This window comes from Dyella sp. 05T440 (assembly GCF_056395965.1).
Window position 1 is genome coordinate 1 of record NZ_JBFTKN010000020.1, and the last position, 56,071, is coordinate 56,071.

Annotated in this window: 53 protein-coding genes and 1 tRNA gene (1 of these 54 cut by a window edge); 13 read left to right on the forward strand and 41 right to left on the reverse strand. The window is 63.7% G+C overall.

Annotated elements, in window-relative coordinates; all coding sequences use genetic code 11:
* Window positions 1–165: 165 nt before the first annotated feature.
* The 4 genes from AC1DE1_RS19525 to AC1DE1_RS19540 form a co-directional block, all read right to left on the reverse strand.
* Entirely contained in the window at window positions 166–399 is a 234-nt protein-coding gene (locus AC1DE1_RS19525) for a hypothetical protein (protein WP_477175139.1), read from the reverse strand.
* Window positions 400–608: 209 nt separating this feature from the next.
* Entirely contained in the window at window positions 609–2,285 is a 1,677-nt protein-coding gene (locus AC1DE1_RS19530; protein WP_477179269.1) for a S41 family peptidase, read from the reverse strand.
* Between the two features lie 621 nt (window positions 2,286–2,906).
* Window positions 2,907–4,511, reverse strand: a complete 1,605-nt coding sequence (locus AC1DE1_RS19535; RefSeq protein ID WP_477175141.1) for a DUF4034 domain-containing protein — start codon at window positions 4,509–4,511, stop codon at window positions 2,907–2,909.
* A 325-nt stretch (window positions 4,512–4,836) separates the two neighbouring features.
* Window positions 4,837–5,658, reverse strand: a complete 822-nt coding sequence (locus AC1DE1_RS19540; RefSeq protein WP_477175142.1) for a hypothetical protein — start codon at window positions 5,656–5,658, stop codon at window positions 4,837–4,839.
* Between the two features lie 38 nt (window positions 5,659–5,696).
* On the opposite strand from AC1DE1_RS19540, the gene AC1DE1_RS19545 reads away from it, so the two are divergent.
* A complete protein-coding gene (locus AC1DE1_RS19545; protein WP_477175143.1) occupies window positions 5,697–5,900 on the forward strand; it encodes a hypothetical protein in 204 nt (67 codons plus the stop codon).
* 94 nt (window positions 5,901–5,994) lie between these two features.
* Here AC1DE1_RS19545 and AC1DE1_RS19550 read toward each other — a convergent pair whose 3' ends face one another.
* Together AC1DE1_RS19550 and AC1DE1_RS19555 are read right to left on the reverse strand one after the other, a co-directional pair.
* Window positions 5,995–6,213: a hypothetical protein gene (locus tag AC1DE1_RS19550; RefSeq protein ID WP_441604906.1), complete on the reverse strand. Its 219-nt coding sequence runs from the start codon at window positions 6,211–6,213 to the stop codon at window positions 5,995–5,997.
* Between the two features lie 78 nt (window positions 6,214–6,291).
* Window positions 6,292–7,527: a DUF418 domain-containing protein gene (locus AC1DE1_RS19555; RefSeq protein WP_477175144.1), complete on the reverse strand. Its 1,236-nt coding sequence runs from the start codon at window positions 7,525–7,527 to the stop codon at window positions 6,292–6,294.
* A gap of 133 nt (window positions 7,528–7,660) precedes the next feature.
* Here AC1DE1_RS19555 and AC1DE1_RS19560 point away from each other — a divergent pair, with 133 nt between their 5' ends.
* Entirely contained in the window at window positions 7,661–8,371 is a 711-nt protein-coding gene (locus tag AC1DE1_RS19560; RefSeq protein WP_477175145.1) for an rRNA pseudouridine synthase, read from the forward strand.
* 139 nt (window positions 8,372–8,510) lie between these two features.
* Window positions 8,511–10,445: a hybrid sensor histidine kinase/response regulator gene (locus AC1DE1_RS19565; RefSeq protein WP_477179270.1), complete on the forward strand. Its 1,935-nt coding sequence runs from the start codon at window positions 8,511–8,513 to the stop codon at window positions 10,443–10,445.
* Between the two features lie 31 nt (window positions 10,446–10,476).
* Here AC1DE1_RS19565 and AC1DE1_RS19570 read toward each other — a convergent pair whose 3' ends face one another.
* The 10 genes from AC1DE1_RS19570 to AC1DE1_RS19615 all read right to left on the reverse strand — a co-directional run bounded on the left by AC1DE1_RS19570 (window position 10,477) and on the right by AC1DE1_RS19615 (window position 19,482).
* Window positions 10,477–11,079, reverse strand: a complete 603-nt coding sequence (locus tag AC1DE1_RS19570) for a class I SAM-dependent methyltransferase (protein ID WP_477175147.1) — start codon at window positions 11,077–11,079, stop codon at window positions 10,477–10,479.
* Window positions 11,036–11,743, reverse strand: a complete 708-nt coding sequence (locus AC1DE1_RS19575; RefSeq protein ID WP_441604911.1) for a PIG-L deacetylase family protein — start codon at window positions 11,741–11,743, stop codon at window positions 11,036–11,038. Before AC1DE1_RS19575 ends, AC1DE1_RS19570 begins: the two co-directional genes overlap by 44 nt.
* Window positions 11,740–12,864: a hypothetical protein gene (locus AC1DE1_RS19580; protein ID WP_477175148.1), complete on the reverse strand. Its 1,125-nt coding sequence runs from the start codon at window positions 12,862–12,864 to the stop codon at window positions 11,740–11,742. The genes AC1DE1_RS19575 and AC1DE1_RS19580 overlap by 4 nt, the downstream gene beginning before the upstream one ends.
* On the reverse strand, window positions 12,861–14,045 hold the full coding sequence (locus AC1DE1_RS19585) for a glycosyltransferase family A protein (RefSeq protein ID WP_477175149.1): 1,185 nt from the start codon (window positions 14,043–14,045) through the stop codon (window positions 12,861–12,863). Before AC1DE1_RS19585 ends, AC1DE1_RS19580 begins: the two co-directional genes overlap by 4 nt.
* Before the next feature lie 205 nt (window positions 14,046–14,250).
* Entirely contained in the window at window positions 14,251–14,403 is a 153-nt protein-coding gene (locus AC1DE1_RS19590; protein WP_204636844.1) for a DUF3309 family protein, read from the reverse strand.
* Between the two features lie 179 nt (window positions 14,404–14,582).
* Window positions 14,583–15,431: a YihY/virulence factor BrkB family protein gene (locus AC1DE1_RS19595; protein WP_477175150.1), complete on the reverse strand. Its 849-nt coding sequence runs from the start codon at window positions 15,429–15,431 to the stop codon at window positions 14,583–14,585.
* Between the two features lie 124 nt (window positions 15,432–15,555).
* Window positions 15,556–16,374: a hypothetical protein gene (locus tag AC1DE1_RS19600; protein ID WP_477175151.1), complete on the reverse strand. Its 819-nt coding sequence runs from the start codon at window positions 16,372–16,374 to the stop codon at window positions 15,556–15,558.
* A 17-nt stretch (window positions 16,375–16,391) separates the two neighbouring features.
* Entirely contained in the window at window positions 16,392–16,538 is a 147-nt protein-coding gene (locus AC1DE1_RS19605) for a hypothetical protein (protein WP_199728104.1), read from the reverse strand.
* 216 nt (window positions 16,539–16,754) lie between these two features.
* On the reverse strand, window positions 16,755–17,198 hold the full coding sequence (locus AC1DE1_RS19610) for a hypothetical protein (RefSeq protein WP_477179271.1): 444 nt from the start codon (window positions 17,196–17,198) through the stop codon (window positions 16,755–16,757).
* Between the two features lie 79 nt (window positions 17,199–17,277).
* Window positions 17,278–19,482: a TIR domain-containing protein gene (locus AC1DE1_RS19615; protein ID WP_477175153.1), complete on the reverse strand. Its 2,205-nt coding sequence runs from the start codon at window positions 19,480–19,482 to the stop codon at window positions 17,278–17,280.
* A 297-nt stretch (window positions 19,483–19,779) separates the two neighbouring features.
* Between AC1DE1_RS19615 and AC1DE1_RS19620 the strand changes: the two genes are divergently transcribed.
* Both AC1DE1_RS19620 and AC1DE1_RS19625 read left to right on the forward strand, forming a co-directional pair.
* Complete coding sequence (locus tag AC1DE1_RS19620; RefSeq protein WP_477175154.1) at window positions 19,780–21,462, forward strand: hypothetical protein; 1,683 nt, start codon at window positions 19,780–19,782, stop codon at window positions 21,460–21,462.
* Between the two features lie 116 nt (window positions 21,463–21,578).
* Window positions 21,579–21,824, forward strand: coding sequence for a hypothetical protein (locus tag AC1DE1_RS19625; RefSeq protein WP_477175155.1), 246 nt, complete (start codon window positions 21,579–21,581; stop codon window positions 21,822–21,824).
* 17 nt (window positions 21,825–21,841) lie between these two features.
* Here AC1DE1_RS19625 and AC1DE1_RS19630 read toward each other — a convergent pair whose 3' ends face one another.
* The 11 genes from AC1DE1_RS19630 to AC1DE1_RS19680 all read right to left on the reverse strand — a co-directional run bounded on the left by AC1DE1_RS19630 (window position 21,842) and on the right by AC1DE1_RS19680 (window position 34,373).
* Window positions 21,842–22,183 (reverse strand): ribonuclease E inhibitor RraB, encoded by a 342-nt coding sequence (locus AC1DE1_RS19630; protein WP_441604921.1) that lies wholly within the window; start codon window positions 22,181–22,183, stop codon window positions 21,842–21,844.
* Between the two features lie 102 nt (window positions 22,184–22,285).
* Window positions 22,286–22,702, reverse strand: a complete 417-nt coding sequence (locus AC1DE1_RS19635; RefSeq protein ID WP_477175156.1) for a VOC family protein — start codon at window positions 22,700–22,702, stop codon at window positions 22,286–22,288.
* A gap of 61 nt (window positions 22,703–22,763) precedes the next feature.
* Window positions 22,764–23,114 carry a UBP-type zinc finger domain-containing protein gene (locus tag AC1DE1_RS19640; protein WP_477175157.1) on the reverse strand — a complete coding sequence of 117 codons (351 nt, stop codon included), beginning with the start codon at window positions 23,112–23,114 and terminating at the stop codon, window positions 22,764–22,766.
* Window positions 23,115–23,155: 41 nt separating this feature from the next.
* A complete protein-coding gene (locus AC1DE1_RS19645) occupies window positions 23,156–23,623 on the reverse strand; it encodes a nuclear transport factor 2 family protein (RefSeq protein WP_046971766.1) in 468 nt (155 codons plus the stop codon).
* Between the two features lie 90 nt (window positions 23,624–23,713).
* Window positions 23,714–25,036, reverse strand: coding sequence for a Xaa-Pro dipeptidase (locus tag AC1DE1_RS19650; protein ID WP_441604924.1), 1,323 nt, complete (start codon window positions 25,034–25,036; stop codon window positions 23,714–23,716).
* Window positions 25,037–25,225: 189 nt separating this feature from the next.
* Complete coding sequence (locus AC1DE1_RS19655; RefSeq protein WP_477175158.1) at window positions 25,226–26,830, reverse strand: S8 family serine peptidase; 1,605 nt, start codon at window positions 26,828–26,830, stop codon at window positions 25,226–25,228.
* A 478-nt stretch (window positions 26,831–27,308) separates the two neighbouring features.
* Window positions 27,309–27,701: a GNAT family N-acetyltransferase gene (locus AC1DE1_RS19660; protein ID WP_477175159.1), complete on the reverse strand. Its 393-nt coding sequence runs from the start codon at window positions 27,699–27,701 to the stop codon at window positions 27,309–27,311.
* A gap of 13 nt (window positions 27,702–27,714) precedes the next feature.
* Window positions 27,715–27,966, reverse strand: a complete 252-nt coding sequence (locus AC1DE1_RS19665) for a hypothetical protein (RefSeq protein ID WP_477175160.1) — start codon at window positions 27,964–27,966, stop codon at window positions 27,715–27,717.
* 67 nt (window positions 27,967–28,033) lie between these two features.
* Complete coding sequence (locus AC1DE1_RS19670) at window positions 28,034–29,632, reverse strand: S8 family serine peptidase (protein ID WP_477175161.1); 1,599 nt, start codon at window positions 29,630–29,632, stop codon at window positions 28,034–28,036.
* Between the two features lie 423 nt (window positions 29,633–30,055).
* Window positions 30,056–32,242, reverse strand: coding sequence for a penicillin acylase family protein (locus AC1DE1_RS19675; protein WP_477179272.1), 2,187 nt, complete (start codon window positions 32,240–32,242; stop codon window positions 30,056–30,058).
* 163 nt (window positions 32,243–32,405) lie between these two features.
* Window positions 32,406–34,373, reverse strand: a complete 1,968-nt coding sequence (locus tag AC1DE1_RS19680; RefSeq protein WP_477179273.1) for a M1 family metallopeptidase — start codon at window positions 34,371–34,373, stop codon at window positions 32,406–32,408.
* A 157-nt stretch (window positions 34,374–34,530) separates the two neighbouring features.
* Between AC1DE1_RS19680 and queF the strand changes: the two genes are divergently transcribed.
* Entirely contained in the window at window positions 34,531–35,355 is an 825-nt protein-coding gene (gene queF, locus AC1DE1_RS19685; RefSeq protein ID WP_477175164.1) for an NADPH-dependent 7-cyano-7-deazaguanine reductase QueF, read from the forward strand.
* A 133-nt stretch (window positions 35,356–35,488) separates the two neighbouring features.
* A complete protein-coding gene (locus tag AC1DE1_RS19690) occupies window positions 35,489–36,085 on the forward strand; it encodes a hypothetical protein (protein WP_477175165.1) in 597 nt (198 codons plus the stop codon).
* Window positions 36,086–36,147: 62 nt separating this feature from the next.
* Here the strand turns inward: AC1DE1_RS19690 and AC1DE1_RS19695 are convergent, their stop codons facing one another.
* Window positions 36,148–36,699: an HdeD family acid-resistance protein gene (locus AC1DE1_RS19695; RefSeq protein WP_441604933.1), complete on the reverse strand. Its 552-nt coding sequence runs from the start codon at window positions 36,697–36,699 to the stop codon at window positions 36,148–36,150.
* A 281-nt stretch (window positions 36,700–36,980) separates the two neighbouring features.
* On the opposite strand from AC1DE1_RS19695, the gene AC1DE1_RS19700 reads away from it, so the two are divergent.
* Complete coding sequence (locus AC1DE1_RS19700) at window positions 36,981–37,199, forward strand: CsbD family protein (protein WP_441604934.1); 219 nt, start codon at window positions 36,981–36,983, stop codon at window positions 37,197–37,199.
* 16 nt (window positions 37,200–37,215) lie between these two features.
* Here the strand turns inward: AC1DE1_RS19700 and AC1DE1_RS19705 are convergent, their stop codons facing one another.
* From AC1DE1_RS19705 to AC1DE1_RS19715, 3 genes are all read right to left on the reverse strand, one after another.
* The gene (locus tag AC1DE1_RS19705; protein WP_477175166.1) at window positions 37,216–38,082 is read right to left on the reverse strand and encodes an MBL fold metallo-hydrolase; all 867 of its coding nucleotides are present in this window, start codon (window positions 38,080–38,082) and stop codon (window positions 37,216–37,218) included.
* A gap of 119 nt (window positions 38,083–38,201) precedes the next feature.
* Window positions 38,202–38,278: transfer RNA gene (locus tag AC1DE1_RS19710), tRNA-Arg, on the reverse strand.
* A gap of 950 nt (window positions 38,279–39,228) precedes the next feature.
* Window positions 39,229–41,127, reverse strand: a complete 1,899-nt coding sequence (locus tag AC1DE1_RS19715) for a M61 family metallopeptidase (RefSeq protein WP_477175167.1) — start codon at window positions 41,125–41,127, stop codon at window positions 39,229–39,231.
* A gap of 259 nt (window positions 41,128–41,386) precedes the next feature.
* On the opposite strand from AC1DE1_RS19715, the gene AC1DE1_RS19720 reads away from it, so the two are divergent.
* The gene (locus tag AC1DE1_RS19720; RefSeq protein WP_441605601.1) at window positions 41,387–41,971 is read left to right on the forward strand and encodes an outer membrane protein; all 585 of its coding nucleotides are present in this window, start codon (window positions 41,387–41,389) and stop codon (window positions 41,969–41,971) included.
* Window positions 41,972–42,140: 169 nt separating this feature from the next.
* Here the strand turns inward: AC1DE1_RS19720 and AC1DE1_RS19725 are convergent, their stop codons facing one another.
* The 4 genes from AC1DE1_RS19725 to AC1DE1_RS19740 form a co-directional block, all read right to left on the reverse strand.
* A complete protein-coding gene (locus tag AC1DE1_RS19725) occupies window positions 42,141–43,577 on the reverse strand; it encodes an amino acid permease (protein ID WP_477175168.1) in 1,437 nt (478 codons plus the stop codon).
* Window positions 43,578–43,662: 85 nt separating this feature from the next.
* Window positions 43,663–44,931 carry a sterol desaturase family protein gene (locus AC1DE1_RS19730; protein ID WP_477179274.1) on the reverse strand — a complete coding sequence of 423 codons (1,269 nt, stop codon included), beginning with the start codon at window positions 44,929–44,931 and terminating at the stop codon, window positions 43,663–43,665.
* Window positions 44,928–45,647 carry a lysoplasmalogenase gene (locus AC1DE1_RS19735; protein WP_477175170.1) on the reverse strand — a complete coding sequence of 240 codons (720 nt, stop codon included), beginning with the start codon at window positions 45,645–45,647 and terminating at the stop codon, window positions 44,928–44,930. The genes AC1DE1_RS19730 and AC1DE1_RS19735 overlap by 4 nt, the downstream gene beginning before the upstream one ends.
* Before the next feature lie 446 nt (window positions 45,648–46,093).
* Window positions 46,094–47,143: a glycerophosphodiester phosphodiesterase gene (locus tag AC1DE1_RS19740; protein ID WP_477175171.1), complete on the reverse strand. Its 1,050-nt coding sequence runs from the start codon at window positions 47,141–47,143 to the stop codon at window positions 46,094–46,096.
* Window positions 47,144–47,418: 275 nt separating this feature from the next.
* On the opposite strand from AC1DE1_RS19740, the gene AC1DE1_RS19745 reads away from it, so the two are divergent.
* Both AC1DE1_RS19745 and AC1DE1_RS19750 read left to right on the forward strand, forming a co-directional pair.
* Complete coding sequence (locus tag AC1DE1_RS19745) at window positions 47,419–48,723, forward strand: alpha/beta hydrolase family protein (protein WP_477179275.1); 1,305 nt, start codon at window positions 47,419–47,421, stop codon at window positions 48,721–48,723.
* A gap of 86 nt (window positions 48,724–48,809) precedes the next feature.
* A complete protein-coding gene (locus AC1DE1_RS19750) occupies window positions 48,810–49,814 on the forward strand; it encodes an alpha/beta hydrolase family protein (protein ID WP_477175173.1) in 1,005 nt (334 codons plus the stop codon).
* Here AC1DE1_RS19750 and AC1DE1_RS19755 read toward each other — a convergent pair.
* Window positions 49,811–51,325, reverse strand: a complete 1,515-nt coding sequence (locus AC1DE1_RS19755) for a DUF2252 domain-containing protein (RefSeq protein ID WP_477175174.1) — start codon at window positions 51,323–51,325, stop codon at window positions 49,811–49,813. The genes AC1DE1_RS19750 and AC1DE1_RS19755 overlap by 4 nt on opposite strands.
* A 116-nt stretch (window positions 51,326–51,441) precedes the next feature.
* Window positions 51,442–52,242, reverse strand: a complete 801-nt coding sequence (locus tag AC1DE1_RS19760) for a siderophore-interacting protein (RefSeq protein ID WP_477175175.1) — start codon at window positions 52,240–52,242, stop codon at window positions 51,442–51,444.
* A 77-nt stretch (window positions 52,243–52,319) separates the two neighbouring features.
* Between AC1DE1_RS19760 and AC1DE1_RS19765 the strand changes: the two genes are divergently transcribed.
* On the forward strand, window positions 52,320–52,775 hold the full coding sequence (locus tag AC1DE1_RS19765; protein WP_441605592.1) for a MarR family winged helix-turn-helix transcriptional regulator: 456 nt from the start codon (window positions 52,320–52,322) through the stop codon (window positions 52,773–52,775).
* On the opposite strand, the gene AC1DE1_RS19770 is transcribed toward AC1DE1_RS19765, so the two are convergent.
* Together AC1DE1_RS19770 and AC1DE1_RS19775 are read right to left on the reverse strand one after the other, a co-directional pair.
* Window positions 52,772–53,314, reverse strand: a complete 543-nt coding sequence (locus tag AC1DE1_RS19770) for a lipocalin family protein (RefSeq protein ID WP_477175176.1) — start codon at window positions 53,312–53,314, stop codon at window positions 52,772–52,774. The genes AC1DE1_RS19765 and AC1DE1_RS19770 overlap by 4 nt on opposite strands.
* Window positions 53,315–53,437: 123 nt before the next feature.
* Complete coding sequence (locus AC1DE1_RS19775; RefSeq protein ID WP_046972018.1) at window positions 53,438–53,899, reverse strand: Hsp20 family protein; 462 nt, start codon at window positions 53,897–53,899, stop codon at window positions 53,438–53,440.
* 331 nt (window positions 53,900–54,230) lie between these two features.
* Between AC1DE1_RS19775 and AC1DE1_RS19780 the strand changes: the two genes are divergently transcribed.
* The gene (locus tag AC1DE1_RS19780; protein WP_477175177.1) at window positions 54,231–54,773 is read left to right on the forward strand and encodes an ester cyclase; all 543 of its coding nucleotides are present in this window, start codon (window positions 54,231–54,233) and stop codon (window positions 54,771–54,773) included.
* A 21-nt stretch (window positions 54,774–54,794) separates the two neighbouring features.
* Here the strand turns inward: AC1DE1_RS19780 and AC1DE1_RS19785 are convergent, their stop codons facing one another.
* Both AC1DE1_RS19785 and AC1DE1_RS19790 read right to left on the reverse strand, forming a co-directional pair.
* On the reverse strand, window positions 54,795–55,199 hold the full coding sequence (locus AC1DE1_RS19785) for a GFA family protein (protein WP_477179276.1): 405 nt from the start codon (window positions 55,197–55,199) through the stop codon (window positions 54,795–54,797).
* A gap of 48 nt (window positions 55,200–55,247) precedes the next feature.
* Window positions 55,248–56,071, reverse strand: partial view of a class I SAM-dependent methyltransferase gene (locus AC1DE1_RS19790; protein ID WP_477175179.1) — the 3' portion only. It continues 19 nt past the right edge of the window; 824 of the gene's 843 nt are visible here — the last part of the coding sequence; the start codon falls outside the window, past its right edge; it ends in the stop codon at window positions 55,248–55,250.

Sequence of the window (56,071 nt, forward strand, 5' to 3'; positions counted from 1 at the left end):
GACCAAAGGGATCGATGTGGTCCCCGCATGACAGAGCCAGAGCGTTTGCCTGTCGATTCTTCACTTGGGAACCGACCAACTCATCATCGGACCGACGAGCCACTGGCGAAATGACGACTTTTTCAACACCATCGGTCGAAAGCGGACATCCGCACTTTACTGAATTCATCCCAGGATCACGCCTTCGATAAACAGCCGCTGCCACCCCTTTTCTTCCATGCAGAGGGTCAGGTTGGCGTCGGCTGTTTCTTCGTCCGGATACCACCAATGTCCTGTCGGTCGAAGCTTCTCCATGCACTCGTTAAAGGCTGGTGCCGCTGCATCGCTCTGGCAAGCATCGGCCGACTTTCCGGCATTCGACGGCGCCCAGCAGAAAGTTGCCTGATAGTGCCGGAGCATGTGTTTGCTTGCTTCTGTATACGGGTTCATCGATGCGCAGGATGATAATCCCAGCGCCGCAGCGACTCCAAGAATTCGTCTAATCCGCACGATACAAGGCCACTCCGTGGTTTGGTGACAATGCGTGGAAACCAGCCTTAGGCATGTCCGCTTTAGGTTGCGACTTCAGCCGGTTGATCACGTATCGTTTCAGACGCCAGGGCGCCTCGTCACTTGGCGACCAACAGCGCCTTTACCGCGCGCTCCAAAGCGATGTCCCTGCCTCGCTGGATACTTTCCACGGTAGGCGAAACTTCGATGTCCGGGCGCAGGCCCACCCCCTCGAACACGGTCCCATCAGGCGCACGATCATTGCGCGTGCAAACGCGCGCGCTGCCGCCACCGGGTAGTTGGAAGAACAATGGCTGCCCGGTGCTTCCCGCCGTGGTCTCACCCACCGTTATGCCCCGGTGCATGGATTTGAACATCGCCACGAAATCCTCCGCTGCGGAAAAGGTATGTGCGCTGGTCAGCACCGCAACCGGCACATCGATGTGGTGGACCGGGTCGACGGGTGCCTGGAACGCAGGAAGGTCCGTCCAGCCGGGCAGCGCGCCACGCGCGCGGTCGGCGGCGCGATAACTGCGGGTGCGGATTAGGGGGCCGCGGATCGGTTCCTTGGCCAGCACCTGCAGCAGGTCCACGGGCGTGCTGCCGCCGCCATTGGCGCGGACATCGATCACCAGCCCCTTGGCCACCTTGATACTGGGCAGGTTCGCCAGCAACGTCTTGGTGCCTTCCGTGTCCTCGAACTCGTTGATGGTGAGCACGGCGATACCGTCCGGCCTTTGCTGAAACGAAGCGCGCTCTCGCTTGAACGCCGCCCTGTCCGCTAGCGCAAGTCGCGTCAGGCTCCGCGCCTCTAGTTTGCCCGCGGCCGTCTTCACGCTCACATGGATCTGGCTGCCTGCGTGCCCGCTGAGCAAGGCGTAGTCGAACGTACGAACCTGCAAGTCCTGTGGCGTGGACGAGCTCTGGTAAGGCGCAATCTGTCGCTCCGCATAGCGTCGGATGTCTTCCCCGTCGATCGTCAGCAACACGTCACCTACCCGCCACCGCTGCGTGAGCAATGCCGGGTCATCCACGTTCGTCACCACGACCGCGCTCTCTACCAGCTGGGTGTGCAACCCAGGCTTGCCGTAGAAGGCGTCCTGAAGGGCCTCAGGGGGATACACGTTGGTGTGGCCGTCCTTGAGCATGGCGGCGAACCGCATCAGCGTGCGGTAATACTCCTCGGTGGTTGAGGTGGCACGCACCTTGGGCAGGAAGTCCAGATAGGCCTGGTTCCAGTCCAGGCCCGGTTGCCGATCGAAGAAGGCAAAGTTGAAGCGCGCCTCCGACCACACCACGGACAGCCCCGCCACCTTTGCGTCATCGTTCAGATCCGGTACCGCTGGCAGCCCCTGTCCAGGCTCGCGCGCCCACAGATGCTCCTGGTTGCGGGCCGCTTCGACCAGTTGCACGAAGCGAGGGTCTCCATGGAGTGACAAGAGATCCGTATCGGTGGCCAAATGCTCCGCGGACCCACTACCACCCTTGGCCTCCCAGGCCATCAAAGCATCTATCGCCAGCTCCTTGCGACCTGCCAGAGCCTCGAAGCATGCCAGGTCGTACATGGCAAGATTCCAACGCTCATCCATGCCCTCCGCACCGGCCTTGAGAAATGGCTCCAGGATGGCAGCGGCCTCGGCGTATTGCTTAGCTTTGTAGAGTTTGAACGCTTCGGTGTAGCGTGCGGGAAGATTGCCCGGGGACGCGGATAGATCTTCTGCCACAGCCGTAAAAGTGGCTATACATAGCATCAAAGAAAGAGCCTGAATGCACCTGATTGTCCATGCCTTGTGCATATTGTGACTGCTCCCTGTTGAGGTGTCGGAAAGCTGGTTCGTCCTTTCGTCGAGCTCATGTACAGCTTGCTGCTTTGAGCTTGCGGAATCGGAACCCAGCCTGGCAGGTGAACCATCCGTACCCTCCCCGACGAGATCGAGGCCCGGAACTGCTTGAAAGCAGACCCATCAATGCTCGTTCATGGCCCTTGAGGAAGGTCACTTTGGGTCGAAAGCGGACCTTATTCAACCACGAGCTCGCCTGCGGCAACCTTAGATACGATCGCCTCCGCCAAGAGCCGATACACGTCTTCCGGACCCGTGTCATTGGCCACAAACCTTATGTCAGTGGGATGGAGCTCCGTACCAAATGCAGCGTTGGCCGAAGTGACGCCCACTCTCACTGAGTCCTCAATCTTTGCTCGGCCCAGCTTTTCATGCTTGCAACCGCCCGTTGCACGCAGTTCCTCGCAAATCACAAAAGACACAGCGGCTTTGGATAGTCGGAGCTGCAATAGGTTGTGCGTTGGCCCAGTAATGCGGGCTACGTAAAGGAACCCATCTACACTGCCGAATTGCATCTCCATCCCCTCAGATATTGGTCCGTCCATATGTCCGTTTTGGGTCGGAGTGGACGCTTCGCTAGTGCGCTGACTGTGGTTTATACGCAGCCTCCTGACCCTTCGGCACGAGAAGCATCTTCATTTCTTCAACTTGCCCCTGCTTGCGCGGATCAGCCGCGAAATGCGCAATAAAGTAACTCACTGTGTCCTGCAACCCAGGACGTGGCTGATCGCGCTGTATCCGCGCGCGAAGCAACCACCCTTTGGGATCGTTCGGGACATCCTGGATTAACTGATTGGCCAAGGCCCAGCCCTTTTCCCACTGATGAGTCGAGTAGACATACAGCATGCCTAGCGCAAAGCGCGCTTCCTTGTCGGACGCGTTGATCGCAATGGCTCGCAAATAGCCCTTCTCTGCCAGCTTGGCCTCTCCCAGTGACCGATAGGCGTCGCCGTACGCCTTGGCCGTAGTCCCGAGCTGGATGGAGTCAGGCGAACTCTTGCCGGCTTCCTCCCGCGCCCAGGAGCCCTCGTCATAGGCAGCAAGATTGTCTGCCCGCCGAAGTCTCCCGTACTCATTCGCAGGGTTGAATCTGAGCACCTCGGACTGGTAGACCACGGCCAAATTCGCGAAGCCGGTCACTCGCGCTTCTTCTGCCGCACCTTGGAGATAGTCGCTGCCAGTCACCTTGTCGAGCACTATCCTGTACGCCCCCGGGTCCGGAGACCCTTCGCAGTTGCATTCACCAAGGTTCGCGTCGTATAGCCCAGGAAGTGGCAGAAGGAGCTCCAACAATGCATTGTCCTTGGCATGCATTTGCGCAGCGCTGACGATGCTCCTCATTTCCTGGAGAGACCCACCCCATTTCGGTTCTGACATCCAAACCAATTGTTCATAAATCGAATAGTTCGCCGGTTCAATCGCCAGACCCATCCTCATCGCTTCCGCGGCGTATGAGTCATCGCCATTTAGCATGGCTACTCTAATCATGGTCGAATAGGCCGGCATGACGCGGGGGTTCAAGGCAATCGCTTTATCGAGGTCGGCGACTGCCAGTGCCAGCCACCTATGCATTGCTCTGAAGTTCTCTGAGGGCGTGTTGCCGACCGACGCCTCCCCGCGCGCCATCCATGCCATCGCCAGGTAAGAACGACCGCTTGCGGCGTAAGCGAAAGCGCTTTTGGGCGACTGCTCCTTCCATGATTCAGTTGTCGCACGCGTCTGACTGGCATTCGCAGCCTTAAAGACTGTGTCATAGATATGATCCAGCAGTCCCGCGGAACCTGGCTGCGTCAATTGCTTTTCCAACGCATCAGCGAAGTATTGATCCAATTCCGCCACGTGACCGCTCTGTATCAGTGACCTGACTTCCTCATAGCGCTTCATCGTCTGAAAGCTGTAGACGCAATACGCGCGTGTCGCGGCCTGCGACCAATGACTTCCTGGCGGATCTGGATAAGAAAGGCAGCGCTCGAGAGAATCCTTGATGATCTCGGCTTGTTTTGCTTTTTCGAGGAAATGCCGAACTTCGGACATGGTGAAGGTTTGCGCAGCGGGCCCGTCGTACGCGGAGCCTGCTGCGACAAGTGGCGCGTCCGGGCCACCCTTTGCAGCGACGGACTGCACAATGAACGCTGACAACGCTATTCCGGCCAGCAAAAGTTTCCGAGCCCGTGATGCCATTGTCCTTCTCCTGTTGGTTTCCCGACGCGGGACACCCCGCACTGAGCTGTTGTTCATTCCATGCCGGCACCGCCCCGCCCCTCCAGCCGATCCGATAATTCAATGTCAGGGTTGGGTCGCAAGCGGACCTCTCATCAGGCCCATTTCCACTTCATAGATGAGGCAGATCAAACAGACATCGTCCTGTCTTTTTGTCGACCTGAATGTGCTCAGGGATGCCGGCCTGTACGCCGCAGAACTCCGCCATCTCGCTTACGTTGAACGTAGTTACGATTTCTTCGCCGGTGTCATCAACCACAATCTCTATCTCAATCCAGTGCAGGGATTAGTTGTACACATCGCCGGTCTTGAAGATCGGCACCTCGACGATGGTCACACCCGCCTTTGCGGCCAGTGTCTTGGCAACCTGCACGCGGTCGTAGATCTCGCCCGACGGCAGGTTGCTCGCGACCCAGCGCGTGCCGTCCTTGAAGTGAACGACGTAGTCGCGCTCATGGCGGATTCGTCCGTTGGGTGCAATGAACTTCGCCGACGTAGCTATGCCATCGATATCGGCGTAGGGATGCACCTGCTCGCGAAGGGCAAGGAACGGGTGGATGGCAAATCCCGATTCACGGACCTGCACGTACGAATTGAGACCCAGCGGCAGCATCAGGAGGACCAGGACAACCAGCGCGGATCCCAGTCCGCGGCACAGTCGTTCGTAGTCGCACTCATATCGTCGTACGGACACATAAGAGATATACCAACGCGCGTCCTCGCCCCAGCGGCGACGAGCCCAGGCGCAGAAGACCATACAAGCCACGCCGGCTCCGGCGAATAGCGCAGCAAGCACAAGGAAGGCATGTGAGATGGGAAAGGTCATCACGGCCGGCGGAAGCAACATGACCCGCAGGGCATAGATTGCATCGAAGGCAAGATAAGCCATGACGCCAAAGCAGGCAGTAAGTGCCACGAAATTCAGATTGGCCCTGCCGTCCAATTTGGCAAAGCGCTTGTCCGCGTCGACACCGGTCACCTGCCAGGCGGGATCGCTTTTTGCGGGAGCGACCTTCTTCAGATGGGCGATGTAACCAACAAAGCTCGCACCGAAGAGCGCCATGGCGATGACGGCAATGATGATGACTTTCAAACCTTCAGGCTGCATTGATCCCCCTGCTCCCTGGATAGATCTGCTTCCACGCGATGACTACGACCGTCCGCTCCGGGTCGGAAGCCGGCAGCTCACGTCGCACCTTCGCCCACCGGTACCACCTGCCCTTGCTTGAGGACGACGCCGTAGCTTGCGAGGGCGATGGCAACCGCGAGATCGAATGGGAAATCCTGTCACGGCATCCCTGGGTGCGCAATGAGATCGATCAGCCTAGAAGTGCCACCTGGCGCACGTAACGCCGGGGTTGGCTTTCCGTGCCCCCTGGATCCTTTCCCGCCTCGCGATGGGAGCTGCTTCCCGGCGGGCCACTTTTTCAGCCGACCGCCCTCTTCAGCGCTCCGACGCTTTTTCTTTCGCCGGAGCGGACAAGTAGAGCGCAGTGACGGCCGCTATGCCGAAGGCAACCGCGAGTATCACCTTGGGCCAGCTCGTGGACTCGTCGGCAGCACCGACTGTCAGCGCGTGGAAATCCGTGGCCGTGAGGCCGCAGTACAGACACGCGCCGGTGAACATCAGGGCGAGCGCTTTCAGGAGCAATTGCCTGGCCATGCCAAACTCCTTCGTGTGCGTGCGATGGTGGTTTCAGCGAGAGCGGAGCGGTCGGTGACTCATGGACTGGTCGGCAGTCTACTTCAGCTCGGACGCGGCGCCAGCGCTCTCTTCGCCATACGTGTCGGTCGAGCGCCGCCAGGGCTGCCGAGCGCGGTACATGAGCGTTCGCCACAGCCACTCCATCGGGCCAAAACGGTATCGCCTGAGCCACCACCGGCTGGCCATGATCTGGAACACATAGACGGTTACGCCAAGGCACATGGCGTGCGATGGACTCATCTGGCCGAAGCGACCCAATCCATAGCCGAAGAAGATCCAGCCGAAGATCAACGACTGGGCCAGGTAGTTGCTGAAGGCCATGCGACCGAGTGGACCCAGCACACCAAGCACACGGCCGGCCCGGGTGAACATATAAAGCACCGTGATCGCAGCCCCGTAGCCGATCGCCAGCACCAACGGGCCCAGCGTGTTCAGCACCGAGATGACCGGCGCCCAGCTGCGCCAAGCCGAGGATGGATCCAGCAAATTCATAGCGAATCCCAAGACCACACCCACCACGGCCATGCCGACAAGCAGGCGACGATAATGCTCGGGATGTCGCAGCAGACCGCTTCGCCATGCCATCACACCCAGCAGGAACAACGCGAACGTGCGCGGTGCGACGAGCACATGCAGCGGTATCAAATGCGGTATTTCAGCGAGATTGAAGCGGATGACGTCCGCCCATGTGCCGCCTGCATACACCGCCGTAGCCGTTTGCACATACTGCTGGAGCGAGACGCCGCTCGGCCAGAAGAACGTATCCGGCAGCCAGAACGGCAAGGCCGCATAGATCGCGAGGGCGACCGCGGCTGCCACGGCAAGAACGCGGTTTGACGCATAGAGGAAGGGCAAGGCCAGCAAGCCCACCAGCGCGTACTCGGTGAGAATATCGCCGTTCCAGATAAAGCACAGATGGATAAGGCCAAGCCCAAGCAGCACCAGCAGTCGCCGGCTCAGCAGCGGGAGACGGCGCGAGGTCGCTGCCAGTCGTTCGAATTGAATGGCCAGGCCCACACCGAACAGCAGGGAGAACAGCGCGAAGGCCTTCAACTCCATGCCGATGCTCACCGTCGCCTGGACGGCATGATCCAGCCAGGAACCGTCAGTGGATGCGGGAAGAAACTGCTGGAAAATGGACACCCGAAACTCATTAATGAGATTGACGCAGAGCACGCCGAACAGCGCCGCGCCCCGCAACACATCAATGGCGACGATGCGTCGCTCGGGACCCACAGGCCGCGCCTCCTTCATCGATTCGTGATCCGACATGGCTTGCCCCCTGCTCTGATCGTCCCTGAAGACACGATGCCACCACAGGGCGACGCCCCAGCCGGCTGCGAAGACGGGCTCCGCCCGGCACCGCAGCGCCTATAATGGCGCACATCCCTCCCTGGCAACGCTGATGACCGAACCCGAACGCCTCGCCAAACGTGTCGCCGCCCTGACCCAGTGCTCGCGACGCGAGGCGGAAATGTATATCGAAGGCGGCTGGGTGCGCGTAGACGGCGTGACCGTGGAAGAGCCGCAATTCAAGGTGCTGGAACAGCGCATCGAGATTGATCCGCACGCCAAGCTGGAACCCGCCGAACCGGCCACCCTGGTATTGCACAAGCCCGCCGGCGTCACGGTCGATGAGGCTCGCGCGCTGGTCCGCGTGGAAAGCCACGCCGAAGACGACGCCTCGGGCGTGCGCTTGCTGAAGCGTCACTTCGCCCGACTGGAGTCGCCACTGGCCTTGCCCGACGCGGCCAGTGGCCTGCTGGTATTCACGCAGGACTGGCGGGTCAAGCGTCGCCTGGAAGAAGACTTCGACCGCATCGAGCAGGAACTGGTGGTGGAAGTGACCGGCAAGCTGGCGCCCAACGGTCTCGCCTTGCTCAACCATGGGCTCAGCTTCGACAACTACGCGCTGCCGCCGATCAAGGTGAGCTGGCAGAACGAAAACCACCTGCGCTTCGCCTTGAAGCGGATTGCGATCGAGAAAGTCGAGCGCATGTGCAACGCGGTGGGACTGAAAGTGCTGGCGATCAAGCGCCTGCGCATCGGCCGCATCCCGATGTCCCGCCTGCAGCCGGGTCAATGGCGGTATCTGGCGAGCACCGATCGGTTTTGACGGCTTGAAGAGGCAGCGCCAGGTCACGTGACGTGCGTCCTGGACGCAGCAACCAAACAAGCCCGTGAATTTGACGCGTTCTACACGTTTCCTCGACAAACAATGACCACCCAGTCCTACGCGGTACCAAGAGGGGCGCTTGAACACCACGGGACAAAACAAGTACGAGCTGCTGGTCGACTCCGTTGTCGACTACGCCATCTGTTTGATCAATCTGGATGGAACCATTGCCAGCTGGAACATCGGTTCGGAGCGTAGTGCCGGTTACACCGCGTCCGAGGTGCTGGGTGCACATCTGAGCATGTTCTATACCGACGAGGCGCGCGCCGCCGGCGAACCCGAACTGGCGCTGGTCACCGCCTACGAAGAAGGTCGCGTGGAAGCGGAGGGCTGGCGCTGCCGCAAGGATGGCACGCAGTACTGGGCCAATATGGTGCTCGACCTGGTGAAAACCTCGGACGGCACGCCGATCGGCTACGCCTCGGTCACGCGCGACCTCACCGAACGCAAGCAGGCGGAAGACCGCCTGCGCCACAGCGAAGAGCAATTTCGCCTGTTGCTGCAAGGCGTCGGCGATTGCGCCATCTACATGCTCAACCAGGACGGCTTCATCACCAGCTGGAACACCGGCGCGCAGCGCATCAAGGGCTATACGCGCGAGGAAATACTCGGCAAGCATCTGTCGACGTTTTACACGCTGGAGGATCGCGCCGCGGGCGAGCCGCAGCGCGCGCTCGGTGTCGCCGCGAGCACGGGTCGCTTCGAGGCCGAAGGCTGGCGCGTGCGCAAGGATGGCACCTCGTTCTGGGCGCACGTGATCATCGACCGCATCACCGATGACAACGGACGTCACGTGGGTTTTGCCAAGGTCACCCGCGACATCACCGCACGCCGCGATGCCGACGCCGCACTCGCCGACGCACGCGAGGCGCTGTTCCAGTCCCAGAAGCTGGAGGCGATCGGCCAGCTCACCGGTGGCGTGGCGCACGATTTCAACAACCTGCTGATGGCGGTGATCGGCAGCCTGGAGTTGATGGAGCCGCGTCTGACGCATGATCCGCAGGCGCTCAATCTGCTGGGCAATGCCCTGGCCGGTGCGCGTCGCGGTGCCGCCTTGACCAAACGCATGCTGGCGTTCGCGCGCAAGCAGGAGCTCAAGCCCACCGCGATCGATCTGCGCGCACTCGTGCAGGAGATCAGCAGCCTGCTGCAGCGCTCTGCCGGGCCCACCATCACCATCGACACGGTGTTTCCGCTCACGCTGCATCAGACCCTGGTGGACGGCAACCAGTTGGAACTGGCCCTGCTCAATCTGGTGATGAATGCGCGCGACGCGATGCCCGAGGGTGGGCACATCATCATCACTTCAAGGAACGAGACGATCGAGCAAAGCGGCCATCGCACCGCCCTGCCGCCGGGCAACTATGTGAGCCTCTCCGTGACCGACGACGGCCACGGCATGGACCCCGCCACGCTCGAGCGCGCAGCCGAGCCGTTCTTCACCACCAAGGGCATCGGCAAGGGCACGGGCCTGGGATTGTCCATGGTGCACGGCCTGGCCGAGCAATCCGGCGGACGCCTGCTGCTGCGCAGCCAGGAAGGACGCGGCACCACCGCCGAACTGTGGCTTCCCATGGCCGGGACCTCAGCCACCGCGCCGACACGCGCGCCCGAGCCTGAGCCCGAGGCCAACGCCACCGCGCAAAGCATCCTGGTGGTGGACGACGATCCGCTGATCGCCATGACCATCACCGCGGTGTTGAACGACCTGGGCCACGTCACCGTCGAGGCGCATTCCGCGCGCGAGGCGCTGGAACAGCTGTCGCAGAAAACGTTTTTCGACGTGATGATCACCGACTACGCGATGCCGGTGATGAACGGGCTGCAGTTGATCGAAGAAGTCCAGTCGCGCTGGCCCGGCCTGCCCATCATCCTGGCGTCCGGCTATGCGGAGCTGCCCGAAGGCTCGGCCAGGAACGTGCTGCGTCTGCCCAAGCCATTCGGTCGCGCCGATCTGGTGCGTGTGGTCGAGGCCGCTGTCGCGCGGCCTGCCGCCAAGAACGCGCACGTCTAGCGTGCGCTCTCGCGCGGGGTGAGGTGCGCAGTCACGGGCTGCCGTTCGCCACCCAGCTCTCCAGCCGATACTTGGGATGGCGCGTGCGACTGCGCAGGTCGGCGCGCATCAGGCTTTGGAACAGCTCGGTGGCGCGATCGCCGGTGAGTGGATAGTCGGTCTCGCCCGTCCAATGCGCCACCACGAATTCCGTACCGGGCGTGACCACTTTGGACAGTCGGTCGGCCAGCCGCACCAGGGCGGGTATCGAGAAGTAGTAGAGGACTTCGGACAACACCACCAGGTCGTACGAGCCTCCCCAGTCGCCATCGGGAAGATGGGCTTGCACGAAAGTCACGTTCGGCGCGTCACACAACTGCCTGGCGCGCAGCAGCGCCGTGGCGCTGGTATCGACTGCGGTCACGGCATCGCAGCGGGTGGCAAGCAAGCGCGTCAGCCCACCAATCGAACAACCCAGCTCCAGTGCATGCCGATAGCGCGGCTTGCTCAGCGCCTGCAGCGTTGCCTCGTATTTGTCGCGCTCGTAGGCACTGGTGAGTACCGACCAGGGATCGACCTGGCCGGTATACAAGTGCTCGAAAAACTCATGGTCATAGCTGGGGGCGGAGGAAAACTTCGGTGTCGGCGTGGACATGGCGCAATAACTCCTCGGGTATCTTGAAACCATCGACGTCCAGCGAGAGGCGGCCTTGCTGACTGGCGTAAGCCTCGATCGCCGATGCCTTGATGGCACGATGTGCTTTGATATCGACACGGATGCCGCTGACCGACGCCGGCTCGTCGTGCAGCAGCCAGCTCCAGATCGGATACGTCATCACCTCCACGCCGTGCAGTCCGCGCGTGGCTTCCAGGATCAGGGTGCAGGCCGCGCGGTGATCGCCGTGGGGATCGGTATCGGCGGTGACCACGATCAGGCAGGGGCTGCGTTCGGCGGCGAGATGGCGTAGCCAATGCGTCGCCCACAAGCGCTGCTCGCCGCCCAGGGTCAGCAGGCCGGTATCGGGCAGGCCCATGAAACTCAGATGCGATGGCTTCAGGCCCAGATGCGCCGCCGCAATGATCGCCTCGCCACGGCGGATCGCTCCCATATCGCGCTCGCTATCGGGATGCGAGCACTCACCGTCGGTAAGGAACACCACATGGCGCAACAGATCGCAGCGCGCCGCCCACGCGAGCAGGCCACCGCAACCCAGCGTTTCATCGTCCGGATGCGGCGCCACCACCATCAGCCCGCGCTGCGCCAGCAGGGTTTCTGGCGCCACCAGCGGCAAACGCTGCATCGCCTGGGCATACGTCATGGGCGCACCGCGGAGCTGAGCATGTGCTCGCCGATGCGATCCCTGACCAGATCCGGTACCGGCTGCCGCAGATAGGTTTCCAGGTCGCGCGTGATGCGCTCGATCGGGTTATCCCGCCGGAACGCCGCAAGGCCCACCGACCGGTGCACCCACTGGATAACCTCGAGCAGCTGGCGTTCGACGGCAAGGCGGGCCATGCGCACGATATGGATGATCTCCGCACAAGACGCATCGCTATCGGCCGCCCAGCGTGCGCGCTCCACCCAAAGCGCCGCCGATTCCACGGCTATCGCCACGTCGGCCATGCGTGCACGCTGATGCGGATCGCCATCGCGACCGGCGCGCGTGAGCGCGAGCGCCGCGAGTCGACCGAGGCGCTCTCCCGCGCCGAACTGGGCGGCGAGAAAACGCCAGGCGCCCGCGCTGAACATCGGCTCACGGTGGTAGTCATTGTCGGCGCCGATGATGGCGTCGGGCGCCACGCTGGCCGCGTGGTAGCGAATCGGCAACGTTACTGAAGCACGCATGCCGTGCATCTCCCACTCTTCGCGCGCACCCACCTGGCAGGCGACCGCGGGCCATACCATCACATAGCCAAGCCGCTCATGCTGCGCCGTCACCAGCGGCCGGTTGATCAAGCCCGCACCGGACGCGTAGGCCTTGTGGCCATCGAGCACGTACGTATCGTGGGAACCCGACAGCGTGAGCGGGCCCGTGGGATGGGGCGCATTCCACACGCCGAGCCAGCCACCTTCCGCCACATGGCGACACACGGCATCGCGCTGAGCGCGGTTGCCGTAGGTCCAGATCAGCTGGAAGGCGTTGACGTGGCCCTCATAGAGACGCGCCAGCGAGAGATGCGATGCACCCAGTCGCCTCAGCCATTCGCCAAGACTGGGCGATGCATGCCGTGACCATCCGAACTCCGCACCGCCCAGCGATGCCGGCAGCACGGCCGTGGCGGCACCGCAGTGCACGAGATACTTCAGCGCATCGATGGGGGCGCTGTCGGTGCGGTCGTCTTCCGCCGCGAGCCGATCCAGCGTGGACTCAAGATCGGCCGGCATGGCGAGCATCTGGTCCCGCTGCATCGACGGTCGTTCCATCGCGATGGCATTCATGGCGTGATCCCCGCGAGCTGATCGTGCTGTCGCGCATACGGGATGCGCATGCGCGCAAGCAAGGCCTCGCCGCGCGAACACTGCGCGGAAAGTTGCGACGGGTTCAATGGCCATCTCGCCAGCCGCGGCGAAGCGCTCTCGATCACGCGCCAGGCGGCGCCGAACCCGCCCGTGCGCAAGGCTGCCTGCAGCGTGCGCGTAGTGAGGTGGACGCGTGCAGCCAAGGCTTCCAGCGGCTCGGCGCTGCGGTGTCCTGCGTGGCAATCCCTCAGCAGTCGCCGCGTGCGAGCCCGAAAACAGGCATGTTCGACCGACTCCAGCCGCTCGTCGCACGGCGCATCGGGCTCCAGTATCCGTTTGCGCATGGTATCGGCCATGCCGCCGCGCGCGCGTCCGAACAACCTGCCGGAGGTCAGCACCTGCTGCACGGTGTCATGCCGCACGCGGCCATCGCGCAACTCCAGCGCGTGCACCAGGGATTTGTCCTCACCACAGGCAGGCCACGGTGCGTCTCCCACCAAGTGCATCGCGGCAGCGCTCAAAGCGAGGTTGGCGCCGCTGGCCTGGTAGTGGCGCGGCCATGGATTGTGCGCGACGGGATCCAGCCACGCTTCGAGCGCATCCAGGCAGGCTTCATAACGCGTTTCCGCCATCCGGCGCTGCAGCAGCGAGCGCGGTATGTCTTCCATGTCTTCCGGCAGCAGTCGTGCAAGGCCGGCCACCGCGTCGTATCCCGCATGGATCAGCGCGCTGTACTCGGCAATCCAGCGCGATGGCGGCACGCTGTCGGCGTCGGTGGTGAAGATCGCGCCGCTGCCGCTGGGCAGGCAGCGACCCGCCAGATGCATGGCAACACAACGCGCAGCGCCGGCGTCACAACGCTCCGGCGGAAGCTGCGCCTCCACCACCAGGAGCGGCGACGCCGCATGCCGTCGCGCGCGCGCCACGACTTCGGCGTAGGTGTCGTCGGAGCTGCCATTGACCAGCACGAGTACGCCAAAACGGCGCAGCGTGTCCTGACGTTCCAGACCATCGAGGCAGCGGCCGATGCGGCCCGCTTCGTTGCGAGCCGGAATGGCGACCATGACATCGAGCCGGCGCGAGCCCCAGCTGGCATTGGTCCAGCAGCGACGCAGCGTCACCGCAGGGGGCAGCTGGGCCAGCGTGAATTGAAGCGACATGCAGGAACCTCCACCACGTCACGCCAAAGCGATGTGCCGTGGGGGACGTGTACGGCATCGATCCTGCGTTTCGCGGAGTGAACGACCTGTCGAACCCTTGAGAGTCCAAAGTGATCCGAACGCTGAATCGCTGAAACTGATCAAAAACAAAGACGGCGCACGACGGCGCCGTCTTCGTTCTTACTCTCGCTGCATCGGTGAATCGTCAGATGCGACCCATCAACAGCAGGATCAACAAGATCAGCAGGATCAGGCCCAGGCCGCCGCTGGGGTAATAACCCCACCCGCGGCTATAAGGCCATGACGGCAAGGCGCCAATCACAAGGACGAGGACGATGATCAACAGGATGAGCGACATGGCGTTTCCCTTCGTGGCACCGCAGCGCCAGCAATGATGAGATGTCCCCAGGGCAGCAACCGCCCCGAGTAGAGACTGCGTCACGAAGCGTGGGCGCGAAGAGATAACGGGCGTGTCAACTTTTTAAGCGCAAAATGTATAGAGGCGTGCGGCGTTTGGTTGCCGCTTAGCAAACGGCGCTAGTCGATTTCCACCGCGTGAGCGCTGGGTCGGATCGGTTTGCCAAAGGCGTCTGCCAGTGCGCGTGTCAACGAAGCACCGGTCAAGACCACCACGGCGGAGTAGTACGTCCAGGTGAGCAGCACCACCAGGCCAGCCGCGGAGCCGTAGGCACTGCCGACATTCGCGCGCTGCAGGTAGAAACCGATCACGTACTTGCCGATCTGCAGCAGCGCTCCGGTGATGAAGGCGCCCAGGGTGACGTCGGACCAATCCACCCGGGCATCCGGCAACACCTTGTACATGGCGCAGAACGCGATGAAGAGCACGGCGAAACCGCTGATCGACCCCACCACGTTCCATACCGCGCCTTCTTCGGGTATGGCGTGGCGTATCAGCGTACCGATGATGAAAAAGATCACCAGCAGAAAACCGATGCCGACCAGCAGCGCCACCGCCCGCGCACGTGCGCGCAACCAGGCGCCGATGGCTGCTCCTGGCTCGGGCTTCACGCGCCAGACGCGATTGAGCGTGCCCTGCAACTGGGCAAACACCGCCGTCGCACTGAACAAGGTGATGCCGACGCTCACCGCGCCGGCCACGCTGCCGGTCATGGGGCGATTGCGCACGGCGCCGAGCACCTCATTGATGGCCACCGCGGCCCGTTCGCCCGCAATGGTGGAGATCATCTGGGTCACGCCGTCGGCCCAGTCCGGCCTGACGATGGCCACACTCCACATCAGCAGCAACAGCAAGGGCGCCAGCGACAGCGCGGCGTAGAACGACAACGCCGCTGCCCGCGTCAGCAACTCGTCGTCGCTGAACGCATCGACCGTCGATTTCACCACGATGAAAAGCTTGTTCTTCATCTCGATGGCTCGAATCACGCTGGCGTACGGCCCGGCCTGCAGTCGTCACCAGCGCTTGTCCCAGTGAAAAGCAAACGGCAGCGCCTGCACCGGCGCTGCCGTTACCTCTGCCCCAGCCGCGCACTTACCCGCGGAAAGGACGACCCTCGTAGCGACGCAAGTGGTAGATGCGATGGATATGGCGCGAGCCCATCCAGCCGCCCAGGGCAGCCGCGACCAGACCGGCCAGCCCGCTGAGCAGCAAGGTCAACATGCCCACGGCCGCATAGTGCTTCAAGCGGTCGGCGTCACTCTTGAGCTGGTCGCGCGTGGCGTTGGCCACCGGCAACCAGGTATTGACGCGCATGGTCGCCGCATCCGTGGGCATCTCGGTTTGCGCGATCAGGATGGCGCGCGCCGTGTCGGTATGCCCGGCTACCAGGGCCGCGATCAGCGCCTTCTCCGTCTCGTTGTCGGGACGGGTTTCGCGCTGTGTCGCCAGCGTGCGATGGACATCTGTGCGCAGTACCGCCATCGGCTCGTTGTCGGCCAACGCCATGGTGCCTGCGTGGTCGCCGTGCGGCGACTTGTGCTCATGGCTCACCTGGCCCAGCGTGAGTGCGAGCCACAGCGTGCTCGCAGTCATCGCCACGCCCCATACCGTGATGCCATGCAGGCTGCCCATGGTGTCGTCGGCACGACCGTCGAACCAGCTGGCAAACAGGCCGCCCACGAACAGCGAGGCAGCCCAGGTCAGGATCATCCAGATGATGGTGCCGATGCCCAGGCCCTTGGTGGCCGCTTCCGCGTTGTGCGGATTGAATGCCGTGAAGCCCAACGCGATGCCCGCGCCGTAGAGCAGTATCGCGATACCCGTCGCCACAAACCAACCTGCGAAGACGGCACTCCAGCGCATCTGCGCAAGAGGGTCCAGGGCGATGGCGCTGCTATAGGTGGTAGCCATGGAAATTCTCCTTCAGGTCAGGCGCAACCACGAACCAGCGCGATAAGGATCAGCACAGGGAGCGGGACACCCAGGATCCACAGCAAGACATAGCCAATGCCGCCACGCTGTTTCTGGGCAGGTTCCGCAGACTCATTGGCCTGGCTTTCGATGAGGTCGCTCATGAATACGCTCCAGCAAGACCACGGCAGGCTTGCCGCGTGTGGCTGGACAGTGCGACCGGTTCCGTAGACAACGTGTGAGAAACGCGAGAGATCGATGTGGGCGGCATCACGCCGGTTAACTGGCTTTCCCTGTACGCACGCGAGTCTCGACACCGCATGAAGGTGTTGGCGCAAAGGCCGCCGCGTCCGTGGGCGACCTTGCGCGAGATGGACGGATCAGTTGTTCTTGATCGATGGATGAGGGCTGTTGGACTCGCCGCATACAAAGGTCAACGGCACGCCGTACACCTTGTCGCCAAAGCGCGCGAACAGCTGGTAGTGCCACACGCCTTCGCTGTTCTTGTCGCAATGGTAGTTGTCGATGCTGATCTTCTTCTTGCCTTCGTAGCGCAGATTGCGAAACACCTTGTCGCTCGGTTTGCGCACCAGCCATGAGAAGCCGGGGCTGTGCGGATCGTCGGCGGCGCAGAACTCACCTTCGCTGGCGTTGCCCGATAGCGTCCAGGTAATCGTATGTGGCTGGTCATCGCTGGCGACCTTCTCGAAGGCGTGGTGGTGCTTGCCCTGATTGACCACCAACAAGTTTTCCTCCCGTCCTGGCTTGGGATTGCGATAAAGCTCCACTTCAATATCGATCTTGCTGGGGTTGCTGGTTTTCATGATGAACTCCCGTCGTTGAGAGATTGCGGTTCCCTACCCGATGGTGCTCCCGTACTCTCGACTGCCCCGGTCAGCCTGATCAGCGAACGCCGCTGTTTTGTGCCACCAACTTTTTCTGGAAGACGGTGTTGATGGGATAGGCCACGTGAGCGCGGCGCAGCACGGCCAGCCATTCCGCATCGCGATAGCCGCTGCCCCACAACGCCTGCACCAAGGGATCTGCCTTGGCGGTCTCACCTAGCGCGAGCAAGGCCCGGGCCTGCATCGACAGCAAGCGTGGATCGCCTTGCCCGCTGGGTTGCCCTTGCGCCATCGCTACCACGTCGCGACGCAGCTGCGCGGCTGCCGCCGGATCGGTCGTGGCCGCCGCCAGCAGCAGTTGCGCGGCGCCGTTGGCCAAGACAATCGAACGCTCATGCGGTTGCTTGACCCGCATGGGGCGGAGCGTGTCCAGCGCCACCAGCAACTGTGCGTGCGCGGCGTCGGCCTGCCCTGCTGCAAGCAACTGCGCGGCGTGCTCGGTCTGCGCTTCGGCTTGCAAGCGCGCGAGGCCGGCATCGGTCGGACTCTGCTTGACCAGCGCAGCCGCCAGCGCAAGTGAGCGTGCTGTCAGCGCGTTGGCGGCGGGCAGATCGCCGTTGAGGCGTTTGAGCCGCGCCAGTTGCGCGCAATAGCGGGCCACGTCTTCCTGGAAGCCGCTGTTGTTCGGACTGCTCTTGAGTAGCCCATCGGCGATATCGACCGCCTGTTGCATGTGGCGCATGCCGGTCTCGTCATCGCCGACCAGGGCCAGCGTGCGACCGAGGATGGCGCGCACCGTGAGCATCGAATCGCGCTGGCTGGAGTCGTCCGGATGCTGCGCGGACAAGGCCGTTTCAATCGCATCGTCCGAACCGTACTCCGCGATGGCGCCGGCCAGGTCGCCATGCAGCAACGCCAGCTTGCCGATGTTGTTGTGCGCTCCGCCGAGTTCGGTGGCCCAGTCGGCGCGATCGGGTTTGGCGGCCACCAGCTTGCCGGCCAGCTCCAGCGCGCTGCGGTAGCTGACCAGCGCCTCGTCGAGGCGACCATGCGCCTCCAGTACGTGGCCCATGTTGTTGTCCACGATCTCAAGCTCCAACAGCAGCTCGAGATCGCCTTTGGCATACGGCTCGGCGCGCAGCAGTACGTGTTGCGCTTCTTCAAAGCTGGTCTGGGCGGCATCGAGTTCGCCCTCGAACCAGTGGGCGCGGCCGATGAAGGCCAGGATGCGCGCATATTGCAGCTGCTTGGCCGCGTCGGTGGGCGCCTTTTGCGCAAGCGCGGAGGCGAGCATGGCCGCGGCCCGGTACGAGGCGATCGCATCAGGCAGATGACCTTGTTCCTCGCGTACCGAGCCGATGCGTTCCAGCGCCTTGGCGCGCTGGGCCAATGCCTGCTCGGTGACGTCGGTGGTCGGCATGGCGGCGAAGTATTTCATCGCCTTGTTGTCGACATCTTCCATGATGTCCAGGTGCTCGATGCGATGCAGCTTGTCGTTGAGGTCGCCCAGCATGAAGTCGATCAAGTCTTCCGCCTGGCGCTGCCGGCGCTCGGCCGCCACGCGCGCGACGTCGGCGGCGTGACGTGCCTGCATCGCCACGATCGCCAGCGATGCCGTCACTGCCGCCACCACCAGCGCAGCCGCGGTGATCATGCTCAGGCGCCGATTTCGCCGTTGCAGTTCGCGCTGCTTGAGGCTGTCGAAGCTGATCGCCAGCATGCCGGCGATCAGTTTCAGCTTGGCGTTGCGACGCCCGTCCTTCGAAGCGCGCGCATCCGCGGCGATGGGTTCGGCGGTTTCGCTGCCCAGTTCACCGTTGGCATCGAGTTGAAAGCGCAACGCCGAGACAAAGCATTCCTGTGCGGGATCTCCGCGTTCGCCCGCGTTCGGCTCGCCATCGACGATCAGGCAGAAGATGTTGGCGCTGCGCCCCAGCCGCTTGAACGCGAGCACTTCCTCTTGCACCCAATGCGACGTGGCCGCATACGGTGAACAGATGACGATGAGGTTGGCCGATTGCGCCAGCGCCTCGCGTACCTTGCTGCCCAGATCGGTGGCGCTGGCCAGTTCGTCGCGATCGCGAAAGATCGGCGCGAGTCGCCGCGGCGTCACACCGGCGGCAGTCTGCTTGCCCACCAGGCGCGACGGCACGCGATAGGTTTCCAGCGCCTTGTGCAGCCAGCCCGCCCAGGAACTGTCCCGGTGGCTATAGCTGATGAAGGCGCGGTACCGACATGCCGGGGCCGCCGGAGGCTGCTTCATGACGCCGTGCACTCCCGAGGAAGGCCATGGCCTTCCTGGCCGGGAACGTCCCGCAACCGCTGACCAGCCGGCGCAGAGCCAGACTGGAACGGGTGACGCTCGCCCCTCGCCACCTCCCGGAATGATATCAAGAATGTGATGTACATCACATTTTTGCGGTAGGCTGCGTGTGGTTTCGCGGAGGGGATGCGAGCGGGCCTTCACGCGCCCTTCTCGTCAGGGTGAGCCCCGCCTTGCCTGCACCATGGACACACCACGCGTTCGCTGGTCCGGACCGTGGCTCGCGCGGAGGTTGCCATGACACCTTTGGTGGTCGGCGTCACCAGCCATCGCAACATCGCCGCGGCTGAGATCGAGCCGATCCGGCAACGCCTGCAGGCCTTTTTCGCATCACTCAAGCGCGATTACCCGTCGCTGCCGCTGGTGGCGCTCTCGGCGCTGGCCGAAGGCGGCGATCAGCTCTTCGCGAACGAGGCATTGGCGGCGGGCGCGCGCCTGGTGGTTCCGCTGCCCTTGCCGCGCGACATGTATGTCGAAGATTTCGCCGAGCCCGTGGTACGCGAGCGGTTCGAGGAGCTTTTTCAACGCGCCGATGTGATCCGCCTGCCGCTGCTGAAAAGCCAGTCGCGGGAGGCACTGCAGGCGCATGGCGAAGCGCGTAATCGGCAATATGCGAAGGCCGGCGTGTTCATCGCCAGTCACGCGCACATCCTGGTGTCGATCTGGGACGGCAAGGACTCCGGACGACTCGGCGGCACCGCGCAAATCGTGAAGTACTACCTGCACGGCTCGCTGCCCGGCATCATCGAACATCCGCGCCAGGCGCGGCATATCCTGAGCGGCGGCGACGAGCACCTGCTCTATCACATCGTCTGTTCGCGCGAAGGCGCGCAGGGTTCGGTGGCCGAAGGCCTGACGGCGCTGCAGACCCTCTGGCGCACCGGCGACCACGTAACGCTGCAGGCCGAACCACCGGAAGAATTCGACCTGATGATTCGTCACATGATCGAGTTCAACGACGATTGCGAAACCTACGCGCCGCAGATCGACGCTGCGGCCGGCGAGCATGGCGTGTCACCCGGCGAAAGCACGGAAGCGGTCGATCGGCTTTTTCGATGCGCCGACTGGCTCGCCATGCATTTTCGCAAGCGCGTGTTGCTGGCGCTGCGCGTGACGTACACGCTGGCCGCGCTGATGGGCATCGCCTTCACCCTCTATGCCCATCTCACCCAGCAGAACAACATGATCTATTTCTTCCTGCTGCTGTTTGCGGCAGGCGGCATCGTCGCCGCACTCGCGCGGCGCCGCGAATGGCACCGCAAGTATCTGGACTATCGCGCACTTGCCGAAGGCCTGCGCATCCAGTTGTATTGGCGGCGCGCCGGCATCTCCAAGGACACCGACCACGAGTTTGCGCACGACAATTTCCTGCAGAAGCAGAACATCGAGCTGGGCTGGATCCGCAATGTGATGCGCGCCGTGGGCCTGCAGCCGCCAGCCAAGCCAGAGCCGGACGCGCTGGCCCAGGTCATCAACGAATGGGTGGGCGAACCTGGCCGCTCGGGCCAACTGCACTACTTCGAATGCAAGACGCTGGAGAGCGCAGGCCTGCACCATCTGACCGAAACGGTGGGCTCGATCAGCCTGTGGGTGGGCATCTCCATCAGTGTGTTTCTGGCGATGTTTGCACTCAAACTGCCGGAAGACATCAAGAACACGCTGGTGGTGATCATGGCCGTGCTGTCGATCGTTGCCGCCGTGCGCGAAGCCTATGCATACAGGAAGGCCGACAAGGAACTGATCCGGCAATACCGCTTCATGCAGCGCATTTTCAGCGGCGCCCGCGCGGCGCTCGACCGTACCGACGATCCTGCGGAGAAGCGCGGCATCCTGCGCTCACTGGGCGATGCCGCGCTGACCGAACACGCGGAGTGGACGTTGATGCGTCGTGAGCGGCAGGTGGAGCACAGCAAGTTCTAGCTTGCGCTGGACGCACCTGGTTCGAGGCGGCGTGCCACGAGCGGCGCACATCACAAGAACCGGATGGCCGCCTTCCCTCGCCTCATGGGAACCTCCGAGTACGCCGGAGGTATCTCATGCAACGCACGCTTATGCTCGCCCTGATGTTGTCGCCCAGCTTGAACGCCCATGCCGATTGCGAGCTGCGCTTTGCGCCACCCGAAGTCCGCGCCGCCGCGCTGGCGTTTCATCATCATGCCAGCGAACATCCCCCGGTCTCGACTGACCACGCAGTGCATGCCGCTATCCAGCGGGCACCGCGTGTGCAGCATGCCGATCGAGCTGCGGTGATTGCCCAGGGCGGCCAGGCGCCTTCGCGCTAGCGGCGGACCGCTCCGCCTTACTCCTGCACCACGCAACCCCAGCCATCATTGAGGCCACCGAGCGATTCGGATTCGCTGGCGAGCAGGCTTTCGTAGCCGCTGATGTTGTCGTGCGTGGGCACCATGAAGGGGTGGGCTTGCACTTCCCAGGGGCGTTCCTCATCCGCCTCGTATTCGGAGAAAGACACTTTCTGGCCATTCCTCAGCAATAGCACCGCGAACTTCAGCGCGGCTTCCTCGGTGGGAAAGATCACCGAGAAGTCGATCTCGCGCGCGATCGACAGGTCGTCGCCCTGCTCGGCCATCTGCCGCAGCACGTCGCCGTTCTCGTCGTCTGGAAAGTCCACGTGTTCGTTCATTGCCTGTCCCGTGTGCGTGTAGCGCTGCGCGCTGGTGTGAGCGCGTGGCCCAGTCTCCCGTGGAACGCGCGCAGCGGCAAGCACGCACGTTCCTGCCACGGTCTACGCCGGCACGTTGTAGCGAAATTCCACGCGCGTGCCGCCCGGCTCACGCACGAAACCGTGCATATTGCCCAGCTTGCCCACGGCCTCGGGCGGAAACTCCACTTCCACACCGGGCCACGCGGCCACCCTGGCGAACAGCGCATGCAGCGCTTCCTCGCTGGGCACTTTCAGGGCGACATGGTGAAGACCGATGTTTTTGCACCGGTCGAACGGCTGGTGGCCATCGGTGCCGTCGACCTGCCACAGCGTGAGCACGGATGTGCCATCGGAGACGAACACCGCCGGATACGCGGGATTGCCACCGACCACCCGCCAGCCCAGGCATTGCACGAAGAAGGCCCGCGAAAGCTCGACGTCGCTCACGGTCAAACCCACATGATCGATGCCGGCGGTCAGTGCGTTTCTGTCGTTCATGGGGTTGCATCCATCGTCGATGTGGTCGCGCCAAGTCCGTGCGTGGAAGCCCGGGTGGCGTTCAATGCAGCAGGTCTTCCCAGTTCCTTGGAACCTTGCCGCGGGGCCCGGGCGTGGGTTGATCCAGCGGATGGAAAAGGGGTGGACGCAACTCGGGGCCGTCGTACGCCCGGCGAGTACGGAAGTCATAGAACCACGGATCGTCCGGCTCGAAATTGGCGATCACCGGGTGGCCGGTTTCATGAAAGTGCTTGCTGGCATGCTGGCTGGGCGAGCTGTCGCAACAACCGATATGGCCGCACTGCGCACACCGGCGCAGATGCAGCCACCAGCCGCCGGCCTTGAGACATTCGACGCAGCCTTCGCCGCTGGGTTCGGCATCCAGGTTGATGCCGCTATCCGCATGGGTCATCAGTGGCCTCCTTGATGGTGATCGATGGATGGTGACGGCGTTCAGAAGCCCAGGTCGCTCAGGCTCGGATGATCGTCCGGACGGCGACCAAGCGGCCAGTGATACTTGCGCTCCGACTCGGCAATGCGCATGTCGTTGATGGAGGCATGGCGATGCGTCATCAAGCCGTTCTCGTCGAACTGCCAGTTCTCGTTGCCGTAGCTGCGGTACCACTGGCCGGAATCGTCGTGCCACTCATAGGCAAAGCGAACGGCGATGCGGTTGCCGGCGAAGGTCCACAGTTCCTTGATCAGGCGATAGTCGAGCTCGCGATTCCATTTGCGGGCGAGGAAAGCCTGCGCCTCCTCACGCCCATGCACGAACTCGGCGCGATTGCGCCAGTAGGTGTCGGGCGAGTACGCCAGCGAGACCTTCACCGGGTCGCGACTGTTCCAGCCGTCTTCGGCAAGGCGCACTTTCTGCGCTGCCGTTTCGGCGGTGAAGGGAGGAACCGGCTGGCGAACTTCCATGGCACACCTCGGGGACGGGTTGAGAGCGATACACAAGCTTAGCCTGAGTAACATCCACGTCCCGCGAAGGTTGCCGCCAACCGGCCCGGATCAGCGCTTGATGTCGTTCTTGTCGACGGCGCCGCCCTTCATCACGAAGCTGACGTGTTCCAGTTGCGCAACATCGTTGATCGGATCGCCGCTCACCGCCACCAGGTCGGCGTAATAGCCCGGCGCTACCGCACCCACCTTGCCGGTCATGCCGAGCAGGTCCGCGGCGTTGACCGTGGCCGCCTGGATCGCCTGCATCGGCGTCATGCCCCAATGGGTCATCACGGCGAACTGCTTTGCGTTCCAGCCGTGCGGATAGACGCCGGCATCAGTGCCAAAGGCCATCTTTTCGCCGGCCTTCACCGCGCGCTGGAAATTCTCGCGCTGCAGGCGGCCCACCAGGCGCTCCTTCTCCACCGTGCTGGCCGGGAAGCCCTTCTTGGCATATTCGCTGAGGATGTAGTCGTCGTTGTAGACGTCGAAGTCCAGATAGGTGCCGTGCTGCTTGGCCAGCTTGAGGCCTTCTTCGTCGATCATGCTGCTGTGTTCGATCGAGTCCACGCCGGCGCGGATGGCCATCTTGATCGACTCGGCGCCGTGCGCATGTGCGGCGACCTTCTTGCCCCAGCGGTGCGCCTCGTCCACCACGGCATTCATTTCTTCCTGCGAATACTGCGGCGCACCGACCGATGCCTCCGCGCTCAACACGCCGGCACTGGCCATGAACTTGATCACGTCGGCGCCGTTCTTGACGTTTTCGCGCACGCGGTGACGGATGGCATCGACGCCGTCGGCCACGCCTTCGACGCCGTGGAACTCGATCCACGGCGAGAAGCCGGTGGTGTCGTCGGCGTGACCGCCGGTGGCGCCCAGCGGCGGACCGGAGACCAGCATGCGCGGCCCGGCGATATCGCCGCGATCGATCGCGTTGCGCAGCGCCACGTCCACATAGTCAGGCGCGCCCAGGTTGCGCACCGTGGTGAAGCCGGCATCCAGTGTCCGCTTGGCATAAGTGGGCGAGAGAATCGCCGAATCGATCGAACCGCGCTTGAGCACAGCCTCGTAGTAATCGCCCTTCACCTCGCCCGGGTCGCCGGTGAGATGTACGTGGCAGTCGATCAGCCCGGGCAACAACGTGGCGCTGCCCAGGTCGATCACGTTGACGCCTGCCGGCACCTGGCCGTCGTAACGCACCTCGGTGATGCGCTCGCCCTCGATGATCACCAGCGGGTTGTCGCGCACGGTGCCCGCCTTGACGTCGACGAGGTGCGCGGCGCGCACGGCGACACGCGTTGGTGCCGGTGCCGGTGCATCGTCCGCCGACGCTGCAGCGACCGAACCCAGGCCTAGGACGATGGCGGAAAACAGGGGCAGCAAACGCATGGAGCATCTCCGTGGGCAATGACGATGACGGTGGGCGGACAGCCCGACGCCGCGCGTTGCGCCACGGTCTTGCGATATCCCCCTGCCCGCACCTTACCGTAAAACCTCGTTCCGTCACCCGTGACGGATGGCGCATGGCAGGCGCGTGGAAAGCGGGACCGATGCGGGGAACATCGGCCCCGCGGTCGATCAGGGCTGGCTACCGGCCGCCTGCACGGCGGCATAGGCGTTGACGATGCCCGAGCCGATCGGCTTGCTGCCGCTTGGCGTCACGTGCGGCACCGTCGCCGAGGACTTCAGCAACTGGGTGACCTGCGCCGGCGTCAGCAGGGCCTTGCCGAGCGCGACGCGATAGCTCTGCATCAGCGCCACCACGCCTGCCACGTGCGGCGTGGCCTGCGAGGTGCCAGCCATTCCGCCATAGGTTGCCGTGGTCGGCGTGGTCGTGCCTGCATTGATGGTGGACCAGATGAAGCCAGTGGTGGCCTGCGTGCCGCTCGATGCGTCGTTCTTGTACACGCCGCCGCCAGGTGCGGCCAGCGTCACGATCTTGCCGTAGTTGGAGTAATACGCGCGAGTACTGGTAACGCCGGTGGCGGCCACCACCACCGCACCTGCGCAGCTGGCCGGGGAGAAGTTCGCGGCATTTGCGTTGCTGTTGCCGGCGGCCACCACCACGCTGGCACCGCGACCGATCGCACCCGTGATCGCCGTGCCCAGCACGCTGCTCGACGGGCAGGTGCCCGATCCACCCAGGCTAAGGCTGAGCACTTTCGCCGGATGCGCATTGGCAGGCACGCCCGACACGGTGCCGCCGGACGCCCAGGTAATGGCATCGGCGATGTCGGCGTTCGAACCGCCGCAATGACCCAGCACGCGCACCGGCACCACCTGCGCGTTGAAGGCGGTACCCACCATGCCCGTGCTGTTGTTGGTGATCTCGCCACCTGCCGTACCGAATACGTGCGTGCCGTGCCAGCTGCTGCTCTCGGCGGGCTGGCCCGAGCCGCACTGGTTCGCCGTGGTCCAGTCGCCGGTATCCCAGCCGCCAGCCACGCGGCCGTTGGTGGAGCGGCCCGACACGGCTGCGCTGGTGATGAAGTCATAACCTGCGTTGGCGAGCGAGAGATTGAGGTCCGGGTGATTGGTGACGCCGGTATCCAGACTGGCGATCGTCACGCCGGTGCCATCGGCCAGCGTCCATGCCTGCTGGATGTTGGCGGCGCCCCAGTTGGCGACGTTTGCGTTGAGCGTGTTGTCGAAAAACGCCGCGCCGCTGGGCGCCAGGTAATCCCACTGGTAGGCCCCGTAGTACTGGTCATTGGGCACCGTAAAGGTGGCGGCGCCCGCTGGGCGAATGCCGTCCACGCGCTTGAGCATGTATTCCGGCTCCACGAAGGAAACCGCGGGGTCGGCGGCGATCTGCCGGATCAGCGTGGCCGCCTCGGTCGCTGAAAGCGCGCGGTCGGTGTGCACCAGATCGGCACCGGTGGCCAGCCTGCGCTCGTATCGCACGGCGAGCGCACGCGGCGCGGCGAGCGTTCCCGCGCTCAGTTTTGCGCGCGATACCGCCACGCCCACGTTCTGCACCGCCATGGCAGCGTTGCTGCGTTCGGCGCTGCCGTCCTTGTACGTGATGATGAAACCGGTATAGCTCTGATCGCTCTGCAATGGACTTACATCGAAATTGGCCGAGGGCGGCGGCGACGTGCCGAACTCGGCGGCAGACGCGGAGGCAGACAGTGCCATCAGCAGGGAAACCACCAGCCAACGCTTGTGAGTATGACGTTCCATTTCGAACTCCCCATGCTTGGGTTAGGTCGAAGTGATCCCGTGACGTCCTGTCGGGATCCCACCGTGGCGGCGCCTCGATGCGTCGAGCCTTCGACGTTGATGTTTACCGCGATCGCGGGAGTCATCCATGACCCGCCGCCAAGACAAGACGAACCCGCGCCGCGCGTAACGCAGCGAATCAACGAAACCGGTAATCCCCACCGCCAAGGCAAACGCTCACCGCTCCGGCGGCTCCAGGAGCCGCCAGCAACGTAGGTCACTCATGGGTGGCGCGCGCTTGTTGTCCCCTCGCACAGCCACGTCGCATGAAGATGCGACCGTGCCATTGATTCATGGCATCGGTGAAGGAATCGCAAATAATTGCCGTCACCGGCGCGGGCATGCCACGCTTATGTGATCAAGTTCACACAAGCGATGCGCATCGACGGTCGCGCCTGCAGGGCACCGCGCCAACCCGTGAAGAGTGGTGCGTCATCGCTCAGCTTCCGCGGCGGCAGCGCTCCATCGCCACGAGTGACGGCTGAAATCCCAGGGCGGAAAAGAATTCGGCCGCGCCATCGCGCCCAGCGCGAAGTACCCAGGTGATGTCCGGCGTGTCGCGCGTGATGTGCTCCACCAACGCTCGCCCAACGCCCTGCCGGCGATGCCCCGACGCCACGACCACCATCGACAGATAGCCATTGGACAGTCCGTCCGTGATGGCACGTGCGAAGCCAATCACCGCGCCGTTGTCCATGCAGACGGCCGTGCGCTGGGACTGTTGCAGCAACTGGGCAAACCGCGGCGCGTCCTCCACGCGATGCGCCCAGCCGTTGGCGGCGAGAAACAGGCGGATCGGCTCGACATCTTCGGGCAATGCATCTCGGATCATGGATGAAGCTCTCTTATTCGCCCGGGTGATAGCTACGCTCGACGTGCGACTTCAGATAGTCCGCCCAGGAATACATCGCACGCAAGTCGCCTGTGCTGTAACGCTCGGCCTCATCATTGAAGCGCGGCGATGCCTGATGGTCACTTTCGCCACCCGACGTGATATCGCGGACCTTGCCGCCAAACTCCACCGCGGCGACGAAACCTTGATCACTGTTGCCACTCTTACTGTAGCCGCGGTGCGTGCCCGTCCCCCGACGACTCACAACAGGCGACAGATACGAAACAAGCGGTGAGCGGGACCGATGCGGGAAGCATCGGTCCCGCCGTTGATCACGGCTGATTACCGGCCGCTTGCACAGCGGCATAAGCGTTGACGATGCCCGCACCAATCGGCGTGCTTGGGCTGGGCGGCACGTGCGGCACGGTGGCGGAGGACTTCAGCAGTTCCGTTATCTTCGCGGGCGTCAGCAGGGCCTTGCCGCGTGCAAGGCGATAGCTTTGCATCAGTGCCACCACGCCAGCCACATGCGGAGTGGCCTGCGAGGTGCCTGCCATGGTGCCGTAGGTAGGCGTGGTGGGTGTCGTGGTCCCGGCGTTGAGCGCGGACCAGATGAAGCCCGTGGTGGTCTGCGAGCCACTCGATGCATCGTTTTTGTACACGCCGCCGCCGGGCGCCGCCACCGTCACGATCGACCCGTAGTTGGAGTAGAACGTACGCGAGCTGGTAATGCCGGTGGCTGCCACGACCACCGCACCAGCGCAGCTGGCCGGCGAGAAGTTCGCGGCGTTGGCGTTGCTGTTGCCGGCGGCCACCACCACGGTAGCGCCGCGGCCGACCGCACCGGTGATCGCCAGGCCCAGCACAGTGCTCGACGCGCACTTGCTGGCTCCGCCCAGGCTCAGGCTGAGCACTTGCGCGGGATGCGCATTGGCCGGCACGCCCGGCACGCTGCCGCCCGACGCCCAGGTAATGCCATCGGCAATATCCGCATTGGTACCACCGCAATGACCGAGCACGCGTACCGGAACCACCTGTGCACCGAAGGCCGTACCCGCCAGGCCGACGCCGTTGTTGGTCTTCTCGCCGCCTACCGTGCCGAATACGTGCGTGCCGTGCCAGCTGCTCTTGCGTGCGCCCATGCCGCACTGATTCACCGCGGGGATCCAGTCGCCAGTATCCCAGCCACCGGGCACGCGGCCATCGGTAGCGCGGCCTGAGGTAGCGGCGCTGACAATGAAGTCGTAGCCGGCGTTGGCGAGCGAGAGGTTCAGGTCCGGGTGGTTGGTAACACCGGTGTCGAGGCTCGCGATGGTGACGCCAGAGCCACTGGATAACGCCCATGCCTGCTGGATGTTGGCGGCGCCCCAGTTGGCGACGTTCGCGCTGAGCGCGCGGTCGAAGAAACCCGCGCCATTAGGCGCCAGATAATCCCACTGGTAGACCGCGTAATTGGGGTCATTGGGAGCACCGAAAGCCATCGCACCGTCCGGCCGCAGGTCTTCAACGGCCTGGAGCATGTATTCCGGCTCCACGTAGGCAACGGCGGGGTCGGCGGCGATCTGCCTGATCAGCGTGGCCGCCTCGCCTGCCGAAAGCGCGCGGTCGGTATGCACCAGATCAGAGCCGGTGGCCAGCTTGCGGGCGTAACTCACCTTGAGCGCTCGCGGCGCGGCGCGTGTTCCCGCCGCCAGCTTCGCGCGCGACACCGCTGCACTCACGTTCTGCACCGCGATCGCGGTGTTGCGGCGTTCGGCGCTACCGTCCTTGTAGGTGACGATGAAGCCGGTACAGCTCTGATTTTTCTGTAGCGGGCTCAAGTCGAAGCGATCCGAAGGCGGCGACGCGCCCGTGTTGCCCGCAGAGGCGGACGCGGACAGCGCCATCAACAGGGAAACGATGAGCCAATGCTTGCGAGTATGACGTTCCATATGAACTCCCCATACATGCCTGGGTCGAAGTGATCCCGTGACGTCCTGTCGGAATCCCACCGTGGCGGCGCCTCGATGCGTCGAGCCTTCGACGTTGATGTCTCCTTCGATCGCGGGAATCGTCCGTGACCCTCCGCGAAGACAAATCCACCCCGCGCCGCGCGTGCCGCAGCGAATCAACCCAATCCAATTCTCAGATCACACGCAAACGCGTCTCGCACTTGCGGCCTCAACGACCGCCGGCAACGCGTCTCTCCCCCGCGCAGCGGCGTCGCATGAATCGGCAGCAAGGCCGGGGATTCATGAGGTCGAAAGAAGAGTCGCAAAAAATGCGCTTTGGCGACACCGACGCGCATCGCACGCGCGCGCGGGCTCACGCAAGCGATGCGTGTAAGCGCTCGCTTGTGTGCCTATCGAGCGTGATTACGAGCCCGGATGGTACGTGCGCTCGATGTGCCCCTGCAGGTCTTCCGGCCAGAAATACACGGCACGCAAGTTGCCTGTGGTGTAGCGCTCGGCCTCATCATTGAAGTGCGGTGATGTCGGATGCCCGCTTTCGCCACCCGCCGTGATGGCGCGTGCGCGCACCTTGTCGCCGAATTCCACCGCTGCGACGAAGCTGTTGCCGCTGGTGCCGTAGTAGCGGCGCGTACCCGGCCAGCGATGCGCACCAAACGAAGCGAGCGAGCCCCAGCGCGATGAGGTGAAGGGCACCGGGATGCTGGGTTTGCTGTCGTCGAACGGCTGCTGGATGTCGCCGTTGATGCGCTGGTAGCGATTGACCTCGCCCCACGGCACGCCCCAGCTGCCGAAGTCCTTCTGCAGGCGATCGGACGCCTCCGCCAGCGCTTCGAGGCGCGCCTTGGGCCCGGCGCGCTCAGCCATGATGTCGTAGACGGAGAGCCCTTCGGATACGTCCGACTTGTCGACCTTGTCCCACAAGGTATCGCCCCAGAACACCGCCAGCGAGGTGGGCATGGAGGCGATGCCCCAGCGATAGTCCCAGCCGCGCAGCAAGGCGATGGGGCCGGCGAGTTTCTTTTTCAGTGGATCGTTCGCCGGCAGCGCGTCGTAGTCCTTCAGCAGGATCGGCACCTGCCGCGCGAACGCCGGCAGATACGAATCGAATGCGGCGGTGATCAGCGACGGCAGCGTGAAGTCGCGCTTGTCGCTCAGCACCATGGTGGCGTGGATACCGCGCGGATTCTCGCCGACGCTATCCATGTAGCGCGGATAGTTTTCCCGCTTGGGGCTATCCGGGCCCGCCGCGGAATACGGCCAGTCATTGGTGTTCATGATCCAGCCGTTGGCCGGATTGAGCAGATGCGGTGCGGCGTCCAGCGGCAGCAGCCCTTGCCAGTCCGTGGCGGGATCGCTGCCGTCCACCGGCTTGGTGTAATCGAAACGGTTGTCGCGCTTGGGGATGAATTGCGGATGCAGGTATGCGATCTCACCCTTGTCGTCGGCGAAAATCGTGTTGTTCGATGAGTTCGCCTTGAGCTCGGCGATTTTCATGAAGCTCGTAAAGTCAGTTGCCTTGGTGCGCAGCCAGCTCTGCTCCAGCGCTTCCATCGGTTTGTTCATCAGCGCGGTGGCGATCCACTTGTCGCCCTCTGTGCGCACGACCGGACCGTGGTGTGTGGCGTACGTGGTGAACGTACGCTGCGCCATCGATCCATCGGGCTTGCGGTAGCGCACGGTGATCGGCTTGGCGGTGACCGGCCGTACTTCCTTGCCGTAGCGATAACCGATCTTGTCGCCGTCACGCACGATGGTCTCGGCAAACTCATCCACCACGTCGGCGGTGGTCGAGGTATGCATGAAACCGATGTGCTTGTTGAAACCCTGGTAGATGAAGAACTGGCCCCAGGTCACCGCGCCATACACGTCCAGTCCCGCATCGCTGCTCATCTGCAGCTCGGATCGGAAAAAGAACGAGGTGTGCGGATTGATCAGCAACAAGGCGTGGCCATCGGCCGTGAGTTTCGGCGCGATGGCGATGCCGTTGGAGCCGGTGGGCTCGGCCCAGCTCGACGGCGGATCGACGAAGGCCACGGCGTCGGTGGACTTTCCGTAGAACGCCTGCAGATCCTTCAACGAGACACGTTCGATATCGCCGCCGATGCTGCCTTCGCTGAAGCTCAGCGCCATCCACGGTTCGAAATGCGTGATGACGCGCGGATGCACGTCCGGATGCGTGGCCAGATAGTAGTTGAGGCCGTCGGCCCAGGCATTCATCAGCTCGCGCAACCACGCAGGACTTTTCGCGTACTGCTGCTTCAGCTCGGCCGGGTCGATCCACAGCTTTTGACGCAGATCGGACCAGATCGCCTGCTCGCCTTCGGCCTGCGCGAGCCAGCCCAGCGAGTTGAGGTAGTTCGTCTCGACGCGGTTGAAGTCGTCTTCGGCTTGCGTATAGGCCATGCCGAACACGGCGTCCGCATCCGTCTTGCCGTGTACGTGGGCGATGCCCCAGTCGTCGCGGGTGATGGTGACGGCGGCGGCTTCGTTCTTCCAGCGGGAGGCGTCGCCGGATGCTGCGTGAGCAGTGCCGAGGCAACCGAGCGAGAGCAGTATGGCGGCCGAAAGCGAGTGTTTGGCGATGGTCATGGTTCTCGGTGCCTTGGTGTCGTCGCGCTCAAGGGGATTTCCTTGCCCTCCTACAGCGTCATCCCGGCGCAGGCCGGGATCCCGTAGCGAGGCACTGATGGAGTCTCACGCTACTGGATTCCGGCCTGCGCCGGAATCACGGGTAGTAGAGGCTTTGCCGATATCACGGCATGGCGTAACTGTTATTCCCCCGATCCGCATCCGGCAGCTTGTGCTCCGGATCCAGCGTGAGCTTCGCGATCTTCTTGCTCGTATGCAACGCCAGCTTCGGCGTCGCACTCTGCCTCCATGCTTCCACCGGCACAGGCACGTCCTCGTGGCTGCCGTCGGCGTAGTCGATGCGCAGCGTCGACGGCATCACCAGCTTCTGCTTGCTGGCCAGGGTCACCTGCACGCCCTTGGCCGGGTCGTTGTCGACATAGCTCGCCGCGCTGATGCCCATGTCCAGCTGCCAGTTGTTGAGGTACCAGCCGCGCCACCACCACGACAAGTCCTCGCCCGCTTCGCTGCTCATGAAGCGGAAGAAATCCGACGGCGTGGGATGGTGATACGCCCAGGTGGCGATGTATTTGCGGAAGGCCGGATCAAACCGGTCCGGCCCCAGGATCTGCTCGCGCAGCAGCACCAGGCCGAGTGCGCCCTTGAAGTAGCTCACCGGATGGCGGTACTTCTCGGCGACGGAATCGGCCGGCGCCATCAGCGTGGGCGCGTTGGGATCAGCCAGCAGCGGGAGGATCTCATCGACCGGATTGCCGCCTTTGGGCGCGTACTCGCTGTCTCGCTTGGGCGCGAACTCACCCTTGTTGAACGCGTCCGAGGCATACACGTCGATGAAGGTATTGAAGCCTTCGTCCATGAACGCGTTGCGGCGTTCGTTGGAGCCCACCACCATCGGGAACCACGTGTGTCCGATTTCGTGCGCGGTGATCCAGAACAGCATCGGGCCCTTGTCCTCGAAGCCGTCGAACACGATACCGGGGTATTCCATGCCGGCACCATGACCACCGAGGTTGACCGCCACCGGCCACGGATACGGATACCACTTCGAGGAGAAGTGCTCGATCGCGCCCTTCACGTATTCGCTGGAGCGATCCCATTTGTCCTTGCCCACGCCTTCCACCGGATACACCGACATGGCCAGCGCGTGCTTGCCGTCGGGCAAGTTGATGCGTGCGGCATCCCACACAAAGGCAGGCGATGCGGCGAAGGCGATGTCGCGGGTGTGCTCCATGTGGAAGCGCCAGGTCTGGGTGCCGCTTTGCTTCGGACGGCTGGCGGGGTCGTTCACTTCCTGCGGCGAGCGGATCATCACCGTGCTATCGCTCTGCGCTGCCTGCGCAAGGCGTTGCTGTTGCGCGGCGGTGAGCACCTCGCTGGGATTGGTGAGCGCACCGGAGCCGGCCACGATGTAATTCCACGGCACGGTGACGGCGTAATCGATATCGCCGTATTCCAGATAGAACTCCGAACCGAGGTAGGGCTGGGTGTCCCATCCGCGCAGATCGTCGTAGACGGCCATGCGCGGGAACCACTGGGCGATCTCGTAGATATCGCCGTTCTTGGTCGGCGTGACCGCCGTGCGACCGCCCCAGGTGCCCGGCACCGTGTAGTGGTAGCGGATGCGCAGCTTGGCCTGCTTTCCGTGGCCGGCCAGCGCCTGGGCCAGGTCCACGCGCAAGCGCGTGTCGTCGACCAGGAAGTGCACCGGCTTGCCGTCCACCTCAACGGCCTCGATCTGGTAGCCGTCGGTGAAGTCGTTGCGCGGGCGCGGCGAGGTGAGCGTGCCGCGCGAGTCGCGTCGATAGATGTTCTGGTCCAGCTGCACCCACAGCACGTCCAGCGCATCGGGGCTGTGGTTGGTGTAGGTGATGGTTTCATCGCCGCGCAGCGTGTGCGAGGCCGGGTCGATGTTTGCCTGGATCGCGTAATCCACGCGGTTCTGCCAGAACTGGGGCCCCGGCTTGCCCGCACCATCGCGGAACGCATTGGCCGCATCGGGCAGCGTGAGCGGCGCAAACAAGGCCTGGGGATCGAACGCGGCGTCCGTGCCGTCGGCAAAGGCCGGCGCGCACAGGGCGCCAGCTGCAATCAGGCCCGCCGCAACGGCGCAGCCCAGGACGAGTTTCTTCATCAGGCGTTTTCCTCAAGGCTCACCGGTCTGAACCCGACAATATAGGCAGCGCGACGCCGGATGAACCGGGTCAGTGGTCATGGGCGCCGGCGCATCTTCATGCGAACGGGCCGGCCGCGAGGCCGGGAGCGGCGGCGCGAGGCGGTACAATGGCCTCATGAGCACCCCCGAACATTCCCCGCTCGGCAAGACCACCGTCTACGCCGACCGCTACGACCCTTCCCTGTTGTTCCCCATCCCGCGCCAGGGCAAGCGCGACGAGATCGGCGTGTCCGAGCCGCTGCCGTTTCACGGCGAGGATGTCTGGAACGCCTATGAGCTGTCCTGGCTGGACGATCGCGGCAAGCCGGTAGTGGCACTGGCGGAATTCCGCGTGCCGGCCAGCTCGCCCAACATCATCGAGTCCAAGTCGTTCAAGCTTTACCTCAACGGTTTTTCGCAGGAACGCATGGCCGACAGCCACAGCCTGGCGACCATCCTGGTGCGCGATCTCTCGGCCGCTGCCGGCGCCCCGGTGGAGGTGACGCTGAGCCACGCGCAGGCGCGCGGACACGCCGTCACGGACCTCGCGGGCACCCTGGTGGACGAGCTAGCGATCGAGATTGACGACTACGGCCCGCCGCGTGCGGACTATCTGATGACCAACGACCATGCACCCGTGATCGAGGAAGTGCTGGTCTCCAACCTGCTGCGCTCCAATTGCCCGGTGACCGGCCAGCCGGATTGGGGCAGCGTGCAGATCCACTACCACGGCGCGCCGATCGATCACGCCGGCCTGCTGCGCTATCTGGTTTCCTTCCGCAACCACAACGAATTCCACGAGCAATGTGTCGAGCGGATTTTCGTGGATGTGATGGAGCGCTGCCGCCCGCAGCGTCTCAGCGTCTATGCGCGCTATACGCGACGCGGCGGCCTGGACATCAACCCCTATCGCAGCACCGGCAGCGAGCGCCCCGGCAACCCGCGCGGTGCGCGCCAGTAGTCGCCGCCGTGAAGGTGGCGTGGATGCAGAAACCGCGGTAATCGCAGCTTCAGACCGCGGAAGCTAGCCTCGCAATGGCCATGCGCCCGGCCTCACCCGCCGGGTATGTCCGCCACCAGCCACGGGGTCAGTCATGAATATCCAGCCACGCAAAACGGCCTTGTACTGCGCGACCCTTGCCGGACTGCTCGTGCTGGGCGCCTGCGGCAAGAACCAGGAAGCGTCCAACACCACGCCCACCGCACCCGCGACCAGTGCCCCCGCGCCCGCCGCCCCGGCACCGCCGGCCAGTACGCCGATGTCGCCGCCCTCGAGCGCGCCATCCCCAACCAGCACCGCGCCCGCACCGGCGGAGACGACCGGCAAGTCGGCCGGCATACAGAGCGGCGGCGAGATCAAGGTGGCCGCCGTCACCCTCGGCAGCCAGGTCGACGCAGCGCATGCCATCAGCAAGGAACAGCGACGTTTCGCGCCGGAAGACCAGGCCATCTATGCCAGCGTGGCCACCATCGGCACCACCGACAACGCCACCTTGAACGCCAAGTGGAGCTACGTCGGCGGCAAGGACGAGGCATTCAGCAGCACCAGCGAATCCATCGCCACCGACGGCCCGGCGATCACGACGTTCAAGGTGCAGAACCCCAATGCCTGGCCCAAGGGCAAGTACAAGGTCGTGATCTCGCTCAACGGCAGGCCGGTGGCCACGGAAGATTTCGAAGTACGCAGCTAGGCCGGTCGTAACGCAAGAAAAAGGCGCCTTTACGGCGCCTTTTTTGTGGCTGCGCGAGATGGCTACAAGGCACGCTTCCACTTGTGCACGCGCACGCCCGCGATCACCTGCAGCACGCCGTACACCAGTGCGGCCACGCCTATCCAGATCGCCACGGTGAGCAGGCCGGCCACCGGATAAGCGGCGAACAGCCCGCCCAGCAGAATGGCCAGCACGCCGCTCAAGGCAATCATCCACTCGCCGGTAATCTCCTTGCGCACGCGGATGGCGAACACGATGCGGTAGATGCCCGCCACGATCAGCCACGCCGCCAGGAACAACAGCAACACATTGACCACGGCCAGCGGATGCCAGATCGCCAGCAACCCGAACACGATGGAGGCGACCGCGTACACGATCAGCCAGCCGCGCGACATGGCCAGATGGCGATTGAACAGGGCGAACACGCTGATGATGCCCTCCGCCAGGGCCATCACGCCAAACGCCCAGGTCAGCGCAATCACGGTGCCGCCCGGCCATACCAGCGCGCTGATGCCAAACAGGATGGAGATGACGCCGTAGAACACCAGCAGCCAGCCCGTGCGGCTGACGCCCCGATGCAGGATGGAACTCATAGTCGCGACCCTCCTTGAGGTTGAAAGGCGGGCACCAGCAGCCCGCAGACGCTCACGGCCCAGGCAGGAACATGCCGCCCTCCCCCTCGTCGCGCGAGCGCCCGAGACAGCATCGACGCATCCCGCGTGTCGACGCAATGCGAACGCCGTCTCAACCGGTTGCGGAGGGGGTGAAATCCGGCCAAAACCACTACATCGATGGCACGTGGACTTAACTCGCGGCTTGCTTGAATTGCAGCGTGGTGCGTACGGCACGATGGGCCATCCATCGAGGATTTGTCATGAAACAGCGCAATATCCAGGGCCAGTGGAAACAGATAGGCGGCCAGATCAAGCAGCACTGGGGCAAACTCACGAGCGACGATTTGCGAATCGCCGAAGGCAATGCCGAATATCTATCGGGCAAACTGCAGCAGCGCTACGGCATCGCGCGCGACGAAGCCGATCAGCAGGTGAAGGCCTTCGAGAAACAGCTATGTCACTCGCAGGGCTCGCGCTGAGTAACTGCTGCCGCGCTCACAAGGTGTCCAGCGGAATTTTCAGATAGCTGATGCCGTTGTCTTCCGAGGGCGGCAAGCGACCCGCGCGCATGTTCACCTGCACCGCTGGCAGCAGCAGCCGCGGCATCGAGAGCGTCGCATCGCGTGTGCTGCGCATGCGCACGAAGTCGTCTTCATCGCTGCCTGCGCGCACGTGGATGTTCGCGCGGCGCTCTTCGCCCACCGTGGTTTCATGCGCGAAGACATCGCGACCCGGCGCCTTGTAGTCGTGGCACAGGAATACGCGGGTTGCGTCCGGCAGGGTAAAGAGCTGCTGGATGGAACGGTACAGCGTGCGCGCGTCGCCACCGGGAAAATCGCAACGCGCCGTGCCGTAGTCCGGCATGAACAAGGTGTCGCCGACGAAGGCCGCATCGCCGATCACATGCGTCATGCACGCGGGCGTGTGGCCTGGCGTGTGCATCGCTACTGCCTCGATGCTGCCGACGCGGTAACGCTCGCCGTCCTTGAACAGATGATCGAACTGGCTGCCGTCACGCTGGAATGCGTCGCCGGCGTTGAAGATCTTGCCGAATGTTTCCTGCACCTCGCGGATGTGCTCGCCAATGGCAAGCTTTCCGCCGAGCACGGATTGCACGTAAGGCGCGGCGGAAAGATGATCCGCATGCACATGGGTATCGATGACCCACTCCAGCGCCAGCCCCTGCGCCTTGACGAAGTCGATCATGGCGTTGGCCGAATCGCGCCGGGTGCGGCCGGAGACTGCGTCATAGTCCAGCACGCTGTCGATCACCGCCGCCTCGCGCGTCGCCGGATCGGCCACGACGTAGCTGAAGGTGTTGGTCGACTCGTCGAAGAAGGCCTTTACCTCAGGTCGCTGCACGGCTCGCTACTCGTGTCCATGGCGCCTCATTGGAACGCATGAGGCATCGCGATGCCAGCAGCCAATAGCGATAGCGACTTGGACGATGCTGCCCGCAGGGCAGACACAGGCTTAGGAGGTGGCGCGCCCGGAGGGATTCGAACCCCCGACCAATGGCTTCGGAAGCCACTACTCTATCCGGCTGAGCTACGGGCGCATGAGCGTCGGCGCGTGCGTGGAACCGGGGCTCCGGGGCACGGCGAGGGCGCAGTATAGCGGAGTTGGGGGCGGGAGCCCATGTGGGGGCGGGGTGGGTTTGTTGGTGTGGCGCGTGGTCGATTTGGCGCGAGCCGCCCCTTTGCTTGTCATTCCGGTGTAGGCCGGATTGCAGAGCTTCGGTGTTCAGTTGTCGCCTCGAGGCCAGGGTGCCGCCTACGACGCGAAGCTAGTCCCTGCGGGACGCGGCGGGCGTTTCGAACGGCTGCCGCCGACCGAGTCACTTTTCTCTTGCTGGCCCAAGAGATCCCTCGGGACTAGCTTCGCGTCGAAAGTAACCCAAAGAGAATGGCCTAAAACGCCCGCAGCATCGTGTTGGGATAAGCCCGAACGCTCGAGGCGCGTCTGATGGGACAACCTCCGAGGGTACACAGGGGGTACTTCCAAGCGCTGCGCAACGCGCCCGAATCGCTGAGGACTTAAAGCGGGGCCTCGCTGCGCTTCGGCCTTAACCCGTCGGCCATGGCGTGGCGGCCTGTCTGTGGGAGCGCACCCTGTGCGCGACGGCCACGCTGGGGTGTACCGCTCCGTAGGTTTGTCGCGCACAGGGTGCGCTCCCACAAAGAGCCGACCGGCAAGGTTGATCCGCCATCCCCATACCTGCGTCACCCTTGTAGGAGCGCACTTGTGCGCGACCGCAGCGTCGCGGTGCATCGCTCCGGCTGGTCGCGCACAAGTGCGCTCCTACAAAAAGAAGACGCCCGGCGATGCCGGGCGTGATTCGGTTCTTGATGTGGCTCTCGCTCCACGGGGTCCCGCGTGACGCGGCGGGCGGGTGAAGGAAAGCCCGCAGGGTGACCACGTGGATGCGGCCAGATTTTCGACAGGACACGGATGTCCTGTCGAAAAAACCCCGGAGCCCGCCGGGAGAGCGGCGACAAGCGGCGCGCCTCAGCGCGGCTTAAGCAATTCCGACAAACGATCCGCCTTGCCTTCGATCCGCTCCAGATGCGGATACTTCAATCCATCGTGGTAATCCACGCGCAGCGTCTTGTACTCGTCGAAATTCTTCACCAGCAATTCCACCGGCTGGTTCTTGTCCTTCGCGGCAGCCGTCACGGCGTCCTTGATGGCGTCGCTGGAATATTCCTTGCCGTTGACTGCGATCACCTTCATGCCCGGCGACAGGCCTGCCTTGAAGGCGGGGCCGTCCCACAGCACGTCGACGATGTCGCCGGCCTTGCCCATCGACACGCCCAGCGAATAAGTCAGGTTGGCGCCGCCAGCGCGCGTTTCCATCGCCTTGGCCACGTCGGAAGGCTTGTCGTTGTAGACCAGCTTCCAGCCGTTCGCCTCGAAGCCGCCGATGATCGGGCCGTGGCCGTCCAGACGCTCGCGCAGATAGCTCGTCCAGTCGTACGGGGCGATATCGTTGAGCGTCTTCACCACATCGTCGAAGGTGTAGGTGTTGACGTCCCAATCGCCGTTCTTGACGCCGAAGAACGCCTTGGCGAAATCGTCGATGGAACGCTTGTTGCTGGTGAGATCACGCAGCTTGCCGTCCACGTCGAGCCAGATCATCTGGCCGCCGGAATAGTAGTCCTCGCTCATCTGGTAATTGCGATACGGCAGCGGGCGGCGCATCGCGATGATCGGGTCGTTGGTGGTGTCCTGGATGTTGCGCCACTGCTGCAGGCCCGGGCGGCCGCGATCGTAGGTGGCGGCAACGTTGGCCAGCATGTCCAACGCCTGGTCCTGCTTCCACAGGCCCGAGCGCGCGGCCATCACATAGCCCCAGAACTGCGTCTGTCCTTCGTACACCCACAACAGGCTGTCCTGCATGGGCACGTTGAAGCTCGGCGTGCTCAGGTCGGCGCCGCGGCGGTACTTGCCGTCCCACGAGTGGTTGAACTCATGCGAGAGCAGGTCGCGCATGGTCATGTTCTTGTCCCACTCGGTGAAGTAACCGGTGCCCACGCCGTTTTCGCTGGAACGGTGATGTTCGAGGCCGATGCCCGACATCTTGTCGCTGAGCGAGAACAGGAAATCGTAGTGATCGTAGTGATGGGCGCCGTACAACTTGTACATCTGCTGCACCAGGTTCTGGTGCACCTTCAGCTGCTCGGGCTTGATCTCGAGGAATTTCGCATCGTCCGCCACGATGTTGAGGAACACGGGCGTCTTGGCACCCGGATCGAGATCCACTCGCTTGAAGTACTTGCCGGCGAAAATCGGCGAGTCGACCAGATCGTCATAGTCGATCGGCTTGAAGGTCACCGTGTCGCCGTTGCGCGAGGCCATTTCGAGTGCACTGCCGTACTGCCAGCCAGCCGGGAAGGTCACGCTGGTTTCGGCCTTGATCTGGTGGGCGAAATAACCGGCCGGATACAGCGATACCGAGTTCCACTGCAGGTTGAGCATCTCCGGCGTCATCACTACGCGGCCCTGGCGGAGGTCCTGCGCGGAAAGGAACTGGAACTCCACCTGTACTTCGTTCGCTCCCTGGGGCACGTCCACGTGGAAGGCGTAGACGTTGAGCGGATCGCGCTTCCAGGGAATGACCTTGCCATTCGCCTTCACGGTCAGGCCAGCGAGCTTGTCGATCGGGCCCGTCGGTGAGTGATTGCCCGGCAGCCACTGCGGATACAGCAACGTGAGCGGACCCGCCTGCGCCGGCACCGTTTCGTGCACGCGGAAAACGCGGTGGGCAAGATCGGTCGCGTCGACGTTGATCTTCAGCGTGCCATTGAACGGAATGTCCTGCGGCGCAGGCACATCGGCGAGTGCCGCAAAGCTGCCCAGGCCAACGGCCGAAGCGAGGATGGCGGAAGCGAGACGCGAAACTTTCAAGAGATTCCCCCTGGGATAAGCAGTCGTGCACATGATGCAGCTGCACGAAACATGAATCTCTGATGCTAATGCGCGTTGACATATCGCACCCCCTGCCATTGGTCATGGAAGTGTCTGAACATCGCCCTTCCGCAAAACCGTTCACGGGTTTTCAGCGCGTTAAAAACCCGTATTCTTTTTTCACCGCGATCCCCGCGCGGACCGTAGCGACATTTCCCCCTGTTGTCGCGACGGGTCACAAAAATAGATGGAGCATTCCATGAACAAGACTCTTCTTGCGGCCGCATTGGCCGTGGTCGCTGTTGCGCCTTTCGCTGCCAAGGCTGACGAATCCAACCAGCTCGACAATTTCTTTGTTGCCGGCAACCTGGGCCAGAGCAACTACCGTCTCGGCGGTGTCTCGGACAAGACCGACGTGTTCCAGAACGTGCGCTTCGGCTGGCGCTGGAACGGCATCGTCGGCGCTGAAATCGGCTATGCCTATCTGGGCAAGGTCAAGAACGACTTCGATTTCGCCAGCACCTCGGCCAAGCCGCGCGTCGGCCAGATCGGCGTGACCGGCAAGTACAACTTCTACAACAACTGGTTTGTCACCGGTCACGGCGGCTACCTGCGCTCGCGCACCACCGGCGCAGTCACCGTGGGTGACACCACCGCCAGCGAGCGCAGCTGGAACAACGGCTGGTACGCCGGCGCCGGCGTGGGTTACGACGTCACCAAGAACGTGGCGCTCGGCATCAATTACGACAACTACCACATCAAGTACGGTCGCGACGGCGCGCAAGAGCCGCAGACCAATGCCAATGTGGCGACGTACTCCGCTTCGGTGGAAGTGAAGTTCTAAGCGTCGGTTGACGGTGGAAACAAAAAACGGCCGCGAAAGCGGCCGTTTTTTTTGGCGCCACGGACTGGCCATCCCCTTGTAGGAGCGCACTTGTGCGCGACCGCGGACTGGCAGGCTGTCGCCAGGTTGGGTCGCGCACAAGTGCGCTCCTACACAGGCAAATCGATCGCTACTGCATCTTCTCCAACTTGCTATGGCGAATGCCATAACCCAGATACACCAGCAATCCAAGGCTCACCCAGATCAGGAACACCTTCCACGTCACCGCCGGCAGTTCCGCCAGCAGCCAGATGGAAAACGCGATGCCGATCAGCGGGATCAGCGGCACCCACGGCGTACGGAAGGAGCGATGCAGATCCGGCTTGCGCTTGCGCAGGATCATCACCGAGGTGCAGATCACGATGAAGGCTGACAGCACGCCGATGTTCACCAGCTTGGCCACTTCCTCGATCGGCAGCAGGCCAGCCACCAGCGCGGTGAATACACCGAGCACGATGGTGGGACGATGCGGCGTGCCGTAGCGCGGATGCACGTGGGCAAACCAGCCCGGCAGCAAGCCGTCACGCGACAGCGCAAACCAGATGCGCGTGGCGCCCAGCATGAAGGCGAACAGCACGCTGAGCAGGCCGAACACCGCCGAGATGGACACCGTCAGCGCCACCCAGTGCAGGCCCAAACCCTTGAAGGCATCGGACACCGGTGCATCGGTATTGAGCGTGCTGTAGTGCGCGATGCCGGTGAGCACCATCGACACCGCCAGGTACATCGCCATCGAGATGCCGAGCGACAACAGCACCGCACGCGGCAGGTCGCGCTGCGGATTCTTCGATTCCTCCGCCGCCGTGGTCAACGTGTCGTAGCCGAACACGGCGAAGAACACCACCGCTGCCGCCGCGCCGACACCCTGGTATCCGAAATGGCCAACGCCGTCCGCGCCGATCACGCGCGCAGGGATGAAGGGCACCCAGTTGGCCGGATTGATATAGAAAACGCCGACGCCGATCACCAGCGCGACCGCCGCGACCTTGATCGCCACCACCACCGTGTTGAAGCGTGCGCCCCACTCGGTGCGGAAAATCAGCAGCGCCGCCACCGCCAGCGTCACCAGCGCGGCGACCACGTTGAACACGTGCCCTTCGCCCGTGCCGATGGCGCCTTGCGCCCATAGAGGCATCGTGATGCCCATGCTGGTCAACGCCGATTGCACATAGCCGGACCAGCCGATCGCCACCACCGCGACGATCAAGGCGTACTCCAGCAACAGATCCCAACCGATCAGCCACGCGGCCAGTTCGCCGAGCACCGCATAACCATAGGTATAGGCGCTGCCGGTCACCGGAATCATGCCGGCGAATTCGGCGTAGCACAGTGCTGCCGCGGCGCTGGCAATGCCTGCGATCAGGAAGGAGATGGCCACCGCAGGTCCGGCGTTGATCGCCGCCTGCTTGCCCGCCAGCACGAACACGCCGACGCCGATAATGCCGCCGATACCGATGGCGGTGAGTTGCCACAGACCCAACACGCGACGGAAATCGCCACGCTTGCCGGCCTCCGCCTGCAACAGCTCCACAGGCTTGTGGCGCACCAACTTATCAAGGAAACCCATCAGCTCATCCCCGGGAAACGAGCCGCGATCATAGCGAATGCCCCCGCCCCTGCCATGCTGCAGCTGCGGGGGAGTGCCATAGGTCCTAGCCGGGGATGGGTTTTCCGGCGCCTGCGCGCCCTGCAGTCGAGAGCGCCAGCCAGGCCAGCACCAGCGCGCTGATGGCCGGAACGGCGACCAGGGCAGCCAGCGGCCCGGCCGCCAGCTGCGGTGCACCGAACCAGCCACCGGTAAGCAGCGGGACCGCCGCAGTCGCCAGCAGGCGGGCGAGCTCCAGGCCGACGCCCAAGCGACGACCCTCCGTGAGTGCTCCCAGCGCGGCGAGGCTCAGCACCAGGAAAACGGCATAGCCAATCAATGCAGCCGCCGGCAAATGCTTGGCCAGATCGAGAAACTGCACCGCCATACCCAGCAGCAACGCAAACTGCACCAGGCTGTAAATCATGTACCCGCGAGTGAGCGGCGGCAGAAAACGCTCGCGCTGGATATCGAAGGCCGGCTTGGGAAAGTGCTCGGCCACATCCGCAGGACGCCAGCCCGGCGGCTTGAGCCACACCAGCAGCTTGTCGCGCCAGCGGCGGGCATGCCAGGCGTCTTTGGCCGTCGCCCAATACACCTCGGCGTTGGCCCATAGCGGGTTCCAGCTGCGCAACGGCGAGCGCGTGCCGTAGATCGGCGGATCGGTGTCATCTTCTTCGATGAAGGTGCCGAACATGCGATCCCACACGATCAGGATGCCGCCGTAGTTGCGGTCCAGGTAACGATCGTTCACCGCGTGGTGCGCGCGATGGTTGGACGGCGAGCAGAACACGCGATCGAACCAGCCCAGCCGCCCGACCAGTTCGGTATGCACCCAGAACTGGTAGAGCAGATCGATCAGCGCCACCACCACGAACACTTCCAGCGGATAGCCGAGGATGGCCATCGGCAGATAGAACAACCAGCCCAGCAACACGCCGCTGCCGGTCTGGCGCAGCGCGGTGGAGAGGTTGTAATCCTCGCTCTGGTGATGCACCACGTGCGCCGCCCAGAGGATGTTCACCTCGTGGCCCGCGCGATGCAGCCAGTAGTAGCAAAAATCATAGAGCAGCAGCGCGGAGATCCACACCCATACGCTGTTCGCGGGCAACGCAAAAAGGGCGAAGCGCTGCACGCACCACGCATAGATGCCGAGCGTAAGCAGCTTGCTGAAGACGGCCACGATCTGCGAGATCACACCCAGCCCGAGACTGTTGATCGCATCGCTGCCGTGATAGACGCGGCGACCGCGCAGCTTCGCCACCAGCAGTTCCAGCGCAATCAGGGCGAAGAACACCGGTGTCGCCCAGGTGATGATGATTTCCTGCATGTTCATCGCCGCTCAACACCTCCGCGTACCGACCGCGCCAGACACCACATGGCCGTGTAATAGGTCACCAGCACCCACAACGTCGACAGCGGTATGACGAAGCGGAAGCGATCCCAGGCCAGCAGTGTATCGCTGAGCATGAAGATCAGCGCGCCCATCATCGACCAGTGGGCCGAGGTCGCCAGCTCATCGGTGGCGTGCTTGCGCTCACGCACCACCGCCTGGCCACCCATGCAGGCCAGCACCAGCACATAGACCACCACCGGCAAATGCAGCGGCACCGGCAACGAGGGCCATAGCGCCCACAGGTTGAACACGCCGTACGCGACACAGGCCAGCATGCCCCAGGGACGTTCGGCGAAACGGCTGTCTCCCAGCAGCGCCACGATGAAACAGGCGTGCGCCAGCAGAAACGACACCAGTCCCGCCACAAAGGCGTCCTGCGGGAGCATCAGGAATACATCGCCGACCAGCGAGCACGCCATGCCGGCCACGATCCAGCGCCGGTAGCGCGTCGACACGGCCGGCTTGGCCCGCCAGGCCGTAGCCAGGATCAACAGGGTGGCCAGCGGCTTGCAGACCCAGTGCAGCCACCGCCAGCCGTCGATCTCACCGGCGGTTGCGAATGTGGCCCCAGCGATCGCACCCAGCGCCAGCAGCAGCACGGCGAGACCCGTCCATAGCGACGAGGCCGACCTCATCGTGGCGTTTGAAACAGACATGCATGGATTCCCCGATCCATTGATGCCACCAATGGTAGAACCAATGGCCTCCGGGGCCCTGTCGCGGTGCAAAAAATTTGGCGGGATGGAGGGTTTGTGAGCCTTGCCCTCTGCCGTGCCTGCTCGCCTGTGGGAGCGCACCCTGTGCGCGACAACCCTACGGAGCGGTACACCCAGGCGTGACTGTCGCGCACAGGGTGCGCTCCCACAAACAGCCCTCGGCGCACCCAAAGCAAGCGAACCCTTTATAGGAGCGCACGCTGCAATCCGTGACCCACCAGCGTACCTACCCCTTGTAGGAGCGCACTTGTGCGCGACACGCCGCGCTGGGGTGTACCGCTCCGTTGGCTGGTCGCGCACAAGTGCGCTCCTACAACGGAGCCTGTCCGCACCGGCAGGGCCGTAGGCCCGGAAGGCGCATTATCCGGGGGTCAAAGAGCGCCCGATCACCTCCCATCCAACGCCTTCCGCCCAATCGCCGGATCATCGGTAAAAAACGCATCCACTCCCGCATCCAGATACGCCCGAATCTCGGCAATCGAACCCGCTTCGTTGAACGTCTTCGGGTCACTCCCCTTCCAGAAATTCTTCGCCTGGAAGAAATTCTCCGGCCGGAACGTATAGGGATGCAGCTCCAGTTTCACCGCATGCGCGTCATGCGCCAGCGCCGTCGGACGGCCCAGGCTGCCATCCGCAGCCAGCGGAATGATGGAGCGAACAGACGGCCCAATAGCATCGGCATAAGCGGCGATCTCGCGCAGCCCCGCCGGCGTCATCATCTGCGCATAGCTCAGCTGCTTGCCTGCGGCCACCACGTCATAGGGTTGCTCGTTCGCATCGCCGAGCAACTGCAGCAGGCGGATATTGGGATGATCCTTGCCCAGCTTTCCGCGCAGATAACGCAGGTTGGCGATCTCGAACGACTGGATCTCCACCGGCGCCGTGCGCGTGTACGCGTGAGCGGCCAGGATCGCCAGCACGCGATCCTCCATCGGCATGCCAAGCTTCTGGAAATACGTGCCGTGCTTGATCTCCGGGATGATGCCGATCGGACGACCTTGCGTGGCCGACTCGGCAGCCACGAAGTCGATGATTTCGTCCAGCGTGGGGATCTGGAACTGGCCGTCGTACGCGGTGCTGCGAAACTCCGGCAAACGTTCGCGGGCACGCAGGGTCTTCAACTCGGCCAGCGTGAAATCTTCGGTGAACCAGCCGGTGACTTTTTCGCCATCGACGGTCTTGGTGGTTTTGCGCGCGGCAAATTCCGCATGCTTCGCCACGTCGGTGGTGCCGCTGATCTCGTTTTCATGGCGCGCCACCGGCACGCCGTCGCGCGTCATCACCAGATCCGGCTCGATGAAATCCGCCCCATCGGCGATCGCCTTGCCGTACGAGGCCAGCGTATGTTCCGGCCGCAGCGCGCTCGCGCCGCGATGGCCGATCACCAGCACCTTCTTTGCAATCGGTGCTTCATGAGCTTGGATAGCGGCAGTCATCACCAATGTCCCCACGACAAAAACGACCCAACCTAGACGACGCACGGCAACTCCTTGCGATGGATTGAATGCGCCAGAGCGGCGCAATGATCCGCGCATGATCATCCTATCTGATGGCAGTTGATTGACACGACGAGGGGCCGGCCCGTCGCGAATGCCGCACACTGCATCCGCGTATCCAGCCATGACTCTTGGCACCGCCATGACTTGCGGCCAGTGGGTGCGTGCGGCCCCGGTGCTAGCCTGCCCATCACTCATCGACGATGGAAACGTCCATGCTAGCCACGCTACTCGCCACCTTGCTTGCCGCTGCCACACCAACCGCCAATTGCCATGTCGGCGCTTATCGTCTGAGCGATGGCAGCACGCTGGACATTGCGCCAACGGATGACGCTGGGCTGCGCTGGCGACGCCTCGATGGCAGCACCGGCAAGCTCACCCGCGGCGCGAACGAGGTATGGACCAGCCATTTTGGCTGGACTGACCGGCCCGATGGCAAGGACGTGCGTTTCAGCGATTGCGCCGAGGGCAAGCTGACCTTCGATGGCAAGGAGGGCGAGCGCATCGCCTTGCAGATGCAGGACATCACCTTTGCCGGCGACGGCGGCACGCGGCTGGTCGGCCGGCTGATCCTTCCGCCAGGCAAGGCCAAGGTTCCGGTGGTCGTGCTGGTGCACGGCTCGGAGCATGATTCGGCGCTCTCCTTCGACTTCATGCAGCGCGAACTTCCGGCCGAAGGCGTGGGCGCCTTCGTCTACGACAAGCGCGGCACCGGCGCCTCCGGTGGCATCTACACGCAGGATTTCAACGTGCTCGCCAACGACGCGGTGGCCGCGGTCGCCGAGGCCCGTCGCCTGGCCGGCGCGCGCGCAGGCCGCGTGGGCTATCGAGGCGGCAGCCAGGGCGGCTGGGTGGCACCGCTCGCCGCCTCGCGCACCAAGGTGGATTTCGTGATCGTGGGCTATGGCCTTGCCATCTCGCCGCTGGAAGAAGATCGCGAAGCCGTCGCGTTCGACCTCAAGCTCAAGGGCTACGACCAGTCGGTGATCGACAAGGCGTGGGAGCTCTCCGATGCCATCGGACTGATCCTCTCCAGCCATCTCGCCGAAGGCTACGACCAGCTCGACGCAGCCAAGGCCAAGTACGGCAAGGAGCCCTGGTACAAGGATGTGCGCGGCRATTTTAGCTATCTCGTGCTGCCCATGAGCAGCGCCGATATCCGCGAAAAGGGCAAGGCGTATATGTGGAACACGCCGTGGCATTACGACTCCATGGCCGTGCTTGAGAAACTCCACACGCCGCAGCTGTGGGAATTGGCGCAGGACGATATCGATGCACCCAGCGGCGAGACCCTGCGCCGGCTGGCCTCGCTGCAAGCCAAGGGTCTGCCGATCACCACCGCGCTGTTTCCGCATGCCGAGCACGGCATGACCGAGTACGAGTTGAAGCCCGATGGCGAGCGCGTAAGCACGCGTTATTCGGCCGGCTATATGCAGCTGACCATCGACTACGCGAAGGGCACCCTGCACCCCCCGTACGGGACCAGCACGATGGTGATGCCACAAACGCCCGGCAAGTAACCCGTACAACCGGCCGCGCCGTGCAATCGCGGTGCTAGTCTTTCAAGATGAACTGTCGTGGCCTTTTTTTGGCATGCATGGCCGGGGTGGCGTTTGCCGCCTCGGCCAGCGATGGTGCCCAGGGCGTCCTCACCAAGGTGGTGTTCACGCAATACGGCAGCGTCTCCAGCAGCCCCGAGCTGATGCGACGACTGGTGACGCCCTTGAATGGCTGGCGGCTGCAGCAACGCGCCGCGTCGACGGGCACCGCGATTGTCGACCAACCCATCGACCTGACGCGCGAGCAGTTTGCCCTGTACGTGCCTGCGCAGGCGCCGCCCGACGGTTACGCCCTGCTCGTGTTCGTGCCACCGTGGAACGAGGCGCGGGTGCCGAGTGAATGGACGTCTATCCTCGATCGCCACGGCATGATCTTTGTAACCGCCGCGAATATCGGCAACGACACAAGCCCGCTCGATCGTCGCGATCCCGTGGCCTTGCTTGCCGCCGTCAACGCCATGGCGCGATACCGCGTGAATCCACAGCGTGTCTATATCGCGGGCTTCTCCGGCGGCTCGCGTGTGGCGTTACGCCTTGCGCTTGGCTATCCGGACTTGTTCCACGGTGCATTGCTGGAGGCCGGCAGCGATCCCATCGGCAGCGCTGTTCCGCTGCCTCCGCGAGCCTTGCTTGAACAGTTTCAGACGGGCACGCGCATCGTCTATTTCACCGGCCAGCAAGATTCCGCCCGGATGGACGTGGACCGGCAAAGCCGCCATTCCCTGCACGAATGGTGCATCGACGATGTCGACCTGCGCTCGATCCCCTCGACAGGTCATGACCTGGCCAGCGCCGCTGCACTGGATCGCGCCCTGACGTCGCTGGAAAGCCACCAACCACCCGACGCCACCCGGCTTCAGGCATGCCGCGCACGTATCGCCAGCGAACTGGAACAGGCGCTGGCCAAGGTCGATGCGGCATGGGCGCGCAACGACATCGCCGCGGCGAAACAACAGCTGGATGAAGTGGACAACCACTTCGGCGGCCTGGCCGCACCGCACAGCGTGGAGCTGGCGACGCGACTCCTGCAGACAGCGCCGCCGTCGCACTAAGGGATGGTCATCGCATCGACCTTGCCGGCGCGCACAGCCTTCACCAGCGTCGCGTGGTCGCGATCGTTCTGGTCCGCATACGGCACCGCGAATGAGGCGATGGCATCGGCAAACGCATCGCTCTTGCCCAGGTACGCGGACAACAGCACCGCATCGCCCGAACGCGTGTGCGCGCGTGCCAGCGCGTGTGCACACAGGCGACCGTAACGACGCAGATTGGGGACGCGCATGATCTCCACCTGGGGCGAAACCTTCGCATCACGCAGCTGGCGCACATAGAAGTGGCGCCGAGGCCCTTGCGACCAGCCCAGAAACAAATCGCTGGCCGATTGCATCAGGCGCTGGCCGGACACGATGCGCTGGCCTTGGTGCTTGTAGGGCTTGTTGGCGACAAATGGATCGATCACCGATTGCCGCGCCTCCTTGAACTGCAGGAACAAGGGATCGCCATTGCCCGACACCATCAGCAAGATGCCGCAATAGGTGCCCACGCTGCCCACGCCCACCACCTTCACGGCCGAGTCCACCGCATTGAAGCGATCCAGCAGCACGCGCCGTTCGGGCAGCAGCGACTCGCGATAGTCAGCAAACGCGGCGGCGCGCTCGTCCGGCGAGATGTAGTTCGCCAGGTCCTCGTCGTGGTAAATCAGCGGCGGCTCGTCCTGGATGCGCGGCGGTGAGCCGCCTTCGACAGTGAGTTTGATGAATTCCTTGGTATGCGCGGTGTATTGCACGGCCTTGTGCACGCTCTTGGTCGCGAGCTTTTTCATCTCCTCGTCGCGCATGCGATCGATCACGTCCTGCAGATCGATATGGTCGTACCACCCCTCCAGTACCGGCATCTGGGCGTAGTCGGCCACGTGCGTGCGGTAGGCGGTTGCGGCCTCCCACGCGATGTCCTTGGCGTCGCCCTCGCTGAAGCCGTTCGCGCGTGAGGCCACCACCAGGCTCGCGCACAAGCGCTTGATGTCCCATTCCCACGGGCCCACGGTGGTTTCGTCGAAATCGTTGATGTCGAACACCAGCTTGCGTTCGGGCGTGGCGAAGCCGCCGAAGTTGACCAGATGGCAGTCGCCGCAAATCTGCAGATGGATGCCGGTGCTCGCGGTGGTGGCCAGGTCCGCCGCCATGATCGCCGCCGCGCCGCGATAGAAAGCAAACGGCGAGGCCATCATACGGCCATAACGGATCGGCACCAGCGATTCCACGCGGCCCTTGGAGGTTTCCATCAGCACATCGACGGGATCGAAGCGATTCTTCGCCGGCTTCCAGCCACCCAGCGACTTGCGGGTCACCTTGTCGCGGATGGCGCGTGCCATCGCCTGACGATCGCCCGGACTCTTCAGCCAGCTCTCCTGCGACAGCGGCCCGTCGCCGCGATGGGCGAACTTGTCGTAGGGCCCGTTGCCCGCGCTCGCGGGGCGCTTGCGGGTGACCTTGGGAGCTCGCTCGTCCTTCGTCCTCGACATGCGGGTGACCTTGGGAGCTTGCCCGTCCTTCGTCTTCGACATGATTGTCACCTCACGATGAAGGCCTGGGTATGCGTAGCGCCGGCCCTGAGCGCTTCATTTGACGCCCGCAGTTTGCAAAGTGGAATAGCAAAACTACGTAGAGCGCGCGCCTGACCTCAGTCGGTCAGCGTTTCATGGCTGGCCACTTCGCCCTGCTTCCAATAGCTGGAGGCACGGATGCGCTGGCGGTCCAGCCCATGCACATCGATCAGGCGTTGCCGCACCTGGCGGATGTTGGCGTACTCGCCGGCCGCCCACGCGAAGCCGTCGCCTTCGGGCAGGATCAACTCGGCCACGGCGTCCGCCAGCCCGGCGTCGCCGGCCTCCCGGCACAGCCAGGTGACACTGGCGTTTGCTGCGGTGGTGATGTCGAAGCGGGCGTCGGCGCTCTCCACTTCAACCAGAGCGACGATGCATTCGTCCGCTGCGGCCTCTTCCAGGTGACGCGCGATGGCCGGCAAGGCGGTTTCGTCACCGACCAGCAGGTACCAGTCCAGCCCGTCGGGCAGAATCGATGAACCTCGCGGGCCGCCCAGGCCCAGCACGCCGCCCACTCTGGCGTTTCGCGCCCACGACACGGCTGGACCGTCGCCATGAAGCACGAATTCGATATCCAGCTCGTTGGCGGCCCGGTCGTAACGGCGCGGGGTGTAGTCGCGGCTGGGAGGGCGCGGACGTGATGGATCGAAGGTCATGCCCTGCTCGGTCACGGTGGGCAACGCTGGCCGTGACTCGCCATCGGCCGGCAGGAACAGCTTCACGTGATCGTCGAATGAGGCGGACACGAAGTCGTCCAGATCGCCGGTAAGGGTGACGCGCAGCAGGCGCGGCGAGACCGGGGTCAGGCGCTTTACGGTCAGTTCGCGCATTTTCAGGGGATGGCGGACGCGCCGGATTTCACGGGGAGAGGTGGACATGGGGACCTCGCTGGTCGCGGTGGGGGCGCGACGGTATAATGGATGCAACTCATAGTGAGCTTGCTCAATACTTTTCCATGACGCCCCCAACCAAGTCAACCCCCGGCAAGTCGGCCACGGTCGAACTGGCCGATGCCTTTCTCGCGCTGCATCACCTGGTGCGCAAGCACGTCGACGCGGCCATGACGGCGGCCGGCCTCTCGCTCTCGCAGGCCAAGCTGCTGGCCCTGGTGGCCCGACTGGCGCCGTGCCGGCCCAGCGATATCGCCACGCAGATGGGTTACGCACCCCGCACCGTGACCACGGCGCTGGATGCACTGGAGGAAAGTGGCTGGATCGAGCGCTCGCCCCACCCCAGCGACCGGCGTGCCCAGCTGGTGATCATCACCGCGGTCGGCCAGGCCAAGCTCGACGAGGTGCAGGGACCCAAGCGGCACGCGGTGGAACAGCTGTTCGGCGTGCTCAGCCGTGATGAGCAAAAGCGCCTGCGCGAGCTGATGGATCGCGTGCGCGAACGCGCCGACGACGCTTAATCGAGCGGCGCGGACATCACCAGCCGCTCGGTGGGATAGCCGCGCTCTGCCGCGCGATGACGCAAGGCCTCGAACTGGCTGCGCTGCATGTGCGCATCGCGCGACAACACCCACAGATAGTTTCGGCTCGGGCTGCCCACCAGCGCCCAGCGATAATCCGGGTCCACATCCAGCACCCAGTAGTCCGCCCACACCCAGGGCACCCAGGACAACCATGAAGGCGCAAAGCGCACCTTGAGTGCGCCGGCCACCGGCGTGGTGCGTGCGATGCCATCGGATGCGTCCATCTCGCCATTGCGCGTGCGGCAGGCGTTGCGCACGCTCACCTGGCCGTCGGGCAACGAGCGGTAGGCGGCACTGATGTTGTCCACGCACTGGCGCTGGAAAAACATCGGCAGATGCGCAATCTCGTGCCACTGACCGAGATAGCGCTTGAGATCCAGCTGCTTCACCGGTTCATTGGCGAGCTGCTGTGCATGCGCGGCCGGCCACGCCAGCATGGCAATCAACACCGTGACGAGCATTCGACTAGCCCGCATGCGGTACTCCTGTGACGTTGGATCGATGGAACACCAGTGTCACCGGCGCGCATCACGGACATGCAAAAAGAGGGTGACGACGCCGTCACCCTCTCGATGCCATCAGCTTGTGGTCAGCTGCAATTACGCGGCCTGATCGCGCAGTTGCGACACGGACGGCGACACCGCCGAGTCACTGATCTCGACGCGGCGCAGCTTATAAGCCTCGGGTACTTCGCGCTTGAGGTCGATCACCAGCAGGCCATGCTCCATGCGCGCACCGGTCACCTGCACGTGCTCGGCAAGCTCGAAGCGGCGGTTGAACGGGCGGTTGGCAATGCCACGATGCAGCACTTCGCCTTCCTGCTCACCCTTGCGCTCGCCGCTGACGGTAAGCATGTTGGCCTGCACGGTGAGGCTGATGTCTTCGCGGCTGAAGCCGGCCAGGGCCATCGTGATGCGGTAGCTGTCTTCACTGAGCTTTACCGAGTCGAACGGCGGCCAGTTGTCGTTGGCCTGCGTGCGCGCTGCTTCCAGCAAGTCGAACACGCGATCAAAGCCGATGCTGGAACGATGCAGCGGCGAAAAATCCAGAACAGTACGCATAACCAATTCTCCAATGAGCAACAGGTAGACGTCGCGCAACATGCAGCGACGCACCGGCCCCGTAGCGACCGGTGACAAGGAGATGTGGCTGGCAGCAGGTGATTCAAGGAAGCGCTTTCAGCGATTATTTAGCCGTCCAAATAGATCGCATGGCCACTTGAAATGCGTTTGACGACCCCAACGGCGCACGTCCTGTTGGGGCTCGTCCGGCCCGGTTCAAGCCCCCTTGGCCGGCCTTTTTTTCGTTTTTGGAAAGGATGCTTTGCGCGCCGCACTGATTCTTTCGTCACCGGGCCGGCGCTAACGTAAGCCACCCTTTCGGAGACCGGTCATGGCCGCTCGTCACCTCGTCGCCCCCCTGCTCCTGGCTGCACTTGCTGCCGCGCCCCTGGCCCAGGCGGCCACCGACGCCTCGCTGGTCGTGCCCAAACAGCTAATCGTTGATCCCAGCCTGCCCAAAGGCACCGCCCGCGCCAACGTGCTGGCCGCCCGACGCTACGACACGTTCTGGAACAACGGCGATGAAGCACTGGCGAAGCAGGCGCTGTCGCCTCAGTTTGTCGATCGCACGCCGCCGCCGGGGCGCGTGCAAGGGCCTGACGGTCCGTTACAGGCTTCCAAGGCGCTCCGCCAGGCGGTGCCGGACCTGACTTGCGAGGTGGAACAGATGCTGGTGGTCGGCGACCGCGTGGTGTCGCATCTGCATTTCGCCGGCCACTTCACCGGCAACTTCAACGGCATCCAGGGCAAGGGACAGGCGATCGATTTCATCGCCACCGACATCTATCGCGTCACCGGCGGCAAGATCGTCGAAAACTGGCATCTGGAAGACAACCTGACCCTGCTCAAGCAGCTGGGCGCGATCAAGGATTGAGTGATCGCGTGACAATGCGCGCTAGGACGGGTCGGTGTCGTAGCGCGTGACGTTTTCGGGCAACTGCACCCAGCAGTGCCGCCGGCTTTCATAGACCGAGTCGGCCGGTGGCGGAAATGAGGGATCTGCGAAAGCGCCCACCGCCACCGAGACGCGTCCCTCCACGCCCTCTTCCGTGTGGAACACGTTGCTCCCGCACACAGGGCAGAAGCGGAAGCGAAACTGCGAGCCGTGGTCGCCGGTACGCACGAATTCGGTGGCATCGCCGGTGACCGTGTATGGCGCACTAAAACCCGCCAGCGCAGCAAACACGCTGCCCGTGCGCTGCTGGCAGGCCAGGCAGTGGCAGACCCCGACGCCTAGCGGCTCGCCCTGCACCTCGATGCTCAACTGACCGCAGTAACACGATGCCGTTCTGCCAGACATGCAAAACCTCCGTCAGATGTTTAGCCGTCTACTCGTCAAGCGCCCTGCTCAGCGCCGCGTTGCGAGTACGCCATCCAATGCCAGCTCGGCACGGAAACCCGCCTTCTCCAGCCGCCTGGCCACTTCGCGCGGAACATCACGATCGCTGGTGAGCTTGTTGGGGCTGCCGGTGTAATGGAACAGGCGACCACCGCGACGAAGCACGCGCGCCAGCTGATCGTAAAAGACCTGCGAATACAGCTCACCGGCAATGCCAAAGCGCGGTGGATCGTGCAGCAAGGCATCCACCGAGGCATCGGCGATCTGCACGATCGCCTGCGAGACATCCGCATGGGTCAGTTCAAGCCGGCCGCCAGCGGCATCGGAGTCCGGATCCGGCGACCACGGATTGATGGTGCGCAACCACAGCACGTCCGGATTCTTTTCGAACGACTGGAGTCGCGCCACGCCCGCCTCCAGGCAACACGCTGCGAAGTACCCGAGGCCGCCGCAGGTATCGAGCACCACCTTGCCGCGCGGGTCCACCAACGCCACCTTGCGGCGCGCATCGTCCACCGGCGATTCCTTGGAGGTGGGCAGCATCTTGATGCCGTCGATCTCGAAGGTAGGCGCCCCCCATTCGGTGGGCACCAGCTTGATCAGCGAGCCGGCATAGCGCGACACCGGTGAGAACGCCTCACCGTCCCAGTAATAGATGGTGCGATCCTTGACCTTCGCCGGATACGGATAGCTCTGGCCCTTCCACTGCCAGCTTTCCGCGTGCAGCGCTGCGCTGCCGCTCGAACGCCCCAGGTCCATCGAACCCGCCCATTCACTGGCGCCGGCATCGCGCGCAGCAAACAGCCCGTCGGCAACGGAGCGCGTGAGCAGGG

Bases quoted from the DNA above. Each gene is read 5' to 3' on its own strand.
- AC1DE1_RS19525 (WP_477175139.1), bottom strand. From the start codon at position 399: ATGCTCCGGCACTATCAGGCAACTTTCTGCTGGGCGCCGTCGAATGCC.
- AC1DE1_RS19530 (WP_477179269.1), bottom strand. From the start codon at position 2,285: ATGCACAAGGCATGGACAATCAGGTGCATTCAGGCTCTTTCTTTGATG.
- AC1DE1_RS19535 (WP_477175141.1), bottom strand. From the start codon at position 4,511: ATGGCATCACGGGCTCGGAAACTTTTGCTGGCCGGAATAGCGTTGTCA.
- AC1DE1_RS19540 (WP_477175142.1), bottom strand. From the start codon at position 5,658: ATGCAGCCTGAAGGTTTGAAAGTCATCATCATTGCCGTCATCGCCATG.
- AC1DE1_RS19545 (WP_477175143.1), top strand. From the start codon at position 5,697: ATGACTACGACCGTCCGCTCCGGGTCGGAAGCCGGCAGCTCACGTCGC.
- AC1DE1_RS19550 (WP_441604906.1), bottom strand. From the start codon at position 6,213: ATGGCCAGGCAATTGCTCCTGAAAGCGCTCGCCCTGATGTTCACCGGC.
- AC1DE1_RS19555 (WP_477175144.1), bottom strand. From the start codon at position 7,527: ATGTCGGATCACGAATCGATGAAGGAGGCGCGGCCTGTGGGTCCCGAG.
- AC1DE1_RS19560 (WP_477175145.1), top strand. From the start codon at position 7,661: ATGACCGAACCCGAACGCCTCGCCAAACGTGTCGCCGCCCTGACCCAG.
- AC1DE1_RS19570 (WP_477175147.1), bottom strand. From the start codon at position 11,079: ATGTCCACGCCGACACCGAAGTTTTCCTCCGCCCCCAGCTATGACCAT.
- AC1DE1_RS19575 (WP_441604911.1), bottom strand. From the start codon at position 11,743: ATGACGTATGCCCAGGCGATGCAGCGTTTGCCGCTGGTGGCGCCAGAA.
- AC1DE1_RS19580 (WP_477175148.1), bottom strand. From the start codon at position 12,864: ATGAATGCCATCGCGATGGAACGACCGTCGATGCAGCGGGACCAGATG.
- AC1DE1_RS19585 (WP_477175149.1), bottom strand. From the start codon at position 14,045: ATGTCGCTTCAATTCACGCTGGCCCAGCTGCCCCCTGCGGTGACGCTG.
- AC1DE1_RS19590 (WP_204636844.1), bottom strand. From the start codon at position 14,403: ATGTCGCTCATCCTGTTGATCATCGTCCTCGTCCTTGTGATTGGCGCC.
- AC1DE1_RS19595 (WP_477175150.1), bottom strand. From the start codon at position 15,431: ATGAAGAACAAGCTTTTCATCGTGGTGAAATCGACGGTCGATGCGTTC.
- AC1DE1_RS19600 (WP_477175151.1), bottom strand. From the start codon at position 16,374: ATGGCTACCACCTATAGCAGCGCCATCGCCCTGGACCCTCTTGCGCAG.
- AC1DE1_RS19605 (WP_199728104.1), bottom strand. From the start codon at position 16,538: ATGAGCGACCTCATCGAAAGCCAGGCCAATGAGTCTGCGGAACCTGCC.
- AC1DE1_RS19610 (WP_477179271.1), bottom strand. From the start codon at position 17,198: ATGAAAACCAGCAACCCCAGCAAGATCGATATTGAAGTGGAGCTTTAT.
- AC1DE1_RS19615 (WP_477175153.1), bottom strand. From the start codon at position 19,482: ATGAAGCAGCCTCCGGCGGCCCCGGCATGTCGGTACCGCGCCTTCATC.
- AC1DE1_RS19620 (WP_477175154.1), top strand. From the start codon at position 19,780: ATGACACCTTTGGTGGTCGGCGTCACCAGCCATCGCAACATCGCCGCG.
- AC1DE1_RS19625 (WP_477175155.1), top strand. From the start codon at position 21,579: ATGCAACGCACGCTTATGCTCGCCCTGATGTTGTCGCCCAGCTTGAAC.
- AC1DE1_RS19630 (WP_441604921.1), bottom strand. From the start codon at position 22,183: ATGAACGAACACGTGGACTTTCCAGACGACGAGAACGGCGACGTGCTG.
- AC1DE1_RS19635 (WP_477175156.1), bottom strand. From the start codon at position 22,702: ATGAACGACAGAAACGCACTGACCGCCGGCATCGATCATGTGGGTTTG.
- AC1DE1_RS19640 (WP_477175157.1), bottom strand. From the start codon at position 23,114: ATGACCCATGCGGATAGCGGCATCAACCTGGATGCCGAACCCAGCGGC.
- AC1DE1_RS19645 (WP_046971766.1), bottom strand. From the start codon at position 23,623: ATGGAAGTTCGCCAGCCGGTTCCTCCCTTCACCGCCGAAACGGCAGCG.
- AC1DE1_RS19650 (WP_441604924.1), bottom strand. From the start codon at position 25,036: ATGCGTTTGCTGCCCCTGTTTTCCGCCATCGTCCTAGGCCTGGGTTCG.
- AC1DE1_RS19655 (WP_477175158.1), bottom strand. From the start codon at position 26,830: ATGGAACGTCATACTCACAAGCGTTGGCTGGTGGTTTCCCTGCTGATG.
- AC1DE1_RS19660 (WP_477175159.1), bottom strand. From the start codon at position 27,701: ATGATCCGAGATGCATTGCCCGAAGATGTCGAGCCGATCCGCCTGTTT.
- AC1DE1_RS19670 (WP_477175161.1), bottom strand. From the start codon at position 29,632: ATGGAACGTCATACTCGCAAGCATTGGCTCATCGTTTCCCTGTTGATG.
- AC1DE1_RS19675 (WP_477179272.1), bottom strand. From the start codon at position 32,242: ATGACCATCGCCAAACACTCGCTTTCGGCCGCCATACTGCTCTCGCTC.
- AC1DE1_RS19680 (WP_477179273.1), bottom strand. From the start codon at position 34,373: ATGAAGAAACTCGTCCTGGGCTGCGCCGTTGCGGCGGGCCTGATTGCA.
- queF (WP_477175164.1), top strand. From the start codon at position 34,531: ATGAGCACCCCCGAACATTCCCCGCTCGGCAAGACCACCGTCTACGCC.
- AC1DE1_RS19690 (WP_477175165.1), top strand. From the start codon at position 35,489: ATGAATATCCAGCCACGCAAAACGGCCTTGTACTGCGCGACCCTTGCC.
- AC1DE1_RS19695 (WP_441604933.1), bottom strand. From the start codon at position 36,699: ATGAGTTCCATCCTGCATCGGGGCGTCAGCCGCACGGGCTGGCTGCTG.
- AC1DE1_RS19700 (WP_441604934.1), top strand. From the start codon at position 36,981: ATGAAACAGCGCAATATCCAGGGCCAGTGGAAACAGATAGGCGGCCAG.
- AC1DE1_RS19720 (WP_441605601.1), top strand. From the start codon at position 41,387: ATGAACAAGACTCTTCTTGCGGCCGCATTGGCCGTGGTCGCTGTTGCG.
- AC1DE1_RS19725 (WP_477175168.1), bottom strand. From the start codon at position 43,577: ATGGGTTTCCTTGATAAGTTGGTGCGCCACAAGCCTGTGGAGCTGTTG.
- AC1DE1_RS19730 (WP_477179274.1), bottom strand. From the start codon at position 44,931: ATGAACATGCAGGAAATCATCATCACCTGGGCGACACCGGTGTTCTTC.
- AC1DE1_RS19735 (WP_477175170.1), bottom strand. From the start codon at position 45,647: ATGTCTGTTTCAAACGCCACGATGAGGTCGGCCTCGTCGCTATGGACG.
- AC1DE1_RS19740 (WP_477175171.1), bottom strand. From the start codon at position 47,143: ATGACTGCCGCTATCCAAGCTCATGAAGCACCGATTGCAAAGAAGGTG.
- AC1DE1_RS19755 (WP_477175174.1), bottom strand. From the start codon at position 51,325: ATGTCGAAGACGAAGGACGGGCAAGCTCCCAAGGTCACCCGCATGTCG.
- AC1DE1_RS19760 (WP_477175175.1), bottom strand. From the start codon at position 52,242: ATGTCCACCTCTCCCCGTGAAATCCGGCGCGTCCGCCATCCCCTGAAA.
- AC1DE1_RS19765 (WP_441605592.1), top strand. From the start codon at position 52,320: ATGACGCCCCCAACCAAGTCAACCCCCGGCAAGTCGGCCACGGTCGAA.
- AC1DE1_RS19770 (WP_477175176.1), bottom strand. From the start codon at position 53,314: ATGCGGGCTAGTCGAATGCTCGTCACGGTGTTGATTGCCATGCTGGCG.
- AC1DE1_RS19775 (WP_046972018.1), bottom strand. From the start codon at position 53,899: ATGCGTACTGTTCTGGATTTTTCGCCGCTGCATCGTTCCAGCATCGGC.
- AC1DE1_RS19780 (WP_477175177.1), top strand. From the start codon at position 54,231: ATGGCCGCTCGTCACCTCGTCGCCCCCCTGCTCCTGGCTGCACTTGCT.
- AC1DE1_RS19785 (WP_477179276.1), bottom strand. From the start codon at position 55,199: ATGTCTGGCAGAACGGCATCGTGTTACTGCGGTCAGTTGAGCATCGAG.